The sequence below is a fragment of the uncultured Sphingomonas sp. genome, assembly GCF_964237335.1.
In the GTDB taxonomy this organism is placed as follows: Bacteria; Pseudomonadota; Alphaproteobacteria; order Sphingomonadales; family Sphingomonadaceae; genus Sphingomonas.
The window spans coordinates 1-55,814 of sequence record NZ_CAXSHM010000005.1; the positions used below are offsets into that span (position 1 = coordinate 1).

Genomic DNA, 55,814 nt, shown 5'->3' on the forward strand with positions numbered 1-55,814 from the left:
TAACCCCTCTGAATCAGCGATCGCGCTCATCCGCAAGGGGGTGAGTAATTACGAAACATTGACTGCCGAGCGCACCGACTACGACGGCTTCCACACCCGCCCGATGAGTTGGGACGACGTGGTGGCCAAGTTCGATCGCCTGGCAGCACTGCATGCCGGTGAGGATCTTCGGCGGCAGATCGTGGAGCTGGTGCGCGACGTCGAGCGGCACTCGGTCGCGGACATGATGACGTTGCTGGCGCGAACCACAGGAGGGGAGACGCTTCCATGATCGAGCCGTTCCTCCTGTCGACCGACCCGTCGGTGCTCGACGACCTCCAGCGGCGTCTCGCCAGCACGCGGCTGCCGCCGTCTCCCGAAAAGCCGGGATGGGAGGATGGGATCGATCTCTCCTACCTCGCCGACCTCGTCTCTCATTGGCGTGATCGGTTCGACTGGCGCTCGCAGGAGGCAGCGCTGAACCGGTTCGCGCACCTCCGCGGCGAGATCAGGGGCACCCCGCTGCACTTCATCCACGAGCGGGGACGGGGCCCCGCGCCGCTCCCGCTCGTCCTCGCCCACGGCTGGCCCGACAGGTTCTACCGCTTCGTCAAGCTGATCCCGCTGCTCACCGATCCGGCGGCGCAATATGGGACCGGGAGCCCACCGTCCGCACTGTATATTGAAGCCGAGGTCGGGTGATGGCGGGTTAACGCCATCACCCTCGGTGCGGCCGCGGGGCCTGTCCTCAAGTACGAGGTTCGCCCTGTCCTACGCTTCGGCTAGCGGACGGACGTTGCAGCCCGCCCGTTAGGACCTCACCCCTTGACCGCCTCGACGTTGACCGCAGACTCCGCCAGTTCGCTCATCAGGTCGTCGCCCTTATGCATGTCCGCGACCGCCGCCTCGAGCTTGGTCGCGTCGTCGTCGAGCTTCAGCGCCTTGGCGAACGCCGCCACCGTGCCGAAGCCGGTGATGCCGTAGTGCGTCATGCGCTGGTACTGCGCGATAATCGCCGCATCGAGCACCGGCCCGGTCTTGGGCGCCTCCTCGACCGTGTGCTTGAGCGCCTCGGCGACCAGGCCCTCCATGCCCTTGCAATGCTCCTTCTTGAGCTTCTCGTCCTGACCCTCGATCAGCGCCTTGAGCACATCAGTGTGCTTAGCAATGCCGTCCTGCGACGCCTGCAGCATGTCCTTCAGCTTCCCGTTGGTCGCCTGCCCAAGGATCTTCTTCAGCGCCTTCGCCATCTGGTCGTTGGCCGACCAGAGGTCCTTCAGCTCGTCGACGTAGAGCTCCTGCAGCGTCTCGATCTCGGCCATGTATCGTCTCCTGTTCGCGAGTGGTTATGACTCAACGAACGGGCGCGCCCTATCGCTCCGATCCGCACCTCCCGACGAGGAGGCGCGCCGACACTGGAGCCTGCGGATTAGATCTTCACCGGCGTCGGGCGACCTTCCTCAGCGCGCGGGAGAGCTCGTCGATCGAGTAGGGCTTGTGCAGCAGTTCGAACCCGTGCGTCCCGGTCTGCGCCAGCACCTCGCTGTAGCCGCTGGTCAGGATGACGGGGACCGAAGGGTAGAGCCGCCCGATCTCGTGCCCCAGTTCGATGCCGGACATGCCGGGCATCATCACGTCCGAGAAGACGACGTCGAACCGATCCGAGCACGAAGCGAGCTCCACCAACGCCTTTGGCCCGTCCATCGCCAGAACGGTGTTGTAGCCAAGCTCGGACAGCGCCTGGGTCGCGAACATGCCGACGTCGACGTTGTCCTCGACGACCAGCACGCAGGCGCCTTCACCGATGGAGAGAGCGTCGTCAGCGGCGACCGCGGTCGCATCGTCCACCTTCCCGGCGACCTGCGGGAGGTAGAGCGTGAACGTCGAGCCGTGACCCTCGCGGCTCTCGACGAAGATGTCGCCGCCGGACTGCTTGGCGAATCCGAACACCTGCGAAAGGCCGAGACCTGTGCCCTCGCCGATGCCCTTGGTGGTGAAGAACGGCTCGAAGATCTGGTCGATCCTCTCAGCCGGAATGCCCGATCCCGTGTCAGTGAGCGAGATTGTCACGAAGTCTCCCTTCACGGCGGGATGCGTGCGTATCGCGGGCATGAGGGACGTCGCGCCGACGGTGATCGTCAGCTCGCCCTCGCCACTCATGGCGTCGCGCGCGTTCACCGCCATGTTGACGACCGCGGTGTCGAACTGGCTCCGGTCGGCATCGATGTAGCAGGGCTCCTCCGCGAGCCGCACGGCGACCTTGATGCGCGAGCCGGTCAGTGTGCGCACCATGTCGCTGATCTGCCGCACGCTGTCGCCCGTGTCGAACACCTCGGGCTTCAGCGACTGCCGCCGGGCGAACGCGAGCAGCTGGCCGGTCAGCTTTGTCGCACGGTCGGCCGTGTCGGCGATCGCGTCGATGTAGCGCAGCCGCCGCTCCTCCGACACGTCGGGGCGGCGCAGCAGGTCGACCGAGCCGCGGATGACGGTCAGAAGGTTGTTGAAGTCATGCGCTACGCCGCCGGTGAGCTGGCCGATCGCCTCCACCTTCTGCGACTGCCGGAGCTGGTCCTCAGCGTTTCGCAGGGCAGAACGGGCTTCCCTGTCGGCGGTGATGTTGCGCCCCGTGGCGTAGATGACCTGATTCGCGAGGACGACCGCCCACTGGAACCAGCGGTAGCTGCCGTCCTCGTGGCGATACCGGTTCTCCATCATCACGGTGTCGCCGTCGACATCCTGCAACAGCGGCTCTAGGGCGGCTGCGTCATCGGGGTGCACGTACACGTCGAGCCGCGTGCCAAGTAGCTTCTCCGGTGCCCAGCCGAGCAACGTGGTCCAGGCCGGATTGACCGCCTTGATCATGCCCTGATGGTCCAAGACCAGCAGGAGGTCGGGCGAGGTATCCCAAAGGCGGCCACGCTCGGCCGTGGTGGCGGCGACGTTGCCGGCGAGCACCTGATTGGCCTGACGTAGATCCTCCAGCGCCGTCGCCAGTTCGCCCTGGCTCTGGCGCAGTGCCTCGTCCGCCAGCCGCTGCTCGGTGCGGTCGCGCAGCACCTTCACGAACCCGACGACGGTGCCGTCATCTCCTCGAAGAGGCGTCATCTCGCCGTTGGCCCAGAAGCGTTCGCCGTCCTTGCGCTGGTGCCAGCGCTCGTCGGTACCGACGCCGGTCTCCAGGGCGAGCCGCATCTCGGTCTGCGGCCGGTCGGTGGCCTGATCCTCAGGCGTGAAGAAGCGATCGACCGGCTGGCCGCACATCTCGTCCTCGGACCAGCCAAGTATGCGCTCGGCGCCCGCGTTCCAGCGCGTGACCAGACCCTCGCGATCGGTTGCGATGATCGCGTAGTCGATGGCGCTGTCGAGGATTTGGCGGTTGCGAGCCTCGCTTTCCCGCACTCTGCGCTCGGCCATGATCTGGCCGGTGATCTCGGTCGTCGCGCAGAAGAATCCGTCGACCCTGCCGCCTTCGCTGCGGATCGGCGTGTAGCCGAACGCGAAGTGCGTCTCCTCGCGATGCCCGTGACGCTCCATCCACAGCGTGATGTCGTCATCGTGGACGGGCGTGCCGGCGTAGGCCTGCGCCGCGAGCGGCCGCAGGTCCTCCGCGATCTCGTGCCATACCTCCAGAAGTGGGTGCCCGAGCGCCTCCGGATGCTTGTCACCGAGCAGCTCGGCGTAGCCATCGTTGTAAAACAGCGTCTGCTCCTCACCCCAGACGATGAACATCGGCTGGTTGCCGTCGACCATCACGCCGAGCAGCGCCTTGAGCGCGACCGGCCACTGCTCGGGCTTCCCCATAGGCGTGCTCTGCCAGTCGTGATCGCGGATGCGCCGCCCGAGTTCGCTGCCGCCGTTGAGAAAGCTGAGCATTCAACGCCTTAAATAGGAGGACCGTGGACGGCTTTTAGCAGACCGTATCAGGCTAATCAGCCCCGCCAAGGCTGCTGCGCGAGCCGCCACGACTTCGCTTCGCGCGGGCGGGGATGCCCGTCAGGAAGAAGCGAAGGAGCGGCCACGGGTTCCATCGGGCGCGGTCGGCACCGTGCCAGATTACGTTCCGACTGGTGCAGGGGACACCGTCCCGCCGCCCCTCACATCTCGAAATGCCGAAGTGCGACCACCATCTCAGTCCAGAATGGAGGTGACCATGACCGAATACCGCAGGTCCGACGAGGCGATCGCGGCGCTCACGCCCGAGCAGCACCGGGTGACGCAGAGGAACGGCACGGAACGGCCCGGCTCCGGCGCGCTGCTCGGAAACAAGCAGTCCGGCATCTACGTCGACGTCGTCTCGGGCGAGCCGTTCTTCGCAAGTTCGGACAAGTACGAGTCCGGCTGCGGCTGGCCCAGCTTCACGAAACCCATCGAGCCGGCCAACGTGAAGGCGACGCGCGACTGGTCGATGCTGATCCCTCGCACGGAGGTCCGCTCGGCACACGGTGACAGCCACCTGGGCCACGTCTTCAAGGATGGTCCGCGCGACCGGGGCGGCCTGCGCTACTGCATCAACTCGGCGTCGCTGCGCTTCGTCGCCCGTGCCGACATGGTCGAGCAGGGCTACGGCGCATATCTCGACCAGATCGAGAAGATCTCCGTTCCCGCCACCACCGAGCGCGCGGTGCTCGCCGGCGGGTGCTTCTGGGGAATGCAGGACCTGGTCCGCAAGCTGCCGGGAGTCGTGTCGACGCGTGTCGGCTATTCGGGCGGCGCCAACGCCAACGCCACCTACCGCAACCACGGCACCCATGCCGAGGCGATCGAGATCGTGTTCGATCCGGCGCGCACCGACTTCCGGACGCTGCTCGAGTTCTTCTTCCAGATCCACGATCCGACGACCCGAAACCGGCAAGGCAACGACCGTGACACCAGCTACCGCTCGGCGATCTTCTACACCGACGAGAGGCAGAAGTCGGTGGCCGCGGACATGATCGCCGACGTCGAGGCGTCGCACCTGTGGCCAGGCCACGTCGTCACCGAGCTGTCCCCGGTCGCTGACTTCTGGGAGGCCGAGCCCGAGCATCAGGACTATCTTGAGCGCAAACCGAACGGATACACCTGCCACTTCGTGCGGCCGAAGTGGAAGTTGCCGCATCGCGCCAAGGCTGCGTGATGGCGGAATCGAGCGCGTGGAACGGGGAGCTGGTTCGCGAGTGGCTGGAAAGCCGTTCTCAAGCCGCAAGGATAGAGCAGGCGGCGGCGGACCGGCGAGGGTACGAGGCGCGGGACGACTTTGACATGGCCGCGGCTGAAGAATGGGTGTGCCAGGTCCTAACTGCCGCCGGGCGCACCGACGATCAGGTGGCGTTCGCCGCTCAGATCAAGGGGTTGCTCGCGCAGGATGACTATCGGATCACTGGCGCCCATGACGACCGACGCGTCGAGCGGTGCGTCCGGGCGACGTTGAGGAAGATCGCCAGGATGACGAAGGCCAACGATGGCTTCGCGAACACGTTGCGCTACCAGAGATGATGTGCGGCCGCTCAGGCGGTGCCTGGGCCAAAGGATCCAACAGACGCATGGGACGCAAGCATTCGAGACATGGCTCCCATGAAGAACAGTCCAGCGAGGACGAGCCGCCGACGGCGGTGGCGCCCTGCTGGCTCTGTGGCCGCCCGACCGGGGCGACCATCGTCTGGCATCATCCCATTCCCAAGAGCCGGGGCGGCCGGGACGTCGTCCCGATGCACCCGATCTGCCAGCAGGCGGTGACGGCGAACTTCACCAACACCGAGCTGCAGCGTCATGGGATGAACGCCGAGGGATTGCTGGCCGACCCGGCCATGCGCAAGTTCGTCGACTGGGTGGCGAAGAAGGACCCCGACTTCACCGCCGCCCTGACGAAGAAGCAGCGCTGATCGTCCTCACCCGGAAACCTTGCTGATGCCGGTCGTCCCGAGACCGGTTCGCGGCGGCATGCCGCCGAGTCCCACCACCTGGCGCGAGCGTCTTGGCGCGCTGCGCAACCTGCCTCCGTTCCTCGCCATGGTGTGGCGCACCAGCCGGCTGCTGACCGTCTCCACGCTCGCGGTGCGGCTGGTGCGGGCGCTTCTGCCGGTGGCCACGCTGTTCGTGGGCAAGCTCATCATCGACGAGGTCGTCCAGCTCAGCCACCTGACCGCCCGTCCGGCCGGCCTCGGCGCGTGGCTCGGCTCGGGCCTGCTCGGCCCCCTCGAAGGTCTCTTGCTGGTGGAGTTCGCGCTGGCGGTGGCCTCCGACCTGCTCGGCCGGTTCGTGTCGCTGGTCGACGGACTGCTCTCCGACCGGGTCAGCAACGACGCCAGCGTTCGGCTGATGGAGCACGCCGCCACGCTCGACCTCGCCGACTTCGAGGACGCGGCGTTCCAGGACCGCATGGACCGCGCCCGCATGCAGGCGAGCGGGCGCATGTCGCTGATGGGCCAGCTGTTCGGGCAAGCGCAGGACATCGTCACGGTGGTCAGCTTCGCCGCCGGGCTGGTCGTCTACGCGCCTTGGCTGATGGTGCTGCTGGGCGTCGCGCTGGTGCCGTCGTTCCTCGGCGAGGCGCACTTCAACGCGCTAAGCTACGCGCTCAGCTACGTACGGACGCCGCAGCGGCGCGAGCTCGACTACGTGCGTCAGGTCGCCGCCAGCGCCGACACGGCCAAGGAGGTCAAGATCTTCGGGCTCAGCCCGTTCCTGATCGACCGTTACCGCACGATCGCGCGCGACACCGTCGAGGCGAGCCGCCGGCTGGCGCTGCGCCGGGCGGTGTGGGGCTCGGGCTTCGCCGCGCTGGGCACGATCGCCTATTATGGCGCCTATGCCTATATCGCCTGGCGCGCGGTGACCGGCGCGCTAACGATCGGCGATCTCACCTTCCTCGCCGCCTCGTTCCTGCGGCTGCGCGGGCTGCTGGAGGGGCTGCTGACCGGCTTCTCGTCCACCGCTGGCCAGGCGCTCTACATCGACGACCTGTTCTCGTTCCTGCGCACAATGCCGGGGATCAGCTCGCCCGAAGGCGCGCTGCCGTTTCCCTCCCCGGTACGGCAGGGCTTCCTATTCGAGGACGTAGGCTTCCGCTATGGGACTGGGTGGCGGATCGCGAGAGCGTCGGCTTCGTCGGACACACGGATCTCGGGCCGGTGGACTTCCTGATCACGAGCGAGGCCCTGGCCGAGCTCCTGAACCCCGATCTGCTCGGCATCGACAGCGAGCTGGCGACCGAGATCTTCGTCGAGTTCGAGGCCGACATCCACCGGATCGCGAGGCGGGAGTTCGTCAGCCGCCTGGGCGGCGAACCGCCCATCCTGATCACCGCAGCCGATGTCGCCGGCTGACCCGAGACTTCCGGGCAGGATCCTCGGAGCCCCTAGCCAACCTCGAGATCGATCGTGACCGAGCGACTGTCCCTGAGAGCCGCACGTCGCGTAGCGCTCGCCGCACAAGGCTTCGGTGCGCCTCGTCCGGCAACCGTCAACCAAGGGCATCTCCGCCGAACGATCGACCGGCTGTCGCTCCATCAGATCGACAGCGTCAACGTGCTCGTCCGCGCGCACTATCTCCCCGCCTTCTCGCGGCTTGGCTCGTATGACCGCACGCTGCTCGATGCAGCGGCGTGGGGCAGGCCATCGGAGCGTCGGCTGTTCGAGTACTGGGCGCACGAGGCATCGCTGCTGCCGCTGACCATGCACCCGCTGCTGCGCTGGCGCATGGCGGCCGCCGAGCGCGGCGAGGCAGGCTGGACCGGCATGCGGCCCTTCGCGACCGAGCGCCGCGCCGAGGCCGACGCCGTGCTGGCGCGCATCGCCGCGGAGGGTCCGATGGCGGCCTCCGACTTCGAGGGCGGCCGCAGCCGCAGCGGCTGGTGGGAGTGGGGCGACACCAAGCGGGCGCTGGAGTGGCTGTTCTGGGCCGGTCTCATCACTACGCGGACGCGGCGCGGCGGCTTCGAGCGCGTGTACGACCTGACCGAACGCGTGATCCCGGCCGCCGTGCTGGCGCTGCCTACCCCCGAGCCCCGCGACGCGCACCGCGCGCTTGTCGAGCGCGCCGCCGCCTCGCTCGGCGTCGCGACCGGATCCGAGCTGCGCGACTACTTCCGTCTCTCGCCGGAGGACGCTCGCGTTGCGGTCGAGACCCTGCGCGAGGAGCGCGTGCTGGTGCCCGTCGCGATCGAGGACCTGAGCCGGCCGGCGTTCCTCCACCGCGACGCGCGGCGACCTCGACGGATCGAAGGACAGTCTCTGGTGGCGCCGTTCGATCCGCTGATCTGGGAGCGATCACGCACCGAGCGGCTGTTCGGCTTCCGCTACCGGATCGGCATCTACACGCCCGTCGAGAAGCGCACCCACGGCTACTACGTGCTGCCGTTCCTGATGGACGAGCGCCTGGTCGCGCGCGTCGACCTCAAGGCCGACCGCCAGCGCTCACGGCTGCTGGTCCAATCCTCGACGCTGGAGGACGGAGCGCCGCCCGACACGGCCGAGCGGCTTGGGATCGAGCAGGAGACGATGGCGGCCTGGCTCGGTCTCGATTGCATCGAGACGAGTGGGTGACGCACGCGACGGCGAGGTTCTCCGTCGAGGGGCCGGCGCGCCGTTCAGGGTGTCGCCATCGCCGCCGCCAGCGTGATACCTCCGGTGCGGCTCGCGCCGGAACGGTCAGTCCTTCCTGGGCGGTCGGACGGTAGCCCCCTTCTGCCACGGCCACCGGCCGTCGATCTCCACCTCGAGCGAGAAGCTGAGGAAGGTTCGGATCAGCACGATGCCGGCCAGAACGGCGAGGCTCCGCAACGTGGGCTCGATGGCGACGGTGTTGATGATGTCGTCCGCGACCAGGAACTCAAGGCCGAGCAGGATCGACCGGCGAGGCTCGAGCGGAAATCCGACACGAGCGTCGCTCGGGAGGCCGATCGCCGCGCATTGCCCATAAGGAAGGTCGCGAGCGAGCCGAACGCGCCGACCACGATGATCGCGGTCCCGACGATCTCCACCGCCGTGGTCGCGAGATGGATCCAGTGGGCTTCGGTGTCGATCATCGTGGCGCGACATCCGACGCCGGACGTGGACATGCAAGCTCGCGCTGCGGCCATCGAACTTGGAAGCCGAGGCGTCTCTCGTCGTCGACCGCGGTCACCGTCGCAGACTGCGGAACGTCAGCGACCACCGTGGCAGCCCCATCTCGGCGATGCTGTGCTCCCACTCGTGGCGCGCCTCGCCGCTCAGGTGGTACGCGCCGCGGGGCGGCAGTGGGGCGGCGAGCCGCTCGAACCGCTCTCCCCGCCGTCGCCGGAACCGCATGGTCGCCGGGGCGCCGAGCGACACTCCGACGACGTGCTCGAACGCCGGCCGGTCCCTGTGCCAGCCGATCCCGGCCCCCGGATCGTAGCGGATGAGCAGCGCCTGGGCGAGGTTGTCGGCCGGCAGTCCGGCGAACCCCGCCGCGCGGTCGCGGAACGGCAGCAGCCAGTCGGGAAGCGGATCGCCCCGCAGGATCCGGCCGCGATCGAAGTCGTAGCTCCAGCCATAGGAGACGGTGAGCCGCTTTCCGGTCCATCCCTGGAAGCGGAACGGGGACAGGTCGGCGGCGTCGATCCGCTCGATCAGCGTCCGCTCCTCGCCCCCGGTGAGAAAGTCGCGAGTGGACGACAGGCCCGGCAGCAGGGGGATGTCGAACAGGTCAGCCATGGTCATGGCGATCTTACTACTGGCGACGGATCGGCGTCAGCGCACCAGCCCTGCATCAACGCGCCTCCGCCGTCGATGGCTCGCTGCCGGAGCCCGCGGCAGTGCCGAACAAGGGAAGCGGCTCACTATTCCCGCTGACCGGCGCCTCGAAGTTGGAGACCGTCACCCCGACCAGCCGGATGCCGGTCTCCGGCGGGTAGATCGAGCGGACGAGGTCGAGGCTCGACTGCCGGAGCGTCGGCTGGTCCGCGACGGCACCGGCATGGCTGCGGCCGCGCGTGATCTGGCGGAAGTCACCGAACTTGACCTTGACGGTGACGGTGCGACCGAACGCCTGGGCCCTCTCGCACCACCGCCATACGTCGTCCGCCATGCGGAGGACGCCGGACTCGATCTCGGCCGGCTCGGTCAGGTCGCGGTCGAAGGTCGTCTCCGATCCCGAGGACTTCCGCACCCGGTCCGGGTTGACGGGCCGATGGTCCACCCCGCGGGCGATGGCGTGGTACCATCCCGCCGAGCTGCCGAAGTGCTGCTCGAGGAAGGCCATCTCCTTGGCCCTGAGGTCCGCTCCCGTCTCGATCCCGAGCCGCTTCATCTTGGCCGCGGTGACCGGACCCACCCCGTGGAAGCGGGAGACCGGCAGCGTCTCCACCCAGGCCGCCCCCATGTCGGGCGTGACCGCGAACTGCCCGTTCGGCTTGCGGTGGTCCGACGCGAGCTTGGCAAGGAACTTGTTGTAGGAGATGCCGGCCGAGGCGTTTAGCCCGGTCACCTCGGCAATGCGCGCCCGGATCGCCTTCGCCGTCGCCCAAGCCGTCGGGAGACCCGAGAGGTTCTCCGTCACGTCGAGGTAGGCCTCGTCCAGCGACAGCGGCTGGATCAGCGACGTGTACTCGGTGAAGATCGCGTGGATCTGCCGCGACACCGCCCGGTAGACGTCGAACCGCGGCGGCACGAAGAGGAGTTCCGGGCAGCGGCGGAGCGCCGTGACGGACGGCAGCGCCGACCTCACGCCGAATGCCCGGGCCTCGTAGCTGGCGGCCGCCACGACGCCGCGCGCGGCGGCATGGCCGACCGCCACCGGCCGACCGCGCAGCGCCGGGTCGTCGCGCTGCTCCACCGACGCGAAGAACGCGTCCATGTCGACGTGGATGATCTTGCGAGTCGCCGTGCCCGTCATGGAGGCATCATAGCACTCGAGGAACGTAGAGGGAACGAGGGCGCTTGCGCGCGCGTGTCGCGGGCCGCGTCAGCTCAGGCCGCAGCACTTCTTGTACTTGCTGCCCGAGCCGCAGGGACAGGGCTCGTTGCGACCGGCCTTCGGCTTCGCGAACGGCTCCGAACCCGTCGACGGCACGCCGGCGCGACCAAGCCGCTGCCCGTTCAGCGTCTCGACCCAGCGCGGGATCAGGCGCGGAGCCTCCTCCGTCATGCGATCGATGACGTCGCGCTCGAGGGCGCCCTCGTGCAGGGCGATCTCGACGAGCGTCAGCAGGCCGCAGAACGCCTCCGAGACTGCCTTGTCGCCATCTACCTCCAGCTCGGCCCAGGCGTCGGGGCGCAGGTCCATCGCCGCCGCGAACCCCTCGATCCATAGCTCCCACAGGATCTCGTCGTTCCTGACGTCCGCCTCCAGGAACGGCTTGTAGCGGCCCGGCCCCTTGGCGAGCGAAGCGATGATGGAGTTGTAGTGCTCCACGACGAGGCCGGCGTACCACTGCGCCTCGCGCTCATCCTCGAAAGGCGAGACCTCGTCCTCACCCCAGACGACGGGCAGCCACTCCCCCGGCAGCACCAGCTCGGGGCAGACGACGACGCCGGCGAGGTAGCCGTCAAGCTCGCTGAGCAGCATGGCGTCGCTCTCGGGCGGCAAGCTGGCAAGTGCGCCGTCGAGGCGACGCAGGCGGGGCGAGGAGATCTGCATGCCTCCTCCTAGGTCGTCCGCTGCGGCCGGCGAAGCCTTCAACGCGCGATGGGTCGGGAAGTCGGAACCCGTCCGATCAGAGCAGGCCCGACGTGCGTCGCAGATGGCGTTGCATTATGGACGAAGCATGCTTCCGAACGTGCCGACGCGTCACGACACGCATTCTACTCAACCCGACTTCGTCGTGATCGACGCGGAGACGGCATGTTCGCGCGTGAGCAGCATCTGCCAGGTCGGCATCGTCGGCTTCCGCGACGGCCGTGAGATCTTCGAATTCGAGACGCTGCTGGATCCGTGCGACGACTTCCATGCGGGCAACATCCGCGTGCACGGCATCACGGCCGCGCACGTCGCCGGCAAGCCCACCTTCGGCACCGCCCATCCGGTCATCGACGGCCACCTGTCCGGACGCGCGACCGTCGCCCATTCGCTGTTCGACAAGGGCGCACTCGCGGCGGCCTGCCGCACGCACAATCGCAACCCGATCGAGACCGTCTGGCTCGACAGCGTCCGCGTGGCGAGGCGGGCGTGGCCGGATCTGCCGAACCACCGCCTCGGGAACCTCGCCCGCCACCTCGGCGTCCGGCACCGCCACCACGACGCGCTGAGCGACGCCCGCGCCGCGGGATGGGTGATCGTCAGGGCGATCGAGCACACCGGCCTGTCGCTGGCCGATTGGATGGCGCCGCCGAGACCCGCCGGCCTGCCACCCAAACCTGCTGCGGACGGCCCGCTCAGGGGCGAGCGCGTCGCGATCGTCGGCGAGCCGCGGGACGGCTCACTGGCCCATGCGGTGGCGGCAATGGGCGGCGTGGTGGTGTCCTCGGTCGGCGCCCGCACCACCATCGTTGCAGTCGCCGGCAACGAGCCGTTCGGCCGCGCGATACGAGCGAGCGCCGCTTTCCGACGGGCCGAGGCGGCCAGGCGCACGGGCCAGCGGCTGAGGATCGTCTCCGGATCGGAACTCGCCGGGGCCGTAAGCGACGAAGGAGGGGGCTTACCTACGACCTGGGAGCAGCCAACCCCACCTGTCGTGTGAAGCGCCCCGGCCCGTCGTGGACGACGGGGATGCTCGCGCGAGCTCTGCGCTCCTTCCGAACGGGCGACCCGTCCCGCGTGAGTGCCGCCATGGGCCACACGAAGACCGCCGTCCCACAGAGTGGTCCCGCCGGGCCATACCCGCCCGACCGGCGTGCTGGCTTGGCGATGCTTCAGCAGGCCCGGTTTGATATCGCTGCCCGTAGTCAGCGTTGACGTGGCCGCGGGGCTCGACGATCGTCGAAGGATGCGGAGACATGATCCAATACTCGCCAAGCTGCGCGCCCGCATTCCACTCGCGGACCTCGTGGGCGAAACCGTCGATCTCAGGCCCGCCGGGACCAAACTGCGAGGCCGCTGCACCGCTCACCGGGACGAAGGCGGCGGGCTCTACGTCGACGAAGCCGAAGGCTACTATCTCTGCTACTCGTGCGGTCGGAGCGGCGACGTCGTGAGGTGGACCCGGGAGACCTACTTGTGCAGCGAACAGGCCGCCATCGAACTGCTCTGCCGAAGGGTGGGCTGGACACCTCCTGCGGCTTGAACCTCGATCCGGTGCAAGCTAGACGGACTGGCGTTCGGCATCTTCCTGGCGATCGCCGGTTTCGTCATCCTCGCGACCGGTCTGTCCTTCGCGATCGGACGTCTGCTCGGTCGAGCCTGATCGCCCCCGCTAACCAGCGGCTCACGGGCGTTCGACCGGTGCGATCGATTCAGCGCTCGCCGCCAGGCTCCCGATCCGACATGCTGCGGGCATGGCCAACTCTCAGACCACCGTGTCGTACATCGTCGATCAGCTGTGGTCAGCCATCAGCGTGACGGCCAAGCCGATGTTCGGCGACCATGGGCTTTACTGCGACGGCAAGATGGTTGCGATGATATGCGACGGCGGGCTCTTCGTCAAACCGACGGCAGGCGGGCGGGCGATCGCCGGAAACATCGAGGAGGCCTCACCCTATCCAGGTGCGAAGCCGTGCCCTCTGATCGATGCCAACCGCTGGGACGACGCCGACTGGCTGGTCGACCTCGCCCAGATCACGGTCGCGGAGCTGCCTCCCATGCCGAAGCAGACGACGAAGACCGGGCGGAAAAAGGCGCCCTGATGGATCCGGTGACCCTCAGGGCGGTGGCGGAGATGGCGCGGCAGCGCGCGACCGTCGCCAAGTCGTCGGTGCTCCGCGAGCGACTGCAGGACAAGCGCGACGGTCTCGAGCGGCTCGGAGCGGCACGCGCGCTCGATCAGCTGGCACGGGATCTCAAGGCAACAGCGGACGAGTTCGAGGCGCGCCTCGACACCGCCGACGAGTGAACCATTCCGTAAGGTCCTGCTTCAGAATGGGCCTCGCGCCGACGCAGTCGACCGATCTTGCCAACATCGATTGACGCTGCACCGCGGCATGCCCACGGATCGGCTCGGGCGCCCGACGACACGTTTGCCCTGCGCTCTGCGGGCGCCGCGGCCTCTCCCCTCAGCACCGCGTCAGATACCCCGAGTGTCGCACAGACCTCCGCCACGAATGCCGCCTCGGCGGCCGCTTCGGGCCGCAGGCCGTGGTCTACGGTCGCGGCGTGCAGCCGGCCCCCGAGGGCTGCGCGCGAGAGCAGCAGCAGAGCCAGGCTGTCGACGCCGCCCGACACCGCGACTTGCACGTGACCGGCTTCGAGATCGTAGAGGGCGCAAGATCAAGCCGGAACCTCTCCACAGCGTCGAGGCAGATTGTGACGCGGTTCGACTTCGGTGTTCCTGCGCGCGGTGCGGTCATGCAAAATCTAGGCAGCACAAGGGCCGGCTAAAAAAGGGAGAGTGTAGCTTGACACGACCATAGCAGATTGTGGCCCCCAGCGGCGGCGATCTCCAGCGCGCGCTTGGCGGTCTCCTGACCCTTCACCTGTTTGAGGTCGGGGCCATAGGTCACCTCCTCCACCTCGCCGGGCGCGGGCGGGCTCAGCAGGCCGTGCCCCTTCAGGTGGTTGAGGAGCTGCAACAGGTCGGGCGCGGCCAGCACCTCGATCCCGCCGCTCCACGCCGCCTCCGATCCTTGCGAGGCCGGGCAGATCAGCCCCTTCCCCACCGCCGCGGCATGGAGCGCCGCGAGCAGCACGCCCGGCGAGGGCTGGATGCGCGCGTCGAGGCCAAGCTCACCCACCACCACATAGTCCGCCAGCGCCTCGGCATCGACGACGCCCATCGCCGCCAGCAGCCCGAGCGCGACGGGCAGGTCGTAATGTGATCCCTCCTTGGGGATGTCGGCGGGCGACAGGTTGACGACGATCCGCTTGGGCGGCAGCGCGAGGCCCATGGCGGCGACCGCGCCGCGTACCCGCTCGCGGCTTTCCGCCACCGCCTTGTCGGCGAGGCCGACGACGTGGAACGCGGGCAGGCCGGGGATCAACTGCACCTGAACCTCGACGGCGCGGGCCTCCAGCCCGAGATATGCCACCGTCGCCACCGTCGCCGTCATCTACGCGAGCCCCCACCCGATCGCCCCTGCCGCGACTGGGGGAGCATAGCGGGTTGTGTCGAAAAGAGAACATCTTAACAGTGACCAAGCCCGGTTGCTTGATGCGAGGTTTGTCGGTTAGGCTAACCCGTCTAGCTTTGGGGAATTAGCTTGGCTCGCGAGAAGAAGTGCCCGCGGTGCGCGGAAATGGTGAAAGCTGACGCCTTGGTCTGCCGTTATTGCGGATATGAGTTCCGAGTTGCCGATATGAAGCGGGTGTCTGAACGGCCGGGGTGCCTCAAGCTGTTTGGAATCACTTTCGCTGTTTTGGTCGGCCTCGTAGTGTTCACCTCGATACTTATTGGCCCTAAATCATCATCTATTAATGGCGCGTCTACTGCCGACAACACCTTCTCGAACGATCCTGCGCAGGTAAAAGAAAAAGCCGACGAAACCAGGCGAGGTGAGATAGCGCTTGCGGCCGGAAAGGCGCTTAAGCAATCTGTCCGCAACCCTGACTCGCTCGTAATTGAGCAGGCATTTTCCAACGACAATGAAAGTCTACTCTGCGTCGAGTACCGCGCACAGAACGGATTTGGCGGAATGAATCGAGAGTTCGTGGCTTTTCAAGACGGCGCTACACACCAGAGCTCCGCATTCTGGAATAAGCATTGCCGCAAGGGCCTTCACAACCAGACCTACAACGTAAGAACTGGCACGGGTCTTTCATAAGTCAGCAGTCTCAAGTCTGTAATTTGACAGGCCGTTTGCAAGCAAATTGTCCTACCCCATTTCGCGCGCATGGTCACTTCTAGCTACTCCGTCGGCCGGTTTGCGCTGCTGGCATTGGCGAACTGCTCGTGGCGGCGGCGTCCTTAACGGGCGCTCTGCCGAGGCCGGGCGGCATGTTTCTGTTCGCGGGCGGGCTCGCGTTTTTGCTGCGCAACCCTGGTTGAGCGCGCAAGCCAAACGGGCGATTTGGTGTTGGCCGCGCGCGGGCGCGGTCGTCGATAAGGCAATACGCTGACCGGGCGCACGGCAGCGGCGCGAGTGCGAGAGAGCCACTCCTGTTTGACGTCGTGGTTTTAGACGTATATGCGCGCCCCATCAACGGCCGTCCCTCGGGCGGCCTTTTCCTTTTCGAGCGCACGGGCACGTGCCAGCCGGGTGATGAACGATGAAGCGGACTTTCCAGCCGAGCAATCTGGTGCGGGCGCGCCGTCACGGCTTCCGCGCGCGGATGGCGACGGTGGGCGGCCGCACCGTCATCCGCGAGCGCCGCAACCGCGGCCGCAAGAAGCTGTCGGCGTAAAGACCCTTACACAGCGGCGCGACTTTCTCGCCGCCAACAAGGCGCGGCGCGCGCCGATGCCGGGCTTCGTGCTGCTGGTCCGCCGGCGTGACGATGGCGATCCATCGATCCGGCTCGGCATCACCGTAACCAAGAAGGTCGGCAACGCGGTCGTCCGCAACCGCATGAAGCGGCGGTTCCGCGCGCTGGGGCGCGAATTGCTGCCGACAGGCGGCGTGCCCGGTGCCGACCATGTGCTGATCGGGCGCAGCGACGGTGTCGAGCGGCCGTTCGATCAGCTCCGCGCCGAGCTCGTCAAGGCGCTTGCCAAGGCCCGGCGGGCGTGAACGCCGCCGTCGCGCGCGTGCTGATCCTGCTCGCACGCGGGTGGCAATTGGGGCCGTCCTTGCTCCTGCCGCCGACGTGCCGGTTCAGTCCCAGTTGCTCGGCCTATGCAATCACCGCGCTTCGCCGCTATGGAGCGACGAAAGGGAGCTGGCTCGCGGCCAAGCGCATCGCGCGCTGCCACCCGTTCGGCGCCCATGGCCACGATCCCGTGCCCTGATCTCCTCTGGGCGCGGCGGCGTGTCCTGACACAAGGTACTGCCCCGTGAAGGAAGACACCCGCAATTTCGTGATGTTCGCGGTCCTCGCGGCGCTGATCCTGTTCGGCTGGCCGATCGTGTCCGCCCGGTTCTTCCCCGTCGCCAATCCGCCCGCGACCCGGATCGTCAACGGCAAGTCGCAGGCGCTGCCCAATCCGGCCGCCGACCCCACCGCCGATAGCCCGGTCGCGACGCGTGACCGCGCCGTCGTGCTGCGCGAGACGCCGCGCATCCGGATCGCGACGCCCAAGCTCGCGGGCTCGATCGACCTGAAGGGCCCGCGGATCGACGATCTGGTGCTGGTCCAATATAAGGAAACGGTCGCCAAGGACTCCGCGCCGATCCGGCTGCTGTCGCCCGCCGGCGCGCCTGAGGCGTATTTCGCGCAGTTCGGCTGGCGCGGCGATGGCCTCAAGGTGCCGGACGCGAGCACCGTCTGGAAGGCGTCCGCCCCCGTCCTGTCGCCCGGCCACCCGGTGGCGCTCACCGCCGACAACGGCGCGGGCCTGGCCTTTCGCATCGATCTATCGGTGGACGACGGCTATATGATCACCGTCCGCCAGACGGTCGGCAATGCGAGCGGCGCGACGGTGCCGGTCGCGGCCTATGGCCTCGTCAGCCGCACCGGCGTGTCGAAGGATGCGACCAGCCGCACGATCCATACCGGCCCCATGAGCGCGCATGACGGCAAGGCCGATTACGGCATCGACTTCGCCGACGTCGACAAGGGTGCGCAGCGGTTCACCACCACCGGCGGCTGGCTGGGCTTCACCGACAAATACTGGCTGACGGCGCTGGTGCCCGACCAGGCCCGCGGCTTCGACGGTGAGTTCCGGGCCGGCGCCGGAGAGGGCATGACCCGCGCGTATCAGGCGGACTTCACCGCCGCACCCCAGACGCTCCGCCCGGGCCAGGCGGTGACGCAGGTCAGCCGGTTCTTCGCGGGCGCCAAGGAGACCCGGCTGATCGACGGCTATAACGACGGCGGCAACGGCGTGGCGGGCATCGCCAACTTCGACCGTGCGATCGACTGGGGCTGGTTCCGCGTCGTCGAGAAGCCGATCTTCTATTATCTCGACTGGCTGTTCCGCCATGTCGGCAACTACGGCCTCGCGATCGTGCTGCTCACCTGCACGATCCGGCTGCTGATGTTCCCGATCGCGCAGCGCCAGTTCGCGAGCATGGCGGCGATGCGCTCGCTCCAGCCCAAGATGAAGGTGGTTCAGGAACGCTACAAGGACGACAAGGCGCGCCAGCAGCAGGAGGTGATGGCGCTGTACAAGCAGGAAAAGGTGAACCCGCTCGCCGGCTGCCTGCCGACCTTCCTCCAGATCCCGATCTTCTACGCGCTGTACAAGATGCTGCTGGTGACGATCGAAATGCGGCATCAGCCGTTCATGCTGTGGATCAAGGACCTGTCGGCGCCCGATCCGCTGACGCCCGTCAACCTGTTCGGCGTGCTGCCGTTCAACCCGCCCGGGGTGCTGCACCTGGGGCTGCTCGCGATCCTGCTCGGGGTCACGATCTGGCTGCAGATGCGGATGAACCCGGCCGCCGCCGACCCGACGCAGCAGCAGGTGATGCAGTTCATGCCGTGGATCATGATGCTGTTCTTTGCGCCGCTCGCGGCCGGACTGCAGCTCTATTACATCGCCAGCAACCTGCTGACGCTCGCGCAGCAGCGATTCCTGTACTCGCGGCATCCGCAGCTCAAAATATCCAAGGCCGTCGCGGGCAGGACGACGTGACCGATCCCGGGTCAGACGAGGAGGCGCGCGCCGCGCTGGTCGAGGCGGCACGCAAGCTGTTCGCCGGGCCGGTCGCCTTCCTGCGCTCCGCCCCCGCGCTCGAGCATCTGCCCGATGCCGCGGTGCCGGAGGTCGCGTTCGCCGGCCGCTCCAATGTCGGCAAGTCGTCGCTGCTGAACGCGCTCACCGGCCGCAACGCGCTCGCGCGGACGTCCAACACGCCGGGGCGGACGCAGGAGCTCAACTTCTTCGATGTGGGCGAGCCGCTGGCGTTCCGGCTGGTCGACATGCCCGGCTACGGCTTCGCCAAGGCGCCGCCCGACGTGGTCCGCCGCTGGCGCTACCTCGTCAACGATTTCCTGCGCGGGCGACAGGCGTTGAAGCGCACGCTGGTGCTGGTGGACGCGCGCCATGGCCTGAAGGAGGTCGACCGCGAGATCATGACGATGCTCGACAAGGCGGCGGTCAGCTATCGGCTGGTCCTGACCAAGGTCGACAAGATCAAGCCGAGCGAGCTCGCGAAGGTCGCCGACGAGACCGCGGCGGAGGCCCGCAAGCGCCCGGCCGCTCACCCGGAGGTATTGTCGACGTCGAGCGAGACCGGCCTCGGCATCGCCGACCTGCGCGCGGCGGTGCTGGAGGCGGTAGGCTGAGTCGCCTCCGCCCCGCGTTGACGGGCCGCCGCGAACCGGCGATCATCGGCGCGGAAACAGGGAAGAACGACGATGGCCACCATGGCGGATGACCGCTTCTCGCGGACGGATGACGGGCGGCAGTTGCGCTATACCAACGTGGCGATCCTCCTCCACTGGGCGATCGCGCTCGGCATCCTCTACAATCTGGCGACCGGCCTGTTCGGCGAGTATCTTCCGAGCGGTGCCTTCGCCTTCCACATCTCGTCCGGGATCACCGTCCTCGCGCTCACCGTCGTGCGCGTCGTGTGGCGGCTGACGCATCGGCCGCCGCCCAAGCTGCCGATACCGACGTGGCAGAAGCGTCTTGCGGACGCCGTCTATCTCCTGTTCTACGCGGGCATGATCCTGCTGCCGTTGTCCGGCTGGGCGATGGTGTCGGCGAGCCCGCCGGCGGGCTCGCCGGGCGCCGCCTGGGCCGCCGAGCACTCGCGCGTCCCTGCGCCGCCCGCACCGGTGCCGACCGGGAAGCCGGCCGCCTCCGCTCCAGGCGGTCCGGCCGGCGCGGGCAAGGGCGGTGGCCAGCCGCCGACGAAGCACGGGCCGATCATGATCTGGGGCCTGTTCCCCCTGCCGCTGATCGCGCCGGTGAGCGACATCGGCCGGACCGTCGACCGGGTGTCGGAGCAGCGCGCGCTGCACGAGCGGATCGAGGGCGTCCATCTCGCCGGCGGCTGGATCATGCTCGCGCTGCTGTTCCTGCACGTCGCGGGCGCGCTGAAGCACCAGTTCGTCGACCGCGAGCGCGAGTTGCAGCGCATGGGCCTCGGCGGGCGGAGAACCGCATAGTGGCGGAGGAGTTCGAGGTTCGCGGGCATCACGAGAGCGTCCTCGACCGCCAGGCCGAAGAAGGCGAGCCGCTGGCGCAGCGGATCGCGCTGTTCTCAGCGATGCTCGCGACGATCGGCGCGGTCGTCAGCCTGGCGGGCGGGCACACGGAAAGCGACGCGCTCTATTCCAAGAACGAGGCGGTGCTGCTGAAAGCGCAGGCATCCGACGTCTGGGCCTATTATCAGGCCGAAGGGATCAAGCGGCATGTCGACGAGCAGGCACCCGACGCGGCGACCCCCGCCCGCCGGGCGGAGATCGCCCGCTACGGCGTCAAGGCCCGCGCGCTTCAGACGCAGGCGGAGGCGCTGGACCGACGGTCGGAGGAGGCGAACGTCGAATCCAACCAGTCGTTCAGGCCGCACATCAAGCTCGCCATCGCGATGACCTTCGTTCAGATCGGCATCGCGCTCGCCTCGATCACCGCGCTCACGCGCCGCCGCTGGCTGTTTTCGCTCGCCGCCTCGGCCGCGGCGGTCGGCTGCGTGCTGGCGCTGGTCGCCTGGTTGTAGGCCGGTCCTCGACTGATATTAACCGTTCGCCCTGAGCTTGTCGAAGGGTGTGCCCCAAGGCAGGTGCTTCGACAAGCTCAGCACGAACGGAGTTGGTAGATCAGCCTAATCGGAACAGCTCTAATCGCGGTTAGGCGCGCGGATGGGCGTTGCGGTACACGTCCATCAGATGCGCCGCGTCGACCTGGGTATAGACTTGCGTCGAGCTCAGGCTCGCATGGCCGAGCAGTTCCTGGAGCGAGCGCAGGTCTGCGCCACGGCCCAGCAGATGCGTCGCGAAACTGTGGCGCAGCGCGTGCGGCGTCGTGCGGTCGGACAGGCCGAGCGTTGCCCGCGCCGCCTGTACGGCGCGGCGCACGATCGCGGGGTCGAGCGGGCCGCCCTTCGCGCCGCGGAACAGCGCGGCATGGCGGCTGATGCCCCAGGGCACCTGCGCCGCATAGGCCTCGATCGCGTCGCGCACCTGTGGCAACAGCGGCACCATCCGCGTCTTGTCGCGCTTGCCGGTGACGGTCAGCACCCGGCCGAGCGGCAGGATCGCGCCCGTCAGGCCCAGCGCCTCGCCGATCCGAAGCCCGGCGCCGTACAGCAGCAGCAGCACCGCCCAGTCGCGCGCGCCGATCCACGGCTCGGCCGCATCCTCCGCGACCGTCTCGGCCAGTGCGATGGCTTCGGCGGGTGACACGGGACGCGGCACGCCGGGCTTCACGCGCGGACCTCGGACGCGCACCGGCTCCGCCCCCGCGAACGCCAGGAAGCCACGCAGCGCCGACAACTCGCGCGCAGCCGAGGCGTTGACCAGCCCCTCGCCGCGCCGTGCCGCTAGGAACGCGCGCAGCTCTGCCGCGTCGACGCTCGCGAGGCCCGCTCGCCCGACGACCTCTCCACGATGCCGGGCGATGAAGGCCAGCAATCGATGCGCGGTCGCGACATAGGCGCGCACCGTATGCGCCGATCGCCGACGATCGCGGGCGAGATACGCGCTCCACGCGGGCGCCAGCGCTTCGGGATCGAGCGGGTCCATGGTCCCTGCTGCATCAGGCGGGCGCGGCGGCGCAAAGGGTTTTTAAACCTCCCGCCGGTTACTCATCGGTCATGGCCAATGCCCCACGTCTTCTTCCCGGCCTCGACGAGGTGCGCCGGCTGACCGCGTTGCAGGGATTGGCGCTGCTCGACACCGAAGCGGAGGAGGAGTTTGACGCGCTGGTGGCGCTGGCCGCCGACATGCTGGGCTGCCCGACCGCGATGCTCAACCTGATCGATCGCGACCGGCAATGGGTGAAGGCGCGATCGAGCCCCGGCTTCACCGAGACGCCGCGCGGGCTGGCCTTTTGCGACTGGACGATCCGGGGCAGCGAACCGCTGGTGATCGACGACGCCACGACCGACGTGCGCTTCGCATCCAATCCATTGGTGACCGGCCCCGAGGCCTTGCGCTTCTATGCCGGCACGCCGATCCACGCGGTCGACCGAAGCGGCGAGCGGCAGGCGATCGGCGCGCTATGCGTGATCGACACCGCGCCCCGCTGCCTCGATCATCGCGGCCGGCGCGCGCTGGCGCACCTCGCGACGATCGCCGAGGCGCTGATCGCCGCGCGCGGCGCCGCCATCCGGTCGCTCGATGTCGCGCGGGCGAGCGAGGCGCTGGCGACCGAGCTCACTCGCAAGGACGACATCTTCCGCCAGGCCGAGCGGATGGCGATGATCGGGTCGTGGCGCTTCTCGCTCGACGACGCGCGGCTCGAATGGTCGGACAACGTGTACCGCATTCATGGTCTGCCGATCGGCGGCGCGCTGCCCATTGATGGAGCGCTGGACCATTATGCGCCCGCGTCGCGTGCCCGGGTCAGCGCCGCGCTCGTCCGGACGATCGAGACGGGGGAGCCGTTCGCGATCGAGGAGGATTTCGTCACCGCGCAGGGCGAGTACCGCCGCGTTCGGTCGCTGGCCGAGCGCGAGATGGCCGATGGACGCCCGATCGCGATCTTCGGCGTCTTCCAGGACGTTACCGACCGGCACGCGCTGGAGACGGCGCTGCGCCGATCGGCCGACACCGACGTGCTGACCGGCCTCGGCAACCGCGCGGCGTTCGAGCGCGCACTGAGCGCGGCCATGGACCGCGCCCGCGGCGGCGATCGGCCGTTGCTGCTGGCGATGATCGATCTCGATGGATTCAAGGCGATCAACGACACGCTGGGGCATCTGGCCGGCGACGACGTGCTGCGCGGCGTCGGCCGGATGCTGCGCGCGCCGTGGCTCGCCGGCAGCTGCGCCGCACGGCTGGGCGGTGACGAGTTCGCGCTCATCATCGAGGAACCGGCGCTCGCCGCCGATCCCGTCACGCTGGTCCGGCGGATCGAGGACGGGTTGCGGGTGCCCGTCTCGGTCGGCGGCCTCGGCATGATCGCCGCCGGCACGGTGGGCATCGCTGCGCTCGATCCCGACCACGGTGCGGTGCGCGATCTGGTCCACGCCGCCGACACGGTGCTGTACGCCGCCAAGCGCCAGCGGGTCGGCGATCGTCGACGGAACGACCGGCGTACCGGCTAGTCGTCCTGTGACGCGGCGCTAGGCCCCGGCGGCGGGTCGTCCTATCTAGCGGGCATGTCGCGCGCCCGCGTCCTCCTCCTCAACGCCGCGCTCGGTCCGCTCGACTATCGGGTGCCGCACGGCATGACCGTCGAGCCCGGCTCGGTCGTCGTCGCACCCTTGGGTCCGCGCCAGTTGCTCGGCGTCGTCTGGGAGCCCGAGGCGATGCCGTCGGACGCGGAGGTCGGCGACAATCGCCTGCGCAACCTGCTCGCCGTCGCCGATGTGGCGCCGCTCGGCGCGCCGCTGCGCCGGCTGGTGGAGTGGACCGCGGCCTATTACCTCGCGCCGCCCGCCGCCGTGCTGCGGATGGCGCTGTCGTCCACCAGCGCGATCGAGGGCGCGCGGATGATGGTGGAATATCGCGCGACCGGCGAGGTGCCCCTACGCCTGACGCCGGCGCGCGCGCAGGCGCTGGAGCGGATCGGCGACCGCCAGGGCCTGATCCGCGAACTGGCGACGATGGCGGACGTGTCCGAAGCGGTCGTGCGCGGGCTGGTCAAGGCGGGCGCGATCGAGGCGGTGTCGGCGGACATCGACAGCCCCTATCCGGTACCCGATCCCGACCATGCGCCCCCTGCCCTGTCCGCCGACCAGCAGGCCGCCGCCGACCGGCTCGCCGCCGATGTGCGTGCGCGGGCCTTTGCGCCCACGCTGCTCGACGGCGTCACCGGATCGGGCAAGACCGAAGTCTATTTCGAGGCGGTCGCCGCCGCGATCCGGGCAGGGCTCCAGACGCTGGTGCTGCTGCCCGAGATCGCGCTGACCGAGCCGTTCCTGCGCCGCTTCGCCGAGCGGTTCGGCTGCGAGCCGGTGGCGTGGCATTCGGGGCTCCGCTCCACGCAGCGACGGCGGGCGTGGCGCGCGATCGCGAGCGGCCAGGCGCTGGTGACGGTCGGCGCGCGATCGGCGCTGTTCCTGCCCTACCGCAACCTCGGCCTCCTCGTCGTCGACGAGGCGCACGAGACGAGCTTCAAGCAGGAGGAGGGCGTCCACTATCACGCCCGCGACGTGGCGGTGATGCGCGGCCGGTTCGAGGAATGCCCGGTCGTGCTCGCCTCCGCCACGCCGGCGATCGAGACGCGTCAGCAGGTGGCGCTCGGCCGCTATGCAGAGCTGCGCCTGCCGAGTCGGTTCGGCGCCGCCGAGATGCCCGCGATCGCGGCGATCGACATGATCGCCGACCCGCCCGAACGCGGTCGCTGGCTGGCGCCACCGCTGGTGCGGGCGCTCGCCGAGACGCTGGAGCGGCGCGAGCAGTCGCTGCTGTTCCTCAACCGGCGCGGCTATGCCCCGCTGACCCTCTGCCGGACCTGCGGGCATCGCTTCCAATGCCCCAATTGCACCGCCTGGATGGTGGAGCACCGGTTGATCCGCCGACTCGCCTGCCACCATTGCGGCCATGCCGAGCCCACGCCCCGCGTCTGCCCCGAGTGCCAGGGCGAGGACACGCTGGTCGCGTGCGGCCCCGGCGTCGAGCGGATCGCGGACGAGGTGCGCGCGCTGCTGCCCGAGGCGCGGGTGGCGATCGTCACCTCCGACACGGTCTGGTCGCCCGCCAAGGCGGCAGAGTTCGTGGGGAGGATGGAGGCGCACGACATCGACATCGTCGTCGGCACGCAGCTCGTCACCAAGGGCTATCACTTCCCCAATCTGACGCTCGTCGGCGTGGTGGACGCCGACCTGGGGCTGGAGGGCGGCGACCTGCGCGCGGCGGAGCGCACCTTCCAGCAGGTACGCCAGGTGTCGGGTCGCGCCGGTCGCGGCGAGAAGCCCGGCCGCGTGTTCATTCAGACGCATCAGCCTGGTGCGCGCGTGATGCAGGCGCTGGTGACGGGCGACGCCGACGCCTTCTACGAGGCGGAGACGGAGGCGCGGCGCGAGGCGGGGGCGCCGCCGTTCGGTCGCTATGCGGCGATCGTCGTGTCGGCGGAGGAGCAATCGGCAGCGCATGCCACCGCCACCGCGATCGGCCGCGCCGCGCCGCAGACCGAAGGCATGCATGTCTATGGCCCCGCGCCCGCGCCGCTCGCGATGCTGCGCGGGCGGCACCGCTACCGCCTGCTGGTCCACGCCCGCCGCGCGCTCGACGTACAGGACTTGATCCGCGCCTGGCTGGGCGCGCTCGACTGGCCGCCCAAGGTGCGGGTGAGCGTGGATGTCGATCCGTACAGCTTCCTGTAGAGCTTGACGGCGAGCCCGCGCCAGGTAGCCTCACCGGCAAAGGGAGAAATCACGATGTTACGCAGGACCTTGGTAGCGGCACTCGCGCTATTTGCGGGCACTGCCGCGCAGGCCGAATGGATGAAGGCCAGCTCCAGGCATTTCGTGGTCTATTCCGATGATCGTCCCGAAGCGGTGAAGACCTATGCGCAGCGGCTCGAGCGGTTCGACGCCGCGATCCGTTCGGTGCTGGCGCTCAAGACGCCGGAGGTAAGCCCGTCGGCGCGCGTCCACGTGTTCGTCGTGCCCGGCGTCAGCGACATCCAGCGATTGAGCGGCGTGTCGAACGCGGCCGGCTTCTACCGCAACGACTTCGCCTCGGAGGTGGACGCTTTCATTCCGCGTCGTGCAGGCGAAGGCGACGAGCGCTCGCTGACCCCGCAGGAGGTCATGCTGCACGAGTATACGCACCACATCATGTATTCGAGCTTCGAGGGCATTGCGGTGCCGACCTGGTTCAGCGAGGGATTCGCCGAGCTGTTCGCGACCGCCAAGTTCGCCAGCGACGGCGGCGTCACTTTCGGTGCGCCGCCCCTGTACCGCGCCTATGGCATCGACAAGTCCAACATCGTGCCCATCGAGCGGCTGGTCCGGCGCGGCCCGGATTACCATGACGGCCTGCAGGCGCAGGTCTTCTACGGGCGGGCTTGGCTGCTGACCGACTATCTGATGTTCGATCGCGACCGGTCCAAGCAGCTTGCGGCCTATATCGTGGCGATCAACAGCGGCAAGACGCCGGAGCAGGCGACGCAGGTGCTGGGCGTCACATCGTCGCTCGACTTGAAGCTCGACGGCTACGCGCACCGCACCCAATGGCCCGCGGCGACCATCCCGGCCGAAAAGGCGGTTTCGGAGGAGGTCACGGTATCTCCGCTAGACGCAGGCGAGCGGGCCATGATGCCGGCGCTGATCCGATCGCGCAACGGTGTCGATCCTAGGCAGGCGCAGCTGGTGATCGCCGACGCGCGGCGCCTCGCGGCACCCTATCCGAGCGATCCGGCGGCGCAGAACGAGCTTGCCGAGGCGGAGTATGACGCCGGGAACTTCGCCGCGTCCGAGGCCGCCGCCGATCGTGCTCTGGTGGCGGATCCCAGGTCGGTCCACGCGCTAATCTACAAGGGAAATGCGCGGATCGCGCAGTTGAAGAAGGCGGGCAGCAAGGATCAGGCCGCTTGGACGACCGCACGCCGTTACTTCCTGGCCGCCAACAAGATCGAGCCGCTCTACTCCTATCCGCCCCAGCTCTATTACGAGTCGTTCGCCGCGGCGGGAACGGCGGCGCCGACGTCGGCGGGGGACGGGCTGCTGTGGGCCTACAGGCTGCGGCCCGACCTGTACGGATTGCGGCTGGAGGCTGCGGCCGTGCTGCTCGAACGGGGCGACAAGGAGGCGGCGCACGTCGCCCTGGAGCCGCTGGCGGACAGCGCGCATGGCGGCAGCGGAGTCGATCTGGCCAGGAAGACGTTGACCGCGCTCGACGCCGACGGCACGCAAGCGGCGCTCGGCGTACTCAAGCATGCAAGCGATGCTACGCCCGACGACAAAAAGTCCTGACGGCCCGAGCCCTCGCGATCACGAGCGGAGGCCGGGCCCGGTCGTTCAGCCGGCCTGCTCGGCGAGCACCGTCAGGCCCTTGTCGTTCACCTCGGCGAAACCGCCCTCAACCGCGATCGTCTCGGTCGGCCCGCCGGCGGTGCGCTGGATCAGCAGCGCGCCGTCCCGGATCGTCGCCATTAGCGGCGCATGGCCCTCCAGCACGCCGAAGTCGCCCTCCATGCCGGGCACGGTGACCATATGGACCTCCTCCGACCGGAGCAGCTTCTCAGGCGTGACGAGTTCGAAGTGTAGAGGCACGCAGCTATTCCAATTCCTGATGTGGCGAGCGAGGCGTCCGGTTAGGTGCGCGACCCTATGCGGCCGCCGTGGCCGAGTTTACGCTTCGCTCGCCATCTTCTGCGCCTTGGCTACCGCCTCGTCGATGCCGCCGACCATGTAGAAGGCGGCCTCGGGCAGGTGGTCGTACTCGCCGTGCACCACTGCCTTGAACGAGCGGATCGTGTCCTCGATCTGCACGAACTTGCCGCTGATGCCGGTGAAGACCTCCGCGACGTGGAACGGCTGCGACAGGAAGCGCTGGATCTTGCGCGCGCGTGACACGGTGAGCTTATCCTCTTCGGACAGCTCGTCCATGCCCAGGATCGCGATGATGTCCTGCAGCGACTTGTACTTCTGCAGGATCTGCTGGACCGCGCGCGCCGTGTCGTAATGCTCCTGGCCGACGACGCGCGGTTCCAGCACGCGCGACGTGGAGTCGAGCGGGTCGACCGCCGGATAGATGCCGAGCTCCGAAATCGCGCGGTTGAGCGTCGTCGTCGCGTCGAGATGCGCGAACGAGGTGGCGGGCGCCGGATCAGTCAGATCGTCCGCAGGCACGTAGATCGCCTGCACCGAGGTGATCGAGCCCTTGTTCGTTGAGGTGATCCGCTCCTGCAGCGCGCCCATGTCGGTCGACAGCGTCGGCTGATAGCCCACCGCCGACGGGATGCGGCCGAGCAGCGCCGACACTTCCGAGCCCGCCTGCGTGAAGCGGAAGATGTTGTCGACGAAGAACAGCACGTCCTGCCCCTCGACGTCACGGAAATACTCGGCGATCGTCAGGCCCGACAGCGCGACGCGCGCGCGGGCGCCCGGCGGCTCGTTCATCTGACCGAACACCAGCGCGACCTTCGATCCCTCACTGATCGCGTTGCCGTCCGCGTCCTTGGCGATCACGCCCGCGTCGAGGAACTCATGGTACAGGTCGTTGCCCTCGCGCGTCCGCTCGCCGACGCCCGCGAACACCGACACGCCGCCATGGCCCTTGGCGATGTTGTTGATCAGTTCCTGGATCAGCACCGTCTTGCCGACGCCCGCGCCGCCGAACAGCCCGATCTTGCCGCCGCGCGCATAGGGGGCGAGCAGGTCGATCACCTTGATCCCCGTCACCAGGATCGCGCTCTCGGTCGACTGGTCGACGAACGGCGGCGCGCTGGCGTGGATCGGCGAATGGAACTCGGAATTGACCGGGCCGCGCTCGTCGATCGGCTCGCCGATGACGTTGAGGATGCGGCCGAGCGTCGCCGGGCCAACGGGGACGGTGATCTGCGCGCCGGTGTCGCGCACCGTCTGCCCGCGCGTGACGCCATCGGTCGCGTCCATCGCGATCGTGCGGACCATGTTCTCGCCGAGATGCTGAGCGACCTCGAGCACGAGGCGGTTGCCGTTGTTGCTGGTCTCCAGCGCCGACAGGATCGAGGGGAGATGCCCCTGCTCGAACTGCACGTCGACGACCGCGCCGATCACCTGCGCGATGCGGCCGACGTTGTTGGTGCCGGTGGCGGCGGGGCGGTCCTCTAGGACGGTGGCCATCTGTTCAAATCCTCAATTCAAAATCCATTCGCCGTTGCGGGCGAGTTCGTCATGCATTGCATCGGGCGCAAGATCGATTTCACCCGGCCACGCCACCGCGCCGCCGACGACATCGACTTCCTCGAAAAGAGCGGGCTCTTGCAGGTGAGCGAACACGCCCCTGAAAAACCCGTCCTCGAACTTCACCCGGCCCGATACGCCGTCGACATGCCAAACGTAAATCTCATGATCGCCAATGATCTCCAGCGCGAGCACCCGCCACGGAGCACGGAAGGTAATCGTACCTAGCGAAGCGGACGTATGCGTGTGGGGACGCGGGCGTTGCTGCAATCCTCCCACGCCTTTAAAAGCGCGTCTTGATTCTCTAACGCCCATTCACGCACCATAGCCTCGATACGCGGCGGAAGCGAGCCGTTGAGGACCGTGCCATCCAGCCCGAGCTGCGCCTCCTCGCCCTGATAGTTGACGTGAAAATGCGGAGGCGGATGATCCCGCCAGAACATGCGGATCGCGATGCCGAAGAAGATGCTGAGGGTCGGCACTCACAGCGCCTCCGCCCCCGAGATGATCTCCACCAACTCGGTCGTGATCGCGGCCTGCCGCGCGCGGTTGTACTGGATCGACAGCCGCTTGATGAGGTCGCCCGCGTTGCGCGTGGCGTTGTCCATCGCGGTCATCTTGCTGCCCTGCTCGCTTGCCGCATTCTCCCGCATCGCGCGGAACAGTTGCACGGCGACGTTGGTGGGCAGAAGGCTGGCCAGGATCGACTCCTCGTCAGGCTCATACTCTACCGCCGCCTCGCTGCCGGGCGCGAGCGCGACCTTGCGGCCGTCCTCCGATGTCCGGGCGACCACGGCCGCGACCGGCGAGATCGCGGCGGCGACGGGGATGATCTGCTGCTCCGTCGGCTCCTGCGTCAGCACCGACTTGAAATGCGAATAGAACAGGTGCGCCACGTCGAACTCGCCCGCCTCGTACCGGCGGATGAGGTCGGCGGCGTACACCTTCGCCTCGGCATAGCTGAACTTGCCGAGATCGCCCGCGTCGACCGAGTGAACGATGTCGGTCCGGTACAGCCGCGCGAGGACGCCGCGACCCTTCTTGCCGATGGTCAGGAACTTCACCGTCTTGCCCGCGCGCCGCATCGCCTCGGCGCGGCGGCGCGCGAGGCGGGCGATGTTGGTGTTGAATGCGCCCGCCAGGCCGCGGTCGCTTGTCGCGACGACGAACAGATGGACCTGATCCTTGCCGGTGCCCGCCAGCAGCTTGGGCGTACCCTCGCCGATCGTCACCTGCGACGCGAGGCTCGCCACCACCGCCTCGATCCGCTGCGCATAGGGACGCCCTGCCTCCGCCGCCTCCTGGGCACGGCGCAGCTTGGCGGCGGCGACCATCTTCATCGCCTTGGTGATCTTCTGCGTCGACTTCACCGAGCCGATGCGGACCTTGAGGGCCTTGAGGGTAGCCATTCGGTTCTCACTTCGTCATCCCCGCGAAGGCGGGGACCCATCACCTGCCGCTGACCCGTTCCCCGCGATCGGGAGATGGGTCCCCGCTTTCGCGGGGATGACAGCAGGGTTACACGAACGCCTTCGCGAAACCATCCAGCGCCTTCTTCAGTCCGGCGTCCGTATCCTTGGAGATGTCCCGCTTGGTACGGATATCCTCTAGCAACCCCGCATGGTTGGCGCGAAGGTCGGACAGCATCGCCGCCTCGTACCGCGTCACCGCCTCGACCGGCACCGCGTCGAGATAGCCTTGCGTGCCCGCGAAGATCGACACCGCCTGCTCCTCGAACGGCATGGGGCTGAACTGCGGCTGCTTGAGCAGCTCGGTCAGCCGCGCGCCGCGGTTGAGCAGCTTCTGCGTCGAGGAGTCGAGGTCCGATCCGAACTGCGCGAACGCCGCCATCTCGCGATATTGCGCCAGCTCCAGCTTGATCGAGCCGGACACCTTCTTCATCGCCTTGGTCTGCGCGGCCGAGCCGACGCGGCTGACCGACAGGCCGACGTTGATCGCCGGGCGGATGCCCGCGAAGAACAGGTCGGTCTCGAGGAAGATCTGCCCGTCGGTGATCGAGATCACGTTGGTCGGGATATAGGCCGACACGTCGCCTGCCTGCGTCTCGATGATCGGCAGCGCGGTCAGCGAGCCGCCGCCGTTCGCGTCCGACATCTTGGCGGCGCGCTCCAGCAGACGCGAGTGGAGATAGAACACGTCGCCGGGATACGCCTCGCGGCCCGGTGGGCGGCGCAGCAGCAGCGACATCTGGCGATAGGCGACCGCCTGCTTCGACAGATCGTCGAACACGATCAGCGCGTGCATGCCGTTGTCGCGGAAATACTCGCCCATCGCCGCGCCGGTGTAGGGCGCGAGGAACTGGAGCGGCGCGGGCTCCGACGCGGTGGCGGCGACGACGATCGAATATTCCATCGCCCCCTGCTCGGTCAGCGTGCGGACGAGCTGCGCCACCGTCGAGCGCTTCTGGCCGATCGCGACATAGACGCAGTACAGCTTCTTCGACTCGTCCGTGCCCGCGTTGGCGGTCTTCTGGTTGATGAACGCGTCGATCGCGACCGCGCTCTTGCCGGTCTGGCGATCGCCGATGATGAGCTCGCGCTGGCCACGGCCGACCGGCACCAGCGCGTCGATCGCCTTCAGGCCCGACTGCATCGGCTCCGACACCGACTGGCGCGGGATGATCCCTGGAGCCTTCACCTCGACACGGCTGCGCTGGGTGGCCACGATCGGTCCCTTGCCGTCGATCGGATTGCCCAGGCCGTCGACCACTCGTCCCAAGAGCCCTTTGCCGACGGGCACGTCGACGATCGTGCCAGTGCGCTTGACGACATCGCCTTCCTTGATCTCGGCGTCCGAGCCGAAGATCACGACGCCGACATTGTCGGCCTCCAGGTTCAGCGCCATGCCCTGAACGCCGTTCGAGAACTCGACCATCTCGCCCGCCTGGACGTTGTCGAGGCCGTAGATACGCGCGATGCCGTCGCCGACGCTCAACACCTGGCCGGTCTCGCTGACCTGGGCCTCAGTGCCGAACGAGGCGATCTGGTCCTTGATGACCTTCGATATTTCTGCGGCGCGGATGTCCATCGTGTCTTGCCTTTAGCCTTTCCGGGCGGGGTCAACCGCCAGCCTTCCCGACGGCGTCAGCCGTCGGCCCCACCAGCAGCGCTAGCCGCCGGCCTTCATTGCATGCGAGAGCGCGCCCAGGCGGGTGCGGATCGAGCTGTCGATCATCTGCGAGCCGATCCGGACGACCAGCCCGCCGAGCAGCGCGGGATCGACCTGGAGGTCCACCGTCACCTCGCGGCCGATGCGGGCGCGCAACTGATGCTTCAGCTCCGTCACCTGATCGTCGGTCAGCGGGTGCGCGCTCGTCACTTCCGCGCTCGTCTCGCCACGCCAGCCGGCGGCGAGCTGGCGGTACGCGCGGATCACGCGCGGCAGCTCGGCGAGCCGACGGTTGGCGGCGAGGACGCCCAGGAAGCTCGTCGTGGTGGGATCGAGCGCCATCACGCGCGCCGCCGCGTCGATCGCGCGGCCCGCGGCGACCCGATCGACCAGCGGGCTAGTGGTCAGCCGCGCGAACTCATCCGACTCGCGCAGCGCGGCCTGCACGATCGACAGGCTGCGCTCCACCGCCTCGATCGCGCGGGAGCCGCCTGCTTCGCCGGTGCCGTCGCGGGCAAGCTCGAACAGCGCGGTGGCATAGCGGCCGGCGAGGCTCGCCTGCATGCCCGGCGCCGAGCGGCCACCCATGGTATTGCCGCTGGTGGCCTGGTTACCGCCCGAACTCTCCACGCGACGCGTCTTCCCCATTCAATCAATGTTCGACCCATCTACGCGGAACATGCGCCACGACGGCGCGCAAACGGCACCTCGCTGGGGTCGGCGGGCGGCTAGCATGGGGTCGGCGGTGATGCAACCCGAAGCCCTTGCTGGCTGGCCGCGCGTCGGGCACTCGACGCCTAGACGACGCTGGCGAGGGATATGGGAATGCAAGGCAAGTTCGACCGGATGACGATGGGCGATGGCGCCGAAATCGCCGTGTATCACGTCCAGCCCGGCGGTGAACGGCGGGGCGGGCTCATCGTGGTGCAGGAGATATTCGGCGTCACCGAGCACATCCGCGAGGTGGCGGACGGCTATGCCGCCGAAGGCTATGAGGTGCTGGCGCCGGCGCTGTTCGACCGCGAGCAGCCGGGGTTCGAGGCGGGGTACACCGGCCCGGACCTGCAGCGCGCGATCGAGCTCGCGCGCCAGCTCCACCCGTTCGAGCAGAGCCTCGCCGACGTGCAGACGTGCATCGACGTGCTCCAGCCCAAGGGGTCGGTGTTCGCGGTCGGATATTGCTATGGCGGCTCGGTCGCCTGGTTCGCGGCGACGCGGATGACGGGGGTGGCCGCGGCGTCGAGCTATTACGGCAGCCAGGTGCCGCTGACGGACGAGGTGCCGCGCATTCCAGTGGTGGCGCATTTCGGCCGCTATGACACCGGCATCCCGCTCGAAGGCGTCGAGGCGCTGATCGCCCGCCACCCGGCGCACGCCGACATCCACCTGTACGACGCCGGCCACGGCTTCAGCTCGGACCGGCGCAAGGATTACCACGAGGCGTCGGCGGAGCTGGCGCGTGAGCGCACGCTGGCGCTGTTCCGCGCGAACGGCGGGTAGGCAGGGAGTTTGACAGCAAGCGGCAGGATGCGTGGTGTCGGCGGCGCAGGTAGGACGAGCGTCATGGACACGCCCGCCGCCGCCGACACAATCGACCCCGATGCCGCCTGGGCCGCCTTCCTGGCGCGCGATCGGCAGGCCGACGGGCGCTTCGTCGTCGCGGTGGCGACCACCGGCATCTATTGCCGGGCGAGCTGTCCGGCACGGCGGCCGGCGCGCGAGCACGTCGCCTTCTTCGCGGATGGCGCGGCGGCCCGAGCCGCGGGCTACCGCGCCTGCCTGCGGTGTCGTCCCGATGAGGCGGCACGAGACCGGGTCGCGGTGGCGGCCGCGGCGGCGCTGATCGAGCGGGACGGACCGACCAATCTTGGCAGCCTCGCCGCGCAGGTCGGCTATGCGCCGCATCACTTCCACCGCCTGTTCCGCCGCGCGACCGGCGTGACGCCCGCCGCCTACGCTCGCGCGCTGCGCACCGCCCGGGCCGACACCGCGCTGACCCGGGAGGCGAGCGTGACCGACGCCGTCTATGCCGCCGGTTACGCCGCCCCCAGCCGCTTCTACGCCGAGGCCGCGCCCCGCCTCGGCATGGCGCCCGCGGCGCGCCGCGACGGCGGCCGGGGCGAGACGATCCGCTGGACGATCGCCGCCTCGACGCTGGGCCCGCTGCTGATCGCGGCGACCGCCCGCGGGCTCTGCCGGGTGGCGTTCGACGAGGACGAGGCCGCGCTCGTCGCCCGCTTCCCCGCCGCGCGGATCGAGCCGGGCGACGCGGCGCTGGCCGGTCTCGCCGCGCAGGTCGTGGCGGTCGTGGAGGCGCCCGGCCAGGACCACATGCTGCCGCTCGACGTCCGAGGCACCGCGTTCCAGGAAGCGGTGTGGCAGGCGCTCGCCCGGGTGCCGGCCGGCACCTCGACCAGCTACGCCGCGCTCGCCGCCGCCGCTGGCAAGCCGGGCGCGGCGCGGGCGGCCGGCAGCGCGTGCGGCGCCAACCCGGTCGCCGTCATCGTCCCCTGCCACCGCGCCGCGCGCGGCGACGGATCGCCCGGCGGCTATGCCTGGGGCCTGGACCGCAAGGCCGCGCTGCTGGCGAGGGAGCGGGATGGGTCGCAGACACGAGGCGATTGATCCCTTTCCCCGTTCGTGCTGAGCTTGTCGAAGCACTGCCCTTTCTCGCGAGGGAAGGCAGCCCTTCGACAAGCTCAGGGCAAAAGGGGAGAGGGTAAGCACCCTGATCCGGATGCTCTGGCCAGAACGACCGGAGCCCCATGCAACCGAGCTATCCGAGCACGCCAGCCGACAGCATCTTCTGGCGGATCGTCCATTTCCCGCTCGTTGCACTGGTGATCGGGCTGATCGTCACGATCCTGCCGTCCACGCTGTTCCAGGCGGCGGTCGTTCGCGTCTTTCACCTGCCTCGGCATGGCGGCGACCCGTTGGTCGCGCTGGGGATGACGGTGGCGTCGGTGATCATTCTGTTCCTGAGCTACCGCGGCTTCAACCGCTGGATCGAGCGGCGCGGCAACGTCGATCTGGCGCACGCGGGTGCCGTCCGCGAGCTTGGAGCGGGCGTCGTCGCGGGGCTGGTGCTGTTCTCCGTCGTCGTCGGCGCGATCGCGCTGCTCGGCGGCTATCACGTCGCGGGCCACCACGCGGCGTCCGTCCTCCTGCCCGTGCTGACGCTGTCGATCGGGTCGGGGTTCAGCGAGGAGCTTCTGTTCCGCGGGCTGATCTTCCGGCTGCTCGAACAGTGGCTCGGCAGCTGGGCCGCGCTCGCGATCTCGGCCGCGCTGTTCGGGGCGGGGCACCTCGCCAACGCCAATTCCTCATGGCTCGCCGCCACCGCGATCGCGCTGGAAGCGGGGATCATGCTCGGCGCGCTGTACATGCTGACGCGGCGGCTATGGGCCGCGATCGGGCTCCACATGGCGTGGAACTTCGCGCAGGGCGGGATCTATGGCATCCCGATCTCCGGCAACGCCACGCCAGGGCTGCTCGTCGACCATCCCGCGGGCTCCGCGCTCCTCACCGGCGGCGCGTTCGGGGCGGAGGCGTCGCTGCCCGCGATCGTGATCGCCACCGGCTTCGGCGTCGCGCTCCTCGCCGCCTGCGTGAAGCATGATCGCATCGTGCCGTTCCTCCCGCGTCGACGATCGCGAGGACCGCACGTCACTGTCCTGTAGCCAGGACGACCCGCGCAGCCAGTCCGCCGCCAGCAGCACCGCGCCTAACCCCAGCGCCAGCCCGAGCAGACCGCGCCACATCGCCGCGTCCGTGCCGAACAGCGCCGCTACCATCGCACACACCGATCCCGTAAGGACCAGCCCGACCCCCACCCCCGTCCACAGCCCGCCGGGCGCGTGCGGCGCCACCGGCGGCGCGGGATGGGCGGGATGGGCGGGGACGACCAGGCGGACATGCTCCATGCCCCGTCCTCTGCACCCGCAGCGGTAAACGCCTGGTTGCCGGCGGCGGGGCTGCGACCGGATTGGTTAGGCAAATCTCAAGCCTTGCCCCCTACGCCTCCCCCTCATGCGAGAAGGATCACGGGCATGAGTGCGTTCGGACGGCGCAGCGGTGGTGGGACCCAGACGCCGGGGCGGCCCTCGTTCGGAATCGCGCGACCGATGCAGGGGGGCAGCGGCGGCCGGATGGACGGCGAGGGTGGCGATCAGTTCCCGCCGCTCGATCCGGGCACGCTCGGCGCCGAAGCGGAGGCCGGCATCACCGGCACGATGCCGGGCGTGCAGATGGACGCGATGCAGCGCCTCGCCGACCGCCAGAACGCCAGCGGCGACGCCGGCAACAGCAAGGCCGAGGGGTTCGAGGCCAGCGTCCACAAGATCAAGGAACAGGTTCTCCCGCGCCTGCTCGAGCGCGTCGATCCCGAAGCGGCGGCGACGCTGGGCAAGGACGACCTGGCCGAGGAGTTCCGCCCGATCATCGGCGAGGTGCTCGCCGAGCTCAAGCTGACGCTCAACCGTCGCGAGCAGTTCGCGCTCGAGAAGGTGCTGGTCGACGAGCTGCTGGGCCTGGGGCCGCTGGAGGAGCTGCTCGCCGATCCGACGATCACCGACATCATGGTCAACGGCCCGGAGCAGACCTACATCGAGCAGAAGGGCAAGCTCGTCATCGCGCCCATCCAGTTCCGCGACGAGGAGCATCTGTTCCAGATCGCGCAGCGGATCTGCAACTCGGTCGGCCGCCGGGTCGACCAGACGACGCCGCTCGCCGACGCCCGGCTGAAGGACGGCAGCCGCGTCAACGTCATCGTCCCGCCGCTGTCCTTGCGCGGCACCGCGATCTCGATCCGTAAGTTCTCCGCGAAACCCATCACGCTCGACATGATGGCGGCCGGCGGCAGCATGAGCCCCAAGATGGCCACCGCGCTCAAGATCGCGGGCGCGTGCCGGTTGAACGTCGTGATCTCCGGCGGCACCGGCTCGGGCAAGACGACGATGCTGAACGCGCTGTCCAAGATGATCGACCCCGGTGAGCGCGTGCTGACGATCGAGGACGCGGCGGAGCTTCGCCTGCAGCAGCCGCATTGGCTGCCGCTGGAAACGCGCCCGGCGAACCTCGAAGGTCAGGGCGAGATCAGCATCCGCGACCTCGTGAAGAACGCGCTGCGCATGCGGCCGGATCGCATCATCCTGGGCGAAATCCGCGGCCAGGAGTGTTTCGACCTGCTGGCCGCCATGAACACCGGCCACGACGGATCGATGTGCACGCTCCACTCCAACTCGCCGCGCGAGGCGCTGGGGCGCATGGAGAACATGGTGATGATGGGCGACATCAAGATCCCCAAGGAGGCGATCAGCCGCCAGATCGCCGACTCGGTCGATCTCATCATCCAGGTCAAGCGCCTGCGCGATGGCAGCCGCCGCGTGACGGACGTGACGGAGGTGATCGGCATGGAAGGCCCGGTGATCGTCACGCAGCAATTGTTCAAGTTCGAGTTCATCGACGAAAGCGCCGACGGCAAGATCATCGGCGAATACCGCTCGATGGGCCTGCGTCCCTACACGTTGGACAAGGCGAAACAGTTCGGCTTCGACCAGGCGTATCTGGAGGCATGTCTGTAGGGTGCGGCGCGACCGGTTGGCGGCAGTGCTTTGTGGTGAACGGTCCGGCAGCGTCCGAGACCGACACGCAAGAACCGGTCGTTCAGCATGGAGTTCGCGAAAGCGTTCGCTCTGTTCCGCTATCGTCCGGAAGCAATAGACCAAAAGGCTTAGACCGGCTATTAAACTTGTAAAAGAACCCCGTGTTTGCCGTGCCAACGCGTAGGCCGTTCCCACGTGTATCAAATACCAGATCATTGAGCGTATTTATGGCCGGATCAGACTTCAACAGAAACATGCGGATAATACGCGTGCTCTTATGCATCGCTACAACGATTGCCTTATTTCTGGTCACGATTAATCTACTTTCTCCCGATCCATAGCAGCCCGTAAAGGCTTCCGGATTGAGTAAGTCAGGACCGTTTTCGACTGGGTTCCATATATGAGGAGCCAGTAAGATCGCAATGACGAGCAAAGCTACTACCGCTAGAGTGCCGATCCTCATGGTGTCGTCCGCTTCGATCCCAACCCAACGTCCATTAATGGAACCGCACCCGCAAGAGGGCAATGTCCGCGACTGGGCGTCAGCTGCTATCGATATCTCGCTCTCCGATATCGATCGACGGCCAGGACCGCCGCCGCCGTCAGTGCTGCCTCCGACGCAAAACCCGCAGCCGTTCCGCCCACCGGCCGCGTCAGCGCTAGTCCAGCGATGGCCGATATCAGCAACACAGACCCAAGAACCTAGAATGGCTTGGATGGGACTGGATGCCAGCATCCCGACCGCACTTCCACCCCGACACGCGCCGCATGGTCCGGCTGCGTCGCCCTCGTGACCGGCAAGCCGGCGTCGCCGCTTTCCGACGCGATCGCCAACTCCTAGGGCCGGAGCAATGCGGCGGCTGTCGATTCTTCCCTTTCTGCTGTTCGTCTGCGCAGCGGCCACGCTCAGCGCCGCGGCACCGCCGCCCGATGCGATGCCCCTCCCCGCCGGCACCTCCCTCCTCGCGCGCGATGCAGAAGCCCGCTGGGTGCCCTTCACCCTCACGCCCGGCGACCAGATGCGGTTCGATCTCAGCCTCGACGGGCGGCCGGTCAGCGCGATCCTCGATACCGGCGTCAGCTATTCCGTGCTCGCCCGCCGTTATGCCACGGAGCAGCACCTGGCGGTGCGCGCGGTCGGCAGCGCGACCGCGATCGGCGGGGTGGTGGCGATCGGGTGGGTGGACACGCGTGCCGTCGCGCTGGGCGGGCTCGTGCGCAGCGGCGGCGGCGTGGCGGTGGCGGACCTGCCGGCGATCGCGACCGGCGGGACGGCGCCCGTCGACATGCTGGTGGGTCGCGACCTGGTGGGCACCGCGGCGCTCGACATCGACTACGCCGGCCGCCGCTTCCGGCTGATCCCCACCGGCCGCATGCCGTTCGCAGGCTTCGTCGCGCCGCTCGCGATCAGCCCGGAGCGGCAGGTGTACGTGACGCGGGTGACGCTGGCGGGCCATGTGCTGTCGCCGATGATCGTCGACACTGGCGATGGATCGGCGATCACCGTGTCGCAGCCCGCCTGGCGCGAGGCGGTGCCCGCGAGCATCCGCACGACCACCGCGATCGCCTATGGCCTCGCCGGCCCGATCACCATCGAGCTCGCGATCGTGCCCGAGGTGCGCGTCGGCGATCTGGTCGCGCGCGAGGTGGAGGTGCGGGCGGAGGCGCGCGGCGGCTTTTCGGAGGCGATCGGCGTCGCCGGGCGGATCGGGTCGGGCTTCCTCCAGCATTGTCGCGTGCTGATGGACCCGGTGGCCGGACGCATGGTGCTGAGCCCCGGTCCGGACGCTGACATGCCGCCGCAGCGCTCCACGAGCGGGCTGCTGATGACGCTGGAGCCCGGGCGGCTGAAGGTGATCCACGTGATGCGCGGCGGCCCGGCGGAGGCGGCCGGCTGGCACGCGGGCGACCTCATCTGCTCGGTCGACGGCCAGCCGATCGACGCCGAATACGTGGCCCGCGGCATGGGCGCCTGGTCCGCCGGCACGCCCGGGCGGACCGTACGGCTGGGCCAGTGCGACGGCCCGGTGCGGCTCCTGACGCTCGCGCGCTTCTACTGACGGCGTCGGCGTGAGCCGACCAGAAACACCCGCCTCATTTCACCAGCCGTTCGACCTTCTCGTGCAGGCTGGCGAGTTCGGCCTTCAATGCCGCGATCTCCGCGTCCTTGCTTGCGCCGGACGCCGCCGAGGCCGGCGCCGCGGCCGCCGTTGCCGCCGCGCCGCCCGGCTTGAACGCGCCCGCCGCCGCCTGGAACATCGCCATATTGCGCTTGGCGATCTCCGCGAAGGGCGAGGCCGCGAACGCGCCCTCCACCGCCGACTGGAACCCGGTCTGCAACTGCGCCTGGTTGCGGCGGAAGCTGTCCATCGACGCCTCGAGGTAGCCGGGCACCATCGCCTGCACCGAATCGCCGTACAGCGCGATCACCTGGCGCAGGAAGCCGACCGGCAGCAGCGCCTGCCCGTCGCGCCCCTCCTCCTCCATGATGATCTGCGTGAGGACGGTGTGGGTGATGTCCTCGTCCGTCTTGGCATCGACCACCCGGAACTCGCGCCCTTCGCGCGTCATGACGGCGAGATGCTCGAGCGTGATGTAGGACGAGGTCTCGGTGTTGTAGAGCCGGCGGTTGGCGTATTTCTTCACCGTCACCACGCCGTCGACGCCCTGCTTCTTCATGGCAATCCCTCCTGTTTTGCCGCGCTGCTACGCCCTTCGCCGATGCGCGGCAACATGAGGTGTACGGCGGAAGGGCGTCGTGGTGCGGCGGCACGCCGTCGCGACCGATTGTTGCTGATCTATTGCGCCAAGTTTGCTGCTGTTGCGAAGGCGCAACAGCAAATGGCAAAAAGTGACGGTTTTGTGAATGTCAGGTGAATATCAGCTTGCGGATAGGTGCATGCTCCCGTCATCTCGTGGCGTCGACCAGGCGGAACACCGCCGGCGTTAGTCATTGAAAATCGGGGGTATGATGAAGTCTTCGCACCTATTTGCGGCCACAGCCCTGCGCGGCGCTCTGGCGTCCAGCGTTCTGGCGGCGGGCCTGACGGCCGTATCCGCTTCGGCACAAACGACGGCGCCGCTGCCGCCTTGCGGCCCAAATCAGACGAAGGACCAGGCTGCCAACTGCACCCCCGTTCCGGGCGCCGACCCCACCGACACGCATCAGGCGACGACGCCAAACAATACGGCCACCGACACGACGGGCACGCGGCCCGGCGAGCAGGCCTACCAGAACCAGGCGGACTCGCCGGAGCCGGACAATTCAGTCGTGGTGACCGGCACCCGCCTGTCACGTCCCGGCATCGTCAGCCAGGTGCCGCTGACCAGCATCACGGCCGACGAACTGCTGTCGCAGGGCAACATCAACGTCGGCGACGCGCTCAACGAACTGCCGCAGTTGCGCGCGACGTACAGCCAGGCCAATTCGACGCGCTTCATCGGCACCTCGGGTCTGAACCTCCTCGATCTGCGCGGATTGGGAACCGCCCGCACCCTGGTGCTGGTGGACGGGCGGCGGCACGTCACATCAGTTCCCGGCACGTCGGCGGTCGACACCAACACGATCCCGACCGACCTGCTGGAGCGCGTCGACGTCGTCACCGGCGGCGAATCGGCAATCTACGGCTCCGACGCGATCGCCGGTGTGGTCAATTTCATCCTCAAGGACAATTTCTCCGGCCTCAAGCTGAATGCTCAGGGCGGCGCGACGACCTATGGTGACCACGGCCAGGAATATGTCAGCGCTATATGGGGCAAGAACTTCGCCGAAGGGCGCGGGAACATAGCAGTCGCCGGTGAACTTGCGCATGTGGACGCGGTATACTATCGGGACCGCGATTTTGAGACCGGCTCCTATAGTGGCCGCAACCAGTTCAACCTTCAAGAGAACGTGGCGCCCGAAAACCTGTTGCCGCCGCAATTCTCCGCGTCGGATGGCATTCCCGACAACGGCTTCTACTCCGGCGTGCGCAACGGGACTATTTCCGACGGCGGCATCCTCAATGCCGTCTGCAACACAGCAACGCTCGCCAATACAGCTCGTTGTCGCCAGAACACCAACTATCTCACGTACTATGCTGGCGTACCATCGTACAACACACAGTCTTTTCTGACGGCCTATGTTGGCCAACGCTACGCATTCACACCAAACGGTCAACTGACATTCAGCAATCCAAGCCTTGACTTCCGTGATATCACGGCGGGCGGCAGCACCAACACTGTCGGTGGATTGGGCTCAACGCTGTACGAGACGGGCATGATCTCGCCGCGCCAGGATCGTATCGCGTTAAATACTCTTGGCCACTATGACTTCTCGGAAGGCCTGACCGCCTATTTCGAGGGCAAATATACCCGCACGGTCCAGAACCAGGAAGGACAGCCGACCTTCTTCCAGGGCGGCAGCTATGGCACGTTCAGCTGCAGCAACCCGTTCCTTGGCTCGACGAACCTGACGACGCTGCAGTCGATCGGCTATTGCGCGAACCCGACCACGGGCACCTTCACGACCAGCCGTTTCAACGTCGATTATGGCGGTCGCGGTGAATATGATCGGCGTGAGCTGTTCCGCGTCGTCGGCGGCGTGCGCGGCACGTTCAACCATGACTGGAAATACGACGCGTCCGTGTCCTACGGCCAGTTCAACTCACAGAACTTCTCGACCAACAACCTGATCCTGCAGAATTACGCGAACGCGATCAACGCCGTGCTCGCGCCGGCGTCGTTCTCCGGCAGCAACTATGTGCTTAATGGCGCCGGTGCCAAGGTGATCTGCGCGATCAACGCGACCACGGATACCGATCCTGCCTGCTTTCCGATCAACACCTTCGGACAGGGCGTGGGTGACGCGCGCGCCATCAATTACTTCAACTACACCAGCCACCGGAACCAATTCTCGAACCAGCTTGACGCCAACGCTTACGTGTCGGGCAACCTGAGCCAGCTGTTCAGTTTCCCCGGCGGCCCGATCGGGTTCGTGATCGGCGGCGAATATCGGCGCGAACAATCAAAGTCGATCTGGGATACGCTGACGTCCAATCCGGCAGCGCTGACCTTCCTCAACGCGATCCAGCCGTTCCTGCCACCCACGCTGGAGGTGAAGGAAGGCTATGTCGAGCTACAGGCGCCACTCCTCAAGGACATGCGCTTCGTCCGCGAGCTGACGATCTCCGGCGCGGCGCGCGTATCGAACTACAATAATACCGGCGGGACGACCTATACGTACAATGGCGGTGCCACGTATTCGCCCGCGGACTTCATCCGGTTCCGCGGCAACTATTCGCACTCGGTTCGCGTGCCGACCCAGTCGGACCTTTACAGCCCGTTCTCGCAGAACTACGCGTCGATCGCCGACCCCTGCGATGTCATTAACATCGGTACGATGCCCAATTATCGCGCAAACTGCGCGGCGGCCGGTATTCCGACCGGGTTCATCAACACCGTGGCCCGTACGCAGACGATCTCCTACCTGTCGGGCGGCAACCCGAACCTGACGCCGGAAACGTCGGACAGCTTCACCTTCGGCGGTGTGATCCAGCCGACCCATCTGGTCCCGGGCATGTCGGTGACGATCGATTATTACAACATCACCGTCCACAACCTGATCGCCTCGCTAGGCGCTCAGGCGATCCTGAACGCCTGCTACAACAACTCCACCGGCATCAACAACAACTTCTGCGCGCTCGTCACCCGTAACCCCGACGGGACCTTCGCCAACAACGGCATTCTTTCTGCCGGCATCAACTTCGCCAAGCAGAAGACGTCGGGCATCGATATCGATTATGCGTATAACCACACAATGGGCAACGGCGACAAGGTGGGCCTGTCGCTGCTGGCGACGTGGATCGCGCAGCGGGACAACTACATCAATCCGCAGATTCCCGGCTACGCGACCCGTCAGAAGAGCGATCTCGGCGATCCGGAGTTCGAGTTCAACCTGACCGCCAGCTACACGCACGGGCCGTTCACGCTCCGGTATCAGGCTCAATACATCAGCCCGATGACGATTGGCGCTTACGAAGCACAGAATTACTTCGACGGTCGTGTACCGACCAACGCGGACGTGTACCCGCAAGTCTATTATCCGTCAGTGGTTTATCATAATTTTCGTTTGGCGGCGACCGTGAACAAGCAGTTCCAGGTCTATGGCGGCGTCGACAACGCCTTCAACACGTTGCCTCCGTTCGGTCTGTTCGGCAACGACGCCAACAGCGCGATCTACGATCCTTATGGTCGCACCGTCTATGCGGGGATCAAGGTCAACTACTGATCCAGTGTACCGGTACTAAAAGGGGGTCGCGTCGCAAGGCGCGGCCCCTTTTTTCGTCGGCTACACCCACATCCGCTCGAACCGATCGCCGAGGCCGGTCAGCAGTTCGTACTGGCTGATTCCCGCGCGCGCGGACGCCGCGGGCAGGGCGTAGTCCAGCGTCACCCGGTCGCCCTCCGCCAGGGCGGGCGCGGCGTCCGCGTCGACCGCCAGCAGATCCATCGACACGCGGCCCAGCACCGGCAGCACCGCCCCGCCCGCGCGCGCGGCGCCGATGCCGGAAAAGGCGCGGGCGTAGCCGTCGGCATAGCCGATCGACAGGATCGCGACCTGCGTGTCGCGCGCCGCCCTCCAGGTCGCGTCATAGCCGACGGTGTCGCCCGCGCGCACCGTGCGCCGCTGCAGCACCTCCGCCTCGGGCACCGCCACCGGCACGATCGCATCCGCCAGCGCCGCGCAGGGCACGCCGCCGTACAGCGCCAGCCCGGGCCGCGTGAGGTCGAACGCATAATCCGCGCCCAGCGCGACGCCGGCCGAGTTGGCGAGGCTCAGCCGCCGCGCGCCCGTTCGCCCGGCGAGCGCGGCGAAGCGGTCGCGCTGGCGCCGGTTCATCGCCGCGCCTTCGTCCTCCGCGCACGCGAGGTGGCTCATCAGCGTCTCGATCGCGAGGCCATCGAGCAGCCCCGCCGCGACCGCCTCCGCCGACACGCCCAGCCGGTTCATGCCGGTGTCCACCATCACGTCGCAGGGCCGGCCGGTCGGACGCCAGCGCGCGACCTGCGCGGGCGTCGACAGCACCGGGCGCACGCCGGGCAGCGCGGCCGCCGTCGCCATGTCGTCGGCGCGCACGCCGTGCAGCACCGACAGCGCGGCCGGGGCACCGGCAAATGGGGCGCCGACCGGGCCGGCGAACCGGTCCGCGAGCGCCGCCGCCTCCGCCCAGCTCGCGACGAAGAAGTCGCGGCACCCGGCCGCCGTCAGTCGCGCGACGACCTCGCGCGCGCCCAGGCCATAGCCATCGGCCTTCACCGCCGCGCCACAGGCCGCGCGCCCGCTCAGCCGGTCGAGCGCCCGCCAGTTGGCGACGAGCGCGGCGCCATCGAGGCGGAGGCGGAGGGGCGATGTCGGAGCGGAGACAACCATTCATGGTCGATAGGGAGCCAGCGCCAGCTACGCTACTGCGTCGATCAACCCGGGGGTACCCGCTCGTCCAACCCCCACCATGTTACCGCCAGCGCCATCGCGACGACCACGATCGTGTACCACGGCCCCGCATAGGGATCGCCCGACCGAGCGACGATATACTGGCTGACCAAAGGCAGGAAGCCGCCGAAATAGCCGGTGCCCAGATGATAGGGCAGCGACATCGACGTGTAGCGGATCGGCGCGGGGAAATACTCGGACAGCAAGGCCGCGACCGGCCCGAACGTGGCGCCGGACAGCGCGCCGAGCGCGACGATCGCCAGCAGCATCAGCACCAGATGCGGCGCGTCCGGCCGCACCTTGCCGCTCGGCCAGCCGGCCGCCGCGAGCGCTCCGTCGAGCCCGGCCGGGCTCGTGTCCGCCAACGGCCGGCCGGCGATCGTCACGCCGGTCCGCACCGCGCGCGCCTTGGTATAGGCGACGCCCTTGCGCGACAGATGGTCGAGGATGCGCCCGCACGCGTCCGCCTGGGTGGTCGCAAAGGGGCTGTATGCGCAGACCGGCCCGCTCACCACGGCGGGCGCGGTCCGCGCGGCGCGCGCCAGCCCCGGATTGGCCGCCGCGCCCAACGCCCAGAAGATCGGGAACAGGAGCACGAGCGTCGCGCAATAGCCGATCACGATCGGCCGCTTGCGCCCGACCCGGTCCGACAGGCGCCCGAAGAACACGAACCAGCCGAGCCCGGCGATCGCGCCCGCCCCGGTCAACAGTTGCGCGGTCGTCTCGTCCACCCGCATCGGTCCGGCGAGGAACGACAGCACGGTGAACTGCGCGGTGTACCAGATGACGGTCAGGCCCGCGGCGATGCCGAACAGAGCGACCAGCATCCGGCGCACATTGCCGGGATGGCGAAAGCTTTCGGCGACCGGGTTGGCGGCGCGGGTGCCCGCCGCCCGCATCGCCTCGAACACCGGGCTTTCGGACAGCCTCAGCCGCATCCACAGCGACAGCGCGAGGAGCGCGAGGCTGAACCAGAACGGCACGCGCCACCCCCACGCGTCCCATGCGCCGGCGGGCAGCAGCGCCTTGGCGACCAGCACGACCGCGAGCGACAGGACGAACCCGCCGACGACGCCCGCCTGGATGAAGCTGGTGTAGAAGCCCGCCCTGCCCGGCGGCGAATGCTCGGCGACATAGATCGCCGCGCCGCCATATTCGCCGCCCAGCGCCAGCCCTTGCGCGATCCGCAGCAGCAGCACGATCGCGGGCGCCGCCCAGCCGATCGTCGCCGCCGACGGCACCAGCCCCACCCCGGCGGTCGCCACGCCCATCAGCGCGACCGTCACCAGGAAGGTGTATTTGCGGCCCAGCCGATCGCCCAGATAGCCGAACACCACAGCGCCCAGCGGCCGGAAGCCGAAGCCGATCGCGAACCCCGCCCAGGCGAGCAGCGTCCGCGCGGTCTCGCTGCCGGCGGGGAAGAAGGCGCGGCCGATGATCCCGGCCGCGGCGAGCGTGCCGTAGATGAAGAAGTCATACCATTCGAACACGGTGCCGAGCGCGGAGGCGGTGATGACCAGCCGGATGTCAGCCGCCGACGGCGCGGGTGGGAGCGCCCGCGCAGACGTCGAGGCGCGCCGTCCCGATGTACCTGCGACAGGCTCGTCCGCCATCATCCCTCCTCCGATCGGGGAGGTGCTACCGAACCGGAGCGTCCTTGTCGAAGGGAGCGCCGGGAGACCGAACCTAGCCCGCTTCCGCCGGGACCGCACGTCGCGTATCGACGCCCATGCTCTACCTTGCCCTGAAGGCCGCGATATCGGGCGTTCTGATCGCCTTCGCCTCGACGCTGGCGAAGCGTTATCCCGGGTTCGGCGCTCTGATCGCGTCGTTGCCGCTGGTGTCGGTGCTCGGCATGATGTGGCTGTGGGCCGAAAAGCCGGATGCCGAGACGATGGCCGCGCATGCGGGAGCGACCTTCTGGTACGTTCTGCCGTCGCTGCCGATGTTCCTGCTCATCCCGGCCTTGCTGCGGCATGGCACCGGCTTCTGGCCTGCGCTGCTCGCTGGGTGCGGGCTGACGATCGGCCTGTACGCGATGATGACGTGGCTGGGCCCGCGCTTCGGCTTGCAGCTCTGAAGGGCTCGCCAGGCGGGCATGCTGCTAGCCCACCGCTGCCTTGGGCACATGCGTGATGCGGCAGGCGAGGTCCGCCTCGCCGCTCGCCACCACCCAGTGATCGCCCGCATCGACGAGCCCGGTCGTGAACACGACGTCGCCCAGGTACATCCGGTCCTTCATCGCCTCGGTAAGCGCAGGATTGGGCTCGATCAGCGGCATGTGGCCGGTCGCGACGACGCGCCACGGCTCGTCGCGGTCGAGCAGCGTCCAGTACGTGCGATAGATGCCGACCTGGCCGGACGGCTCCGCGCCGTGCCACAACGTCAGCCAGCCGCGGTCGGTCAACACCGGCGGCGCGCCCGCGCCCATCCGCGCGGTCGCGACGGTCGCGGCGTGCGGGCGGATGCCGGGGTGCTCGCTCGGCCGCCAGTGCAGCGCGTCGGGCGAGGTCGCGAAGTTGATCGACGGTCCCGCGCGCCATTCGCTCCCCGGCGCATAGGCGAAATAGCAATCGCCCAGCGGCCGCGTCTGCGCCCAGTAGCTGCCGTCCACCAGCCCCTCGAATATCGCCATGTCCTTGTTCTGGTGATCGAGGATCAGGCCTTCCAGATGCCAGTCGAGCCCGTTGGCGGAGGTGTAGAGCGCCGTCCCGTGCCGCTCCGGACTGACGCAGCAGGCGGTCATCAGCCAGCGGTCGCCGACCCGGCTGATCCGCGCGTCCTCGACGCCATAGCATTGGTAGGACGCGCGCGGGGCGATGGCGCGATCGTAATGGACCTCCTCCACCCGCCGCCCGTCCGCCGACAGCTCGACCGGCAGCAGCCACGATAGCGACGTCAGCGCGAGGACGCGAAACCCCGCCCCGCGCATCTGCACCTGGCGCGGATCGGCGGTGTCGACGAGGCTGAGCGGCCACGCGTCGAGGACGCAAGCCGCACCCTGGACCGTCTCCTCCCAGCGGATCGAATGCACCGCGCCGTCGCGGATCGGCGTCCGCAGCGCCTCTGCGACGCGGACCATCAGCAGGAGGTTGCCGTTGGCGAGCCGGGTCAAGCCCGGATTGAAGGCGCCCAGCACATAGGTTTCGGCGTCGATCCTGCCGGCGAGCGGCGAGCGCGACAGGTCGACATCGTCGGGGCCGAACACCAGCGCGTCGAACGCGAACCCGGTCATGTCATCCTCTCCAGCCACCGGTCGATCGCCGCCGCCGCGACCGGCTCGGTCAGCGTCGGCGCATGGCCGACGCGCGGGACCGTCGCAAACGTCGCGCCCGGCACCGCCGCGACCATCCGCGCCGCCGTGCCCGCCCCCAGCACGTCGGATCGCTCGCCGCGCGCCACCAGCACGGGCACGCCGGCCAGCGCATCGAGCAGCGGCCACGGGTCGGGCGCGGGCGCGGAGTCGGACTCGGCGGCCGGCAGGCGGAACGCCTCGGCGATCTTGCCGTCGAAATCGGCGACGATGCGGCCCGCCGAGTTGAGCCGGTACAGTCGCTTGGCCATCGCCAGCCAGTCGAGCAGGCTCCAGTCGGGATAGACGTCGCGCAATCCTTCGGCGACGGCGCGGGCGGCGTGCATCCAGGTGGGCCACACGGTGGGTCGGCCGAGCTGCGCGCGGATGCGGCTCATCCCGACCGGCTCCAGCCTTGGGCCGACGTCGTTCAGCGCCATGCCCGCGATCCGGCCGGGCGCGGCCTGTGCCAGCATCATCGCGACCAGCCCGCCCAGCGACGTGCCGATCACCGCCACCCGGTCCGCGCCGATCTGGTCCAGCATCGCCAGGACATCGCCAACATAGGTCGCGGGCACATAGGTGTCGGGCGGCGCCTTGCCGCTGCCGCCGCGCCCGCGCAGCGACACCGCGATCACGCGCCGTCGCGGGGACAATCGTGCCGCCAGCGCGTCGAAATCGCGCGCGTTGCGCGTCAGGCCCGGCAGGCAGACGAGCGGCGGCAGCGTCCCCTCCCCTCGCCAGTCGTGCGCGTGCAACCGCACGCCGTCGGGCGCGGACCAATACAGGTCGGCGAAGGGCTGGGTGGTGTCGGCCATGGTTGCGTCGCCGGATCGGGGCCCCCCATATCGCGGGATGACAGCATCCCCGCAAGCAGAGCCGACCTCGTATCGGCCCGCCAGTCGTCTTCTGACGCTCGGCGACGGCTTCTTCGATCCGGTGACGGCGGCCGACTTCCCGGAGACGCGGCTGCGCTTCCGCAACGACCGCGCCGCCGCCACCATCGGGCTGGCGGGGCTGGATGACGCTGAGTGGATTCGCCGCTTCGGCCGGTTCGAGCCGCTGCCGGACAGCCTGCCGCAGCCGCTGGCGCTGCGCTACCACGGCCACCAGTTCCGCAGCTACAACCCGGAGCTGGGCGACGGGCGCGGCTTCACCTTCGCGCAACTGTACGACGATCGCGGTCGCCTGATGGACCTGGGCACCAAGGGCTCGGGCACCACGCCATGGAGCCGCTCCGGCGACGGCCGGCTGACGCTGAAGGGCGCGGTCCGCGAGGTGCTGGCGACCGAGATGCTGGAGGCGCTGGGCGTCGAGACCAGTCGCACGCTGTCGGTGATCGAGACGGGGGAGGCGCTATACCGCGGCGACGAGCCCTCCCCCACCCGCTCGGCGGTGCTGGTGCGGCTCAGCCACAGCCATATCCGCATCGGCAGCTTCCAGCGGCTGGCCTACGAGCGCGACGAGACAAGGCTACGGACGCTGACCGACTATGTGCTGCGCGAGCTGCACACTCAGGAGCCTGGCGCCGAGCCGGCGGTGCAGCTCCTCACCAACGTCGTCGCGCGGACCGCGCGGCTCGCGGCAAGCTACATGGCGGCGGGGTTCGTGCATGGCGTACTCAACACCGACAACATCAACGTGACGGGCGAGAGCTTCGACTATGGCCCGTGGCGGTTCGCGCCGACCTGGGATCCTGCGTTCACCGCCGCCTATTTCGACCAGACCGGGCTCTACGCGCTCGGGCGCCAGCCCGAGGCGATCCACTGGAACGCGATGCAATTGGCCGTCGCGTTGCGGCCGATCTGCGACGCGGAGCCGCTGATCGCCGCGCTCGACGGGTTCGCGCCGGCCTATCAGGCGGCGATCGGCGAGCGGATGACGTGGCGGCTGGGCGTCGTCCCACGCGGCGCCGACGACGATCGCGCGTTGGTGCAGGCGATCGAGCAGGCTCTGCGCGTAAGCGGCGCGGGGCTGGACCGGTTTTTCTTCGACGCGTTCGGGGGCGTGTTGCCGGTCGGCTATGGCGCCGAGTGGGCCGATGCCCGCGCCGCGCTCGCCGGCTACGCCCCACGCAAGGACCGTTCGCACCCCTATTGGTCTGGCGAGCCCTGCTCGATGCTGATCGACGAGGTGGAGGCGATCTGGGCGCCGATCGCCGCGGCGGACGACTGGAGCGTATTCGAGGCGAAGGTGGCAGAGGTTCGCGCGATGGGTGAGGCCTTATCCTGATCCCGTTCATGCTGAGCTTGAACGGAAGGAAGAAGGTCGTTCAAACAAGATCAATCCCTTCCGGTGTAAGCGTTACCCATGGCCGAGCTCGTCTCCTTCGAACCCGCGACCGGCGCCGAGCTGTGGCGTGGGCCGACGGGCGACGTCGCGGCGGAGGTCGCCGTCGCGCGAGCCGGCTGGACCGGCTGGGCCGCGCGGCCGCTCCCGTATCGGATCGAGACGCTGCGCCGGTTCGGCAACGTCGTGCGCGCGCGGCACGAGCCGTTCGCGGACCTGCTGGCGCGCGAGACGGGCAAGCCGTTGTGGGAGACGCGCGGGGAGATCGACGCCGTCGTCGCACGCATCGACGCGTCGGTGTCGGGCTATGCCGAGCGAACCGCGCAGCGCCGGCTCGATTCGGCGCTGGGCGGCCGCACCGCGCTGCGCCACCGGCCGCACGGCGTGCTCGGCGTCATCGCGCCGGCGTGCACCCCCGTCGAGATCGCCGCCGGCCACCTGATCCCGGCGCTGGTCGCGGGCAACGCCGTCGTCCTCAAGCCTTCGGAGAAGACGCCGGCCGTCGCCGTCTATCTCGTCGAGTGCCTGCTGGAGGCTGGAGTGCCCGAGGCGAACCTGCGCCTCGTCCAGGGCGGCGCGGTGGAGGGGGCGGCGCTGGCCGCGCATCCGGACGTGGACGGCCTCTTCTTTACCGGCTCGGCGCGCGTCGGCGCCGCGCTGCACCGCGCCGCCGCCGATCGGCCGGACCGGCTGCTGGCGCTGGAGATGGGCGGCAACAACGCGATCCTCGCCTGGGACACGCCCGACATCGCGACGGCGGCGGCGATCGTCGTCCAGTCCGCCTTCGCCTCCGCCGGCCAGCGCGGGACGGCCGCCGGACGCCTAGTGGTGGACGACGCGTTCGCCGAGCCGCTGGTGGACGCGATCGCGCGCCTCGCCGACCGGCTGATCGTCGGCGCCCCCCACGACGAGCCGGCGCCGTTCATGGGTCCGGTGGCCGACGCCGACGCCGCCGACACGCTGATCGAGGGCTTCCTCGACCTGATCCTGCGCGGCGGGCGGGCGATCCGGCACCTGGGGCGGCCCGATCCTGACCGGCCGTTCCTGACGCCGGCCATCATCGACGTGACCGGCATCGCGGATCGGCGCGATGCGCCGTTGTTCGGCCCGGTGCTGCAGGTCGTGCGCGTCGCGAGCTTCGAGGAAGGGCTGGCGGAGGTCAACGCCACCCGCTTCGGCCTGTCGGCGACGCTCATCAGCCAGACCCCCGCGCTCTACGACCGGTTCTGGGCGGGCGCGCGCGCCGGCATCGTCAACTGGAACCGGCCGAGCCACGGCGCCGGGGCCGGTGCGCCGGCCGGCGGCATCGGCCGATCGGGCAACCACCGCCCGGGCGGCTGGTATGCCGCGGACCGGTGCGCGTACCCGGTGGTGTCGAGCGAGGCGGAGGCGGCGCGTGCGTCACTCGGCATCGGCTTGCGCGACGCATAGTCCAGCGATCCGCTCGGCAAAAGTTCCGCTTCCCCGCCGCCAAGCAACCCGACGCTTGCCCGATCCGGCGCGGCGGCGCATCTCGCCTCGATGCTGGACCCCATTTCTGCGCCCTCGGGCCGTGTGATCCTCGTCGGCGCGGGGCCGGGGGATCCGGGCCTGCTCACCGTGCGCGCGCGCCAGACGTTGGTCGTCGTGGCAGAGGACGGCGTCTCCGCCGAAGGGGTTGGGGCGTGAAGCTGTTGACGGGCAACGACTTGGCGAGCGGCGACGTGATCTGGTGGACGGGCGCCGGCTGGTCCCGCCGGGTCGAGGCGGCATGCGACGTCGACACGCACGGCGAGACGATCGCGGCGGTGGAAGAGCGCGCGCGCCGCGTCACCGGGCCGTACGTCATCGACGCGACGCCGACCCCCGCTGGCCCCCGCCCCGCCCACATCAAGGACCGCATCCGCGCGCTCGGCCCCACCGTCCGGCCGGACCTGACGCTCAAGCCCGGCGATCCGGCCGCGGTGGAGGCGGTGGTATGATCCTTTACGTCACCCCAGCGGACGCTGGGGTCGCTTTCCACTTGGCGCGCGCATGCGGCACCAGATCCCAGCTTTCGCTGGGATGACGAGGTTGTAGATGTATAAGTACGACCAATACGACCAGTCCCTCGTCGACGCGCGCGTGGACGAGTTCCGCGATCAGGTGCGTCGCCGCCTCGCGGGCGAGCTGACCGAGGATCAGTTCAAGCCGCTGCGGCTGATGAACGGGCTGTACCTTCAGCTCCATGCGTACATGCTGCGCGTCGCGGTGCCGTACGGCACGCTCGACTCGCGCCAGATGCGGATGCTGGGGCACATCGCGCGCACCTACGATCGCGGTTACGGCCATTTCACCACGCGGCAGAACATCCAGTTCAACTGGATCAGGCTGGAGGACACGCCCGACATCCTCGCCGAGCTTGCGACCACCGAGATGCACGCCATCCAGACGAGCGGCAATTGCATCCGCAACATCTCGTCCGACCAGTTCGCCGGCGCGGCTGCGGACGAGGTCGCGGACCCGCGCCCCTGGGCCGAGCTGATCCGCCAGTGGAGTACATTCCACCCCGAGTTCAGCTACCTGCCGCGCAAGTTCAAGATCGCGGTGATCGCGGCGGATGAGGACCGCGCGGCGATGCGGCTGCACGACATCGGCATCCAGCTGGTGATGCGGGACGGTGAGCTTGGAGCGAAGGTGTTGGTCGGCGGCGGCATGGGCCGGACGCCGATGATCGCAGCCCTGTTGCGCGACTTCGTCACCGCCGACGATCTGATGAGCTACCTCGAGGCGGCGCTCCGGGTCTACAACCGGTACGGCCGGCGCGACAACATCTACAAGGCGCGGATCAAGATCTTGGTCCACGAGATCGGCATCGACGCCTATCGCGCGGAGGTGGAGGAGGAGTTCATCGCGGTGAAGGCGCTGGGCATCGACCCGCCCGCCGCCGAACTCGCGCGCATCACCGCGATGTTCGCAGCCCCCGCGTTCGAAGACGCGAGCCGTCATCCCCGCGAAAGCGGGAATGACGGGTTTGAGCAGTGGTGCGCCCAGAACACCGCCGCGCACAAGCAGCCCGGCTACGCCATCGTCACCATCAGCCTCAAGCCAGTCGGCGGCATCCCTGGCGACGCGTCGGCGGACCAGATCGACCTGATGGCCGACCTCGCGATGCGCTATTCGTTCGACGAGCTGCGCGTCACGCACAGCCAGAACATCGTCCTGCCGCACGTCCATAAGCGCGACCTTTACGACCTTTGGTCCACGCTCGTCGCCGCCGGCCTCGCGGAAGCCAACGTCGACCTCATCAGCGACATCATCGCCTGCCCCGGCCTCGATTACTGCAGCCTCGCCAACGCGCGCTCGATCCCGGTCGCGCAGAAGATCCAGGCGCGCTTCGCCGATCCGCAGCGCCAGCGCGATCTCGGCGAGCTCAAGCTCAAGATCAGCGGCTGCATCAACGCGTGCGGCCACCATCACGCGGGCCATATCGGCATCCTCGGCGTCGACAAGAAAGGCACCGAGAACTACCAGCTCCTGCTCGGCGGATCGGGCGCGGAGGACGTAAGCCTGGCGAAGATCACCGGCCCCGGTTTCTCAGAGGACGGCGTCGTCGACGCGATTGAGCGGGTGACCGATCGGTATCTGGCGGTACGCGACGACGGCGAGCGCTTCCTCGACACCTACCGGCGCGTCGGCATGGAGCCGTTCAAGGAGGCGATCTATGGGTGAGTCCCTCTCCGGCGACGAGCCCGATCAGGGCGAGGCGGTCGCGACCGCCGCCGTTCACGCGCCCGGCGCTCGCCCGCTGCGGTTCCGTGACGACGAGCTGCACGAGGAACACGCGGTGCCGCTCGATGCCTTCCTGGTCGGCGGTGCGAACGCCGGCGCCGTCCACCTCGCGCCCGGCGACGACGCGCGCGCGCTGCTGCCGCACCTCGGCCGGCTCCGCCTCGTGGAGATCGCCTTCCCCAGCTTCCGCGACGGCCGCGGCTATTCCGCCGCACGCGTCCTGCGTGAAGGTGGCTACACGGGCGAGCTGCGCGCGGCGGGTGACGTGCTGGTCGACCAACTGCCGTTCATGCGCCGCTGCGGCTTCGACAGCTTCGCGCCCGACGCGCCGATCGACGCCGCGGTGCTGGAGCGATCGTTGGCGCGCTATCCGACGCCTTACCAGGGCGCGGCGGACGCGGGCGTGCCGGTCTGGAAACTGCGTCATGGGTGAACCGGCCCGGGTCGTCGATACGCTGAACATCCCGCCGGCGATCACCAAGGTCGACGCGAGCGACATGGCCGCGCGCTTCGCCGGCGTGCCCGCGCCCGCGATGCTCGCCGAGCTGCTGACCGGCGAGCTGATGGGCAAGGTCGCCGCCGTGTCGTCGTTCGGCGCCGAGTCAGCGGTGCTGCTGCACATGGTCGCGCAGATCGATCGCGACGTGCCGGTGATCTTCACCAACACGCAGAAGATGTTCGGGCAAACGCTGGCGTACCGCGACGAGCTCGCCGAGCGGCTGGGGCTCACGGACCTGCGCGTCTATCGCCCCGACCCGCGCCTGCTGCGGCTGCAGGACGAGAAGGGGCTGCGCTGGTCCTACGATCCCGACGGCTGCTGCGACCTGCGCAAGGTCGAGCCGCTGCGCCGCGCGCTCGCACCGTTCGGCGCGTGGATCAGCGGGCGCAAGGGCTTCCAGGCCGGCACGCGCCTCGCGATGCCCCGGTTCGAGGCCGATGAGGGCCGGCTGAAGATCAACCCGCTGGCGGACTGGTCCAAGGCCGATCTCGACGCGTATTTCGCCCTCCACGACCTGCCCCGCCACCCGCTTGAGGCCGAAGGCTTCCCCTCGATCGGCTGCGCGCCCTGCACCAGCAAGGTCCGCCCCGGCGAAGACCCCCGCGCAGGCCGCTGGCGCGGGTGGGACAAGGTGGAATGCGGCATCCACGTGCCGGCGACGGGAGGGGACGAGCCGGCGTTCTGAGGGCCGGCAGCAAACGCCCAACGTCTGCCATAAAGGTCTGCGATCTCGCCGAGCAAAGCCGCCAATCGTTCGGCGCGCCTTTCCCGTTTCTCCATCTCCGAGCGGCTA

55 protein-coding genes and 3 pseudogenes are annotated in these 55,814 nt (G+C 68.6%); 37 read left to right on the top strand and 21 right to left on the bottom strand.

The annotated features are described in order from the left end of the window. A partial coding sequence (locus ACFE65_RS04160; protein ID WP_375381085.1) for a hypothetical protein occupies nt 1-271 on the top strand: 271 nt, incomplete at its 5' end. Then, on the top strand, nt 268-681 hold the full coding sequence (locus ACFE65_RS04165) for an epoxide hydrolase N-terminal domain-containing protein (protein WP_375381086.1): 414 nt from the start codon (nt 268-270) through the stop codon (nt 679-681). The genes ACFE65_RS04160 and ACFE65_RS04165, both read left to right, overlap by 4 nt. Before the next feature lie 116 nt (nt 682-797). Here the strand turns inward: ACFE65_RS04165 and ACFE65_RS04170 are convergent, their stop codons facing one another. Together ACFE65_RS04170 and ACFE65_RS04175 are read right to left on the bottom strand one after the other, a co-directional pair. Beyond that, nucleotides 798-1,301, bottom strand: coding sequence for a ferritin-like domain-containing protein (locus tag ACFE65_RS04170; protein WP_375381087.1), 504 nt, complete (start codon nt 1,299-1,301; stop codon nt 798-800). 115 nt (nt 1,302-1,416) lie between these two features. After that, nucleotides 1,417-3,852, bottom strand: coding sequence for a PAS domain S-box protein (locus tag ACFE65_RS04175; RefSeq protein WP_375381088.1), 2,436 nt, complete (start codon nt 3,850-3,852; stop codon nt 1,417-1,419). A 277-nt stretch (nt 3,853-4,129) separates the two neighbouring features. Between ACFE65_RS04175 and ACFE65_RS04180 the strand changes: the two genes are divergently transcribed. The 6 genes from ACFE65_RS04180 to ACFE65_RS04205 are packed head-to-tail and all read left to right on the top strand — an operon-like array spanning nt 4,130 to nt 8,498. Further along, the gene (locus ACFE65_RS04180; protein WP_375381089.1) at nt 4,130-5,092 is read left to right on the top strand and encodes a bifunctional methionine sulfoxide reductase B/A protein; all 963 of its coding nucleotides are present in this window, start codon (nt 4,130-4,132) and stop codon (nt 5,090-5,092) included. Further along, nucleotides 5,092-5,451, top strand: a complete 360-nt coding sequence (locus tag ACFE65_RS04185; RefSeq protein ID WP_375381090.1) for a hypothetical protein — start codon at nt 5,092-5,094, stop codon at nt 5,449-5,451. The genes ACFE65_RS04180 and ACFE65_RS04185 overlap by 1 nt, the downstream gene beginning before the upstream one ends. Nucleotides 5,452-5,498: 47 nt before the next feature. Further along, a complete protein-coding gene (locus ACFE65_RS04190; RefSeq protein WP_375381091.1) occupies nt 5,499-5,837 on the top strand; it encodes a hypothetical protein in 339 nt (112 codons plus the stop codon). A gap of 58 nt (nt 5,838-5,895) precedes the next feature. Continuing rightward, nucleotides 5,896-7,098, top strand: a complete 1,203-nt coding sequence (locus tag ACFE65_RS04195; RefSeq protein ID WP_375381092.1) for a hypothetical protein — start codon at nt 5,896-5,898, stop codon at nt 7,096-7,098. Then, the gene (locus ACFE65_RS04200) at nt 7,086-7,280 is read left to right on the top strand and encodes a hypothetical protein (protein WP_375381093.1); all 195 of its coding nucleotides are present in this window, start codon (nt 7,086-7,088) and stop codon (nt 7,278-7,280) included. The genes ACFE65_RS04195 and ACFE65_RS04200 overlap by 13 nt, the downstream gene beginning before the upstream one ends. Before the next feature lie 54 nt (nt 7,281-7,334). After that, nucleotides 7,335-8,498: a winged helix-turn-helix domain-containing protein gene (locus ACFE65_RS04205; protein WP_375381094.1), complete on the top strand. Its 1,164-nt coding sequence runs from the start codon at nt 7,335-7,337 to the stop codon at nt 8,496-8,498. 105 nt (nt 8,499-8,603) lie between these two features. Here ACFE65_RS04205 and ACFE65_RS04210 read toward each other — a convergent pair whose 3' ends face one another. The 4 genes from ACFE65_RS04210 to ACFE65_RS04225 form a co-directional block, all read right to left on the bottom strand. Then, nucleotides 8,604-8,993, bottom strand: a complete 390-nt coding sequence (locus tag ACFE65_RS04210) for a DUF1622 domain-containing protein (RefSeq protein ID WP_375381095.1) — start codon at nt 8,991-8,993, stop codon at nt 8,604-8,606. An 81-nt stretch (nt 8,994-9,074) separates the two neighbouring features. Continuing rightward, a complete protein-coding gene (locus ACFE65_RS04215; RefSeq protein ID WP_375381096.1) occupies nt 9,075-9,629 on the bottom strand; it encodes an alpha-ketoglutarate-dependent dioxygenase AlkB in 555 nt (184 codons plus the stop codon). A 55-nt stretch (nt 9,630-9,684) separates the two neighbouring features. Further along, nucleotides 9,685-10,809: a DNA polymerase IV gene (gene dinB / locus ACFE65_RS04220; RefSeq protein WP_375381097.1), complete on the bottom strand. Its 1,125-nt coding sequence runs from the start codon at nt 10,807-10,809 to the stop codon at nt 9,685-9,687. A gap of 69 nt (nt 10,810-10,878) precedes the next feature. Then, a complete protein-coding gene (locus ACFE65_RS04225; protein ID WP_375381098.1) occupies nt 10,879-11,553 on the bottom strand; it encodes a UPF0149 family protein in 675 nt (224 codons plus the stop codon). 184 nt (nt 11,554-11,737) lie between these two features. On the opposite strand from ACFE65_RS04225, the gene ACFE65_RS04230 reads away from it, so the two are divergent. The 4 genes from ACFE65_RS04230 (at nt 11,738) to ACFE65_RS04245 (ending at nt 13,900) form a co-directional block, all read left to right on the top strand. After that, entirely contained in the window at nt 11,738-12,592 is an 855-nt protein-coding gene (locus ACFE65_RS04230; protein WP_375381099.1) for an exonuclease domain-containing protein, read from the top strand. A 186-nt stretch (nt 12,593-12,778) separates the two neighbouring features. After that, nucleotides 12,779-13,135 carry a CHC2 zinc finger domain-containing protein gene (locus ACFE65_RS04235; protein ID WP_375381100.1) on the top strand — a complete coding sequence of 119 codons (357 nt, stop codon included), beginning with the start codon at nt 12,779-12,781 and terminating at the stop codon, nt 13,133-13,135. 232 nt (nt 13,136-13,367) lie between these two features. After that, nucleotides 13,368-13,694, top strand: a complete 327-nt coding sequence (locus ACFE65_RS04240; protein WP_375381101.1) for a TfoX/Sxy family protein — start codon at nt 13,368-13,370, stop codon at nt 13,692-13,694. Next, entirely contained in the window at nt 13,694-13,900 is a 207-nt protein-coding gene (locus ACFE65_RS04245; protein WP_375381102.1) for a hypothetical protein, read from the top strand. The genes ACFE65_RS04240 and ACFE65_RS04245 overlap by 1 nt, the downstream gene beginning before the upstream one ends. Here ACFE65_RS04245 and ACFE65_RS04250 read toward each other — a convergent pair. Both ACFE65_RS04250 and ACFE65_RS04255 read right to left on the bottom strand, forming a co-directional pair. Continuing rightward, nucleotides 13,831-14,241, bottom strand: coding sequence for an ATP-binding protein (locus ACFE65_RS04250; RefSeq protein ID WP_375381103.1), 411 nt, complete (start codon nt 14,239-14,241; stop codon nt 13,831-13,833). The two genes, ACFE65_RS04245 and ACFE65_RS04250, sit on opposite strands and share 70 nt — an antisense overlap. 173 nt (nt 14,242-14,414) lie before the next feature. After that, nucleotides 14,415-15,053, bottom strand: a pseudogene (locus tag ACFE65_RS04255) (magnesium chelatase domain-containing protein); the annotation flags it as partial. A gap of 150 nt (nt 15,054-15,203) precedes the next feature. Here ACFE65_RS04255 and ACFE65_RS04260 point away from each other — a divergent pair. The 8 genes and pseudogenes from ACFE65_RS04260 (at nt 15,204) to ACFE65_RS04295 (ending at nt 20,708) form a co-directional block, all read left to right on the top strand. Continuing rightward, the gene (locus tag ACFE65_RS04260; protein ID WP_375381104.1) at nt 15,204-15,764 is read left to right on the top strand and encodes a zinc ribbon domain-containing protein; all 561 of its coding nucleotides are present in this window, start codon (nt 15,204-15,206) and stop codon (nt 15,762-15,764) included. A gap of 445 nt (nt 15,765-16,209) precedes the next feature. Further along, nucleotides 16,210-16,344 (top strand): 50S ribosomal protein L34, encoded by a 135-nt coding sequence (gene rpmH, locus ACFE65_RS04265; RefSeq protein WP_375381208.1) that lies wholly within the window; start codon nt 16,210-16,212, stop codon nt 16,342-16,344. A gap of 14 nt (nt 16,345-16,358) precedes the next feature. Then, nucleotides 16,359-16,670 (top strand): annotated as a pseudogene (rnpA, locus tag ACFE65_RS04270) (ribonuclease P protein component); the annotation flags it as partial. Next, nucleotides 16,667-16,888 carry a membrane protein insertion efficiency factor YidD gene (yidD, locus tag ACFE65_RS04275; protein ID WP_375381105.1) on the top strand — a complete coding sequence of 74 codons (222 nt, stop codon included), beginning with the start codon at nt 16,667-16,669 and terminating at the stop codon, nt 16,886-16,888. The pseudogene rnpA and the gene yidD, both read left to right, overlap by 4 nt. A gap of 45 nt (nt 16,889-16,933) precedes the next feature. Beyond that, nucleotides 16,934-18,676, top strand: a complete 1,743-nt coding sequence (gene yidC / locus ACFE65_RS04280; protein WP_375381106.1) for a membrane protein insertase YidC — start codon at nt 16,934-16,936, stop codon at nt 18,674-18,676. Then, nucleotides 18,673-19,329: a ribosome biogenesis GTP-binding protein YihA/YsxC gene (gene yihA / locus ACFE65_RS04285; protein ID WP_375381107.1), complete on the top strand. Its 657-nt coding sequence runs from the start codon at nt 18,673-18,675 to the stop codon at nt 19,327-19,329. Before yidC ends, yihA begins: the two co-directional genes overlap by 4 nt. A 72-nt stretch (nt 19,330-19,401) precedes the next feature. After that, nucleotides 19,402-20,157, top strand: a complete 756-nt coding sequence (locus ACFE65_RS04290; RefSeq protein WP_375381108.1) for a cytochrome b — start codon at nt 19,402-19,404, stop codon at nt 20,155-20,157. After that, complete coding sequence (locus tag ACFE65_RS04295; protein ID WP_375381109.1) at nt 20,157-20,708, top strand: DUF4337 domain-containing protein; 552 nt, start codon at nt 20,157-20,159, stop codon at nt 20,706-20,708. Before ACFE65_RS04290 ends, ACFE65_RS04295 begins: the two co-directional genes overlap by 1 nt. Before the next feature lie 130 nt (nt 20,709-20,838). Here the strand turns inward: ACFE65_RS04295 and ACFE65_RS04300 are convergent, their stop codons facing one another. Beyond that, complete coding sequence (locus ACFE65_RS04300) at nt 20,839-21,732, bottom strand: tyrosine recombinase XerC (RefSeq protein WP_375381110.1); 894 nt, start codon at nt 21,730-21,732, stop codon at nt 20,839-20,841. 71 nt (nt 21,733-21,803) lie between these two features. On the opposite strand from ACFE65_RS04300, the gene ACFE65_RS04305 reads away from it, so the two are divergent. Genes ACFE65_RS04305 through ACFE65_RS04315 form a run of 3 tightly spaced genes read left to right on the top strand, consistent with a single transcriptional unit; the run spans nt 21,804 to nt 27,074 of the window. Further along, a complete protein-coding gene (locus ACFE65_RS04305) occupies nt 21,804-23,258 on the top strand; it encodes a diguanylate cyclase domain-containing protein (protein ID WP_375381111.1) in 1,455 nt (484 codons plus the stop codon). Nucleotides 23,259-23,312: 54 nt separating this feature from the next. After that, nucleotides 23,313-25,481 carry a primosomal protein N' gene (locus tag ACFE65_RS04310; protein ID WP_375381112.1) on the top strand — a complete coding sequence of 723 codons (2,169 nt, stop codon included), beginning with the start codon at nt 23,313-23,315 and terminating at the stop codon, nt 25,479-25,481. Nucleotides 25,482-25,535: 54 nt separating this feature from the next. Next, the gene (locus ACFE65_RS04315) at nt 25,536-27,074 is read left to right on the top strand and encodes a hypothetical protein (RefSeq protein ID WP_375381113.1); all 1,539 of its coding nucleotides are present in this window, start codon (nt 25,536-25,538) and stop codon (nt 27,072-27,074) included. Nucleotides 27,075-27,119: 45 nt separating this feature from the next. On the opposite strand, the gene ACFE65_RS04320 is transcribed toward ACFE65_RS04315, so the two are convergent. The 7 genes from ACFE65_RS04320 to ACFE65_RS04350 all read right to left on the bottom strand — a co-directional run bounded on the left by ACFE65_RS04320 (nt 27,120) and on the right by ACFE65_RS04350 (nt 32,705). Beyond that, nucleotides 27,120-27,374 (bottom strand): ATP synthase F1 subunit epsilon, encoded by a 255-nt coding sequence (locus ACFE65_RS04320; RefSeq protein WP_375381114.1) that lies wholly within the window; start codon nt 27,372-27,374, stop codon nt 27,120-27,122. Nucleotides 27,375-27,452: 78 nt separating this feature from the next. After that, nucleotides 27,453-28,928, bottom strand: coding sequence for a F0F1 ATP synthase subunit beta (gene atpD / locus ACFE65_RS04325; protein ID WP_375381115.1), 1,476 nt, complete (start codon nt 28,926-28,928; stop codon nt 27,453-27,455). A 12-nt stretch (nt 28,929-28,940) separates the two neighbouring features. Next, the gene (locus tag ACFE65_RS04330; RefSeq protein WP_375381116.1) at nt 28,941-29,183 is read right to left on the bottom strand and encodes a DUF2442 domain-containing protein; all 243 of its coding nucleotides are present in this window, start codon (nt 29,181-29,183) and stop codon (nt 28,941-28,943) included. A 29-nt stretch (nt 29,184-29,212) separates the two neighbouring features. Beyond that, complete coding sequence (locus ACFE65_RS04335) at nt 29,213-29,470, bottom strand: DUF4160 domain-containing protein (protein ID WP_375381117.1); 258 nt, start codon at nt 29,468-29,470, stop codon at nt 29,213-29,215. Then, on the bottom strand, nt 29,471-30,397 hold the full coding sequence (locus tag ACFE65_RS04340) for a F0F1 ATP synthase subunit gamma (protein ID WP_375381118.1): 927 nt from the start codon (nt 30,395-30,397) through the stop codon (nt 29,471-29,473). It abuts the gene before it with no gap. A 109-nt stretch (nt 30,398-30,506) separates the two neighbouring features. Then, nucleotides 30,507-32,036 (bottom strand): F0F1 ATP synthase subunit alpha, encoded by a 1,530-nt coding sequence (atpA, locus tag ACFE65_RS04345; RefSeq protein WP_375381119.1) that lies wholly within the window; start codon nt 32,034-32,036, stop codon nt 30,507-30,509. An 81-nt stretch (nt 32,037-32,117) separates the two neighbouring features. Beyond that, on the bottom strand, nt 32,118-32,705 hold the full coding sequence (locus ACFE65_RS04350; protein WP_375381209.1) for a F0F1 ATP synthase subunit delta: 588 nt from the start codon (nt 32,703-32,705) through the stop codon (nt 32,118-32,120). 237 nt (nt 32,706-32,942) lie between these two features. Here ACFE65_RS04350 and ACFE65_RS04355 point away from each other — a divergent pair, with 237 nt between their 5' ends. The 5 genes from ACFE65_RS04355 (at nt 32,943) to ACFE65_RS04375 (ending at nt 39,780) form a co-directional block, all read left to right on the top strand. Beyond that, on the top strand, nt 32,943-33,617 hold the full coding sequence (locus tag ACFE65_RS04355) for a dienelactone hydrolase family protein (protein WP_375381120.1): 675 nt from the start codon (nt 32,943-32,945) through the stop codon (nt 33,615-33,617). Nucleotides 33,618-33,680: 63 nt separating this feature from the next. Next, nucleotides 33,681-34,742: a bifunctional DNA-binding transcriptional regulator/O6-methylguanine-DNA methyltransferase Ada gene (gene ada, locus ACFE65_RS04360; protein ID WP_375381121.1), complete on the top strand. Its 1,062-nt coding sequence runs from the start codon at nt 33,681-33,683 to the stop codon at nt 34,740-34,742. A gap of 140 nt (nt 34,743-34,882) precedes the next feature. Further along, nucleotides 34,883-35,797: a lysostaphin resistance A-like protein gene (locus ACFE65_RS04365; RefSeq protein WP_375381122.1), complete on the top strand. Its 915-nt coding sequence runs from the start codon at nt 34,883-34,885 to the stop codon at nt 35,795-35,797. A gap of 369 nt (nt 35,798-36,166) precedes the next feature. Beyond that, on the top strand, nt 36,167-37,699 hold the full coding sequence (locus ACFE65_RS04370) for a CpaF family protein (protein WP_375381123.1): 1,533 nt from the start codon (nt 36,167-36,169) through the stop codon (nt 37,697-37,699). An 872-nt stretch (nt 37,700-38,571) separates the two neighbouring features. After that, nucleotides 38,572-39,780: an aspartyl protease family protein gene (locus tag ACFE65_RS04375; RefSeq protein WP_375381124.1), complete on the top strand. Its 1,209-nt coding sequence runs from the start codon at nt 38,572-38,574 to the stop codon at nt 39,778-39,780. A gap of 34 nt (nt 39,781-39,814) precedes the next feature. Here the strand turns inward: ACFE65_RS04375 and phaR are convergent, their stop codons facing one another. After that, a complete protein-coding gene (gene phaR / locus ACFE65_RS04380; RefSeq protein WP_375381125.1) occupies nt 39,815-40,399 on the bottom strand; it encodes a polyhydroxyalkanoate synthesis repressor PhaR in 585 nt (194 codons plus the stop codon). A 292-nt stretch (nt 40,400-40,691) separates the two neighbouring features. Here phaR and ACFE65_RS04385 point away from each other — a divergent pair, with 292 nt between their 5' ends. Beyond that, nucleotides 40,692-43,988, top strand: a complete 3,297-nt coding sequence (locus ACFE65_RS04385) for a TonB-dependent receptor domain-containing protein (RefSeq protein WP_375381126.1) — start codon at nt 40,692-40,694, stop codon at nt 43,986-43,988. A gap of 60 nt (nt 43,989-44,048) precedes the next feature. Here ACFE65_RS04385 and ACFE65_RS04390 read toward each other — a convergent pair whose 3' ends face one another. Both ACFE65_RS04390 and ACFE65_RS04395 read right to left on the bottom strand, forming a co-directional pair. Beyond that, the gene (locus tag ACFE65_RS04390) at nt 44,049-45,131 is read right to left on the bottom strand and encodes an alanine racemase (RefSeq protein ID WP_375381127.1); all 1,083 of its coding nucleotides are present in this window, start codon (nt 45,129-45,131) and stop codon (nt 44,049-44,051) included. A gap of 44 nt (nt 45,132-45,175) precedes the next feature. Beyond that, the gene (locus tag ACFE65_RS04395) at nt 45,176-46,804 is read right to left on the bottom strand and encodes an MFS transporter (protein WP_375381128.1); all 1,629 of its coding nucleotides are present in this window, start codon (nt 46,802-46,804) and stop codon (nt 45,176-45,178) included. Nucleotides 46,805-46,920: 116 nt separating this feature from the next. On the opposite strand from ACFE65_RS04395, the gene ACFE65_RS04400 reads away from it, so the two are divergent. Further along, a complete protein-coding gene (locus ACFE65_RS04400) occupies nt 46,921-47,271 on the top strand; it encodes a DUF3147 family protein (protein WP_375381129.1) in 351 nt (116 codons plus the stop codon). 24 nt (nt 47,272-47,295) lie between these two features. Here ACFE65_RS04400 and ACFE65_RS04405 read toward each other — a convergent pair whose 3' ends face one another. Further along, a complete protein-coding gene (locus ACFE65_RS04405; RefSeq protein WP_375381130.1) occupies nt 47,296-48,426 on the bottom strand; it encodes a glycosidase in 1,131 nt (376 codons plus the stop codon). Continuing rightward, nucleotides 48,423-49,301 carry an alpha/beta fold hydrolase gene (locus tag ACFE65_RS04410; protein WP_375381131.1) on the bottom strand — a complete coding sequence of 293 codons (879 nt, stop codon included), beginning with the start codon at nt 49,299-49,301 and terminating at the stop codon, nt 48,423-48,425. The genes ACFE65_RS04405 and ACFE65_RS04410 overlap by 4 nt, the downstream gene beginning before the upstream one ends. A 37-nt stretch (nt 49,302-49,338) precedes the next feature. On the opposite strand from ACFE65_RS04410, the gene ACFE65_RS04415 reads away from it, so the two are divergent. From ACFE65_RS04415 to ACFE65_RS04445, 7 genes and pseudogenes are all read left to right on the top strand, one after another. Beyond that, nucleotides 49,339-50,715: a protein adenylyltransferase SelO family protein gene (locus ACFE65_RS04415; RefSeq protein WP_375381132.1), complete on the top strand. Its 1,377-nt coding sequence runs from the start codon at nt 49,339-49,341 to the stop codon at nt 50,713-50,715. 78 nt (nt 50,716-50,793) lie between these two features. Further along, complete coding sequence (locus tag ACFE65_RS04420) at nt 50,794-52,203, top strand: succinylglutamate-semialdehyde dehydrogenase (protein WP_375381133.1); 1,410 nt, start codon at nt 50,794-50,796, stop codon at nt 52,201-52,203. A 90-nt stretch (nt 52,204-52,293) separates the two neighbouring features. Then, nucleotides 52,294-52,416 (top strand): annotated as a pseudogene (locus ACFE65_RS04425) (SAM-dependent methyltransferase); the annotation flags it as partial. Nucleotides 52,417-52,436: 20 nt separating this feature from the next. Continuing rightward, nucleotides 52,437-52,733 carry a DUF2849 domain-containing protein gene (locus tag ACFE65_RS04430; protein ID WP_375381134.1) on the top strand — a complete coding sequence of 99 codons (297 nt, stop codon included), beginning with the start codon at nt 52,437-52,439 and terminating at the stop codon, nt 52,731-52,733. 97 nt (nt 52,734-52,830) lie between these two features. Further along, nucleotides 52,831-54,462 carry a nitrite/sulfite reductase gene (locus ACFE65_RS04435; RefSeq protein ID WP_375381135.1) on the top strand — a complete coding sequence of 544 codons (1,632 nt, stop codon included), beginning with the start codon at nt 52,831-52,833 and terminating at the stop codon, nt 54,460-54,462. Continuing rightward, on the top strand, nt 54,455-54,955 hold the full coding sequence (locus ACFE65_RS04440; RefSeq protein ID WP_375381136.1) for a DUF934 domain-containing protein: 501 nt from the start codon (nt 54,455-54,457) through the stop codon (nt 54,953-54,955). Before ACFE65_RS04435 ends, ACFE65_RS04440 begins: the two co-directional genes overlap by 8 nt. Then, nucleotides 54,948-55,706, top strand: a complete 759-nt coding sequence (locus tag ACFE65_RS04445; protein ID WP_375381137.1) for a phosphoadenylyl-sulfate reductase — start codon at nt 54,948-54,950, stop codon at nt 55,704-55,706. Before ACFE65_RS04440 ends, ACFE65_RS04445 begins: the two co-directional genes overlap by 8 nt. The last annotated feature ends 108 nt before the right edge of the window (nt 55,707-55,814 follow it).

Excerpts from the sequence above, each read along its gene's own strand:
- ACFE65_RS04165 (WP_375381086.1), top strand. The coding sequence starts at position 268 with ATGATCGAGCCGTTCCTCCTGTCGACCGACCCGTCGGTGCTCGACGAC.
- ACFE65_RS04170 (WP_375381087.1), bottom strand. The coding sequence starts at position 1,301 with ATGGCCGAGATCGAGACGCTGCAGGAGCTCTACGTCGACGAGCTGAAG.
- ACFE65_RS04175 (WP_375381088.1), bottom strand. The coding sequence starts at position 3,852 with ATGCTCAGCTTTCTCAACGGCGGCAGCGAACTCGGGCGGCGCATCCGC.
- ACFE65_RS04180 (WP_375381089.1), top strand. The coding sequence starts at position 4,130 with ATGACCGAATACCGCAGGTCCGACGAGGCGATCGCGGCGCTCACGCCC.
- ACFE65_RS04185 (WP_375381090.1), top strand. The coding sequence starts at position 5,092 with ATGGCGGAATCGAGCGCGTGGAACGGGGAGCTGGTTCGCGAGTGGCTG.
- ACFE65_RS04190 (WP_375381091.1), top strand. The coding sequence starts at position 5,499 with ATGGGACGCAAGCATTCGAGACATGGCTCCCATGAAGAACAGTCCAGC.
- ACFE65_RS04195 (WP_375381092.1), top strand. The coding sequence starts at position 5,896 with ATGCCGCCGAGTCCCACCACCTGGCGCGAGCGTCTTGGCGCGCTGCGC.
- ACFE65_RS04210 (WP_375381095.1), bottom strand. The coding sequence starts at position 8,993 with ATGTCGCGCCACGATGATCGACACCGAAGCCCACTGGATCCATCTCGC.
- ACFE65_RS04215 (WP_375381096.1), bottom strand. The coding sequence starts at position 9,629 with ATGGCTGACCTGTTCGACATCCCCCTGCTGCCGGGCCTGTCGTCCACT.
- dinB (WP_375381097.1), bottom strand. The coding sequence starts at position 10,809 with ATGACGGGCACGGCGACTCGCAAGATCATCCACGTCGACATGGACGCG.
- ACFE65_RS04225 (WP_375381098.1), bottom strand. The coding sequence starts at position 11,553 with ATGCAGATCTCCTCGCCCCGCCTGCGTCGCCTCGACGGCGCACTTGCC.
- ACFE65_RS04245 (WP_375381102.1), top strand. The coding sequence starts at position 13,694 with ATGGATCCGGTGACCCTCAGGGCGGTGGCGGAGATGGCGCGGCAGCGC.
- rpmH (WP_375381208.1), top strand. The coding sequence starts at position 16,210 with ATGAAGCGGACTTTCCAGCCGAGCAATCTGGTGCGGGCGCGCCGTCAC.
- ACFE65_RS04290 (WP_375381108.1), top strand. The coding sequence starts at position 19,402 with ATGGCCACCATGGCGGATGACCGCTTCTCGCGGACGGATGACGGGCGG.
- ACFE65_RS04300 (WP_375381110.1), bottom strand. The coding sequence starts at position 21,732 with ATGGACCCGCTCGATCCCGAAGCGCTGGCGCCCGCGTGGAGCGCGTAT.
- ACFE65_RS04305 (WP_375381111.1), top strand. The coding sequence starts at position 21,804 with ATGGCCAATGCCCCACGTCTTCTTCCCGGCCTCGACGAGGTGCGCCGG.
- ACFE65_RS04310 (WP_375381112.1), top strand. The coding sequence starts at position 23,313 with ATGTCGCGCGCCCGCGTCCTCCTCCTCAACGCCGCGCTCGGTCCGCTC.
- ACFE65_RS04315 (WP_375381113.1), top strand. The coding sequence starts at position 25,536 with ATGTTACGCAGGACCTTGGTAGCGGCACTCGCGCTATTTGCGGGCACT.
- atpD (WP_375381115.1), bottom strand. The coding sequence starts at position 28,928 with ATGGCCACCGTCCTAGAGGACCGCCCCGCCGCCACCGGCACCAACAAC.
- ACFE65_RS04340 (WP_375381118.1), bottom strand. The coding sequence starts at position 30,397 with ATGGCTACCCTCAAGGCCCTCAAGGTCCGCATCGGCTCGGTGAAGTCG.
- atpA (WP_375381119.1), bottom strand. The coding sequence starts at position 32,036 with ATGGACATCCGCGCCGCAGAAATATCGAAGGTCATCAAGGACCAGATC.
- ACFE65_RS04350 (WP_375381209.1), bottom strand. The coding sequence starts at position 32,705 with ATGGGTGGCCGCTCGGCGCCGGGCATGCAGGCGAGCCTCGCCGGCCGC.
- ACFE65_RS04355 (WP_375381120.1), top strand. The coding sequence starts at position 32,943 with ATGCAAGGCAAGTTCGACCGGATGACGATGGGCGATGGCGCCGAAATC.
- ada (WP_375381121.1), top strand. The coding sequence starts at position 33,681 with ATGGACACGCCCGCCGCCGCCGACACAATCGACCCCGATGCCGCCTGG.
- ACFE65_RS04365 (WP_375381122.1), top strand. The coding sequence starts at position 34,883 with ATGCAACCGAGCTATCCGAGCACGCCAGCCGACAGCATCTTCTGGCGG.
- ACFE65_RS04370 (WP_375381123.1), top strand. The coding sequence starts at position 36,167 with ATGAGTGCGTTCGGACGGCGCAGCGGTGGTGGGACCCAGACGCCGGGG.
- ACFE65_RS04375 (WP_375381124.1), top strand. The coding sequence starts at position 38,572 with ATGCGGCGGCTGTCGATTCTTCCCTTTCTGCTGTTCGTCTGCGCAGCG.
- phaR (WP_375381125.1), bottom strand. The coding sequence starts at position 40,399 with ATGAAGAAGCAGGGCGTCGACGGCGTGGTGACGGTGAAGAAATACGCC.
- ACFE65_RS04385 (WP_375381126.1), top strand. The coding sequence starts at position 40,692 with ATGAAGTCTTCGCACCTATTTGCGGCCACAGCCCTGCGCGGCGCTCTG.
- ACFE65_RS04390 (WP_375381127.1), bottom strand. The coding sequence starts at position 45,131 with ATGGTTGTCTCCGCTCCGACATCGCCCCTCCGCCTCCGCCTCGATGGC.
- ACFE65_RS04395 (WP_375381128.1), bottom strand. The coding sequence starts at position 46,804 with ATGGCGGACGAGCCTGTCGCAGGTACATCGGGACGGCGCGCCTCGACG.
- ACFE65_RS04400 (WP_375381129.1), top strand. The coding sequence starts at position 46,921 with ATGCTCTACCTTGCCCTGAAGGCCGCGATATCGGGCGTTCTGATCGCC.
- ACFE65_RS04405 (WP_375381130.1), bottom strand. The coding sequence starts at position 48,426 with ATGACCGGGTTCGCGTTCGACGCGCTGGTGTTCGGCCCCGACGATGTC.
- ACFE65_RS04410 (WP_375381131.1), bottom strand. The coding sequence starts at position 49,301 with ATGGCCGACACCACCCAGCCCTTCGCCGACCTGTATTGGTCCGCGCCC.
- ACFE65_RS04415 (WP_375381132.1), top strand. The coding sequence starts at position 49,339 with ATGACAGCATCCCCGCAAGCAGAGCCGACCTCGTATCGGCCCGCCAGT.
- ACFE65_RS04420 (WP_375381133.1), top strand. The coding sequence starts at position 50,794 with ATGGCCGAGCTCGTCTCCTTCGAACCCGCGACCGGCGCCGAGCTGTGG.
- ACFE65_RS04435 (WP_375381135.1), top strand. The coding sequence starts at position 52,831 with ATGTATAAGTACGACCAATACGACCAGTCCCTCGTCGACGCGCGCGTG.
- ACFE65_RS04440 (WP_375381136.1), top strand. The coding sequence starts at position 54,455 with ATGGGTGAGTCCCTCTCCGGCGACGAGCCCGATCAGGGCGAGGCGGTC.
- ACFE65_RS04445 (WP_375381137.1), top strand. The coding sequence starts at position 54,948 with ATGGGTGAACCGGCCCGGGTCGTCGATACGCTGAACATCCCGCCGGCG.